The organism is Desulfomonilaceae bacterium, assembly GCA_041662605.1.
Taxonomy (GTDB): Bacteria; Desulfobacterota; Desulfomonilia; order Desulfomonilales; family Desulfomonilaceae; genus CAJBEZ01.
Map to the genome: position 1 here is coordinate 1 of JBAZSD010000029.1, position 55,480 is coordinate 55,480.

General features: G+C 46.3%; 55 protein-coding genes. 39 read left to right on the top strand and 16 right to left on the bottom strand.

Annotated features, from left to right (window positions below; all coding sequences use genetic code 11):
- Nucleotides 1-118: 118 nt before the first annotated feature.
- The 3 genes from WC647_17140 to WC647_17150 all read right to left on the bottom strand — a co-directional run bounded on the left by WC647_17140 (nt 119) and on the right by WC647_17150 (nt 1,201).
- Nucleotides 119-211: an HU family DNA-binding protein gene (locus WC647_17140; GenBank protein MFA6224028.1), complete on the bottom strand. Its 93-nt coding sequence runs from the start codon at nt 209-211 to the stop codon at nt 119-121.
- A 57-nt stretch (nt 212-268) separates the two neighbouring features.
- Nucleotides 269-844 carry a DUF2062 domain-containing protein gene (locus tag WC647_17145; protein ID MFA6224029.1) on the bottom strand — a complete coding sequence of 192 codons (576 nt, stop codon included), beginning with the start codon at nt 842-844 and terminating at the stop codon, nt 269-271.
- 81 nt (nt 845-925) lie between these two features.
- Nucleotides 926-1,201 carry a hypothetical protein gene (locus WC647_17150; GenBank protein ID MFA6224030.1) on the bottom strand — a complete coding sequence of 92 codons (276 nt, stop codon included), beginning with the start codon at nt 1,199-1,201 and terminating at the stop codon, nt 926-928.
- Between the two features lie 99 nt (nt 1,202-1,300).
- Here WC647_17150 and WC647_17155 point away from each other — a divergent pair, with 99 nt between their 5' ends.
- Both WC647_17155 and WC647_17160 read left to right on the top strand, forming a co-directional pair.
- Entirely contained in the window at nt 1,301-1,465 is a 165-nt protein-coding gene (locus tag WC647_17155) for a hypothetical protein (protein MFA6224031.1), read from the top strand.
- Entirely contained in the window at nt 1,462-2,679 is a 1,218-nt protein-coding gene (locus WC647_17160) for an MFS transporter (GenBank protein ID MFA6224032.1), read from the top strand. Before WC647_17155 ends, WC647_17160 begins: the two co-directional genes overlap by 4 nt.
- 144 nt (nt 2,680-2,823) lie before the next feature.
- Here WC647_17160 and WC647_17165 read toward each other — a convergent pair whose 3' ends face one another.
- From WC647_17165 to arsM, 3 genes are all read right to left on the bottom strand, one after another.
- Nucleotides 2,824-2,991: a hypothetical protein gene (locus WC647_17165; GenBank protein ID MFA6224033.1), complete on the bottom strand. Its 168-nt coding sequence runs from the start codon at nt 2,989-2,991 to the stop codon at nt 2,824-2,826.
- A gap of 101 nt (nt 2,992-3,092) precedes the next feature.
- Nucleotides 3,093-3,857, bottom strand: coding sequence for an SDR family oxidoreductase (locus WC647_17170; protein ID MFA6224034.1), 765 nt, complete (start codon nt 3,855-3,857; stop codon nt 3,093-3,095).
- 484 nt (nt 3,858-4,341) lie between these two features.
- Nucleotides 4,342-5,556, bottom strand: coding sequence for an arsenite methyltransferase (gene arsM / locus WC647_17175; protein ID MFA6224035.1), 1,215 nt, complete (start codon nt 5,554-5,556; stop codon nt 4,342-4,344).
- A 246-nt stretch (nt 5,557-5,802) separates the two neighbouring features.
- Between arsM and WC647_17180 the strand changes: the two genes are divergently transcribed.
- The 18 genes from WC647_17180 (at nt 5,803) to WC647_17265 (ending at nt 18,488) form a co-directional block, all read left to right on the top strand.
- Nucleotides 5,803-6,126 (top strand): metalloregulator ArsR/SmtB family transcription factor, encoded by a 324-nt coding sequence (locus WC647_17180; protein MFA6224036.1) that lies wholly within the window; start codon nt 5,803-5,805, stop codon nt 6,124-6,126.
- A 134-nt stretch (nt 6,127-6,260) separates the two neighbouring features.
- Nucleotides 6,261-6,545: a metalloregulator ArsR/SmtB family transcription factor gene (locus tag WC647_17185; GenBank protein ID MFA6224037.1), complete on the top strand. Its 285-nt coding sequence runs from the start codon at nt 6,261-6,263 to the stop codon at nt 6,543-6,545.
- Between the two features lie 89 nt (nt 6,546-6,634).
- Complete coding sequence (locus WC647_17190) at nt 6,635-7,780, top strand: permease (GenBank protein ID MFA6224038.1); 1,146 nt, start codon at nt 6,635-6,637, stop codon at nt 7,778-7,780.
- Between the two features lie 41 nt (nt 7,781-7,821).
- The gene (locus tag WC647_17195; GenBank protein MFA6224039.1) at nt 7,822-9,237 is read left to right on the top strand and encodes a permease; all 1,416 of its coding nucleotides are present in this window, start codon (nt 7,822-7,824) and stop codon (nt 9,235-9,237) included.
- A gap of 251 nt (nt 9,238-9,488) precedes the next feature.
- Nucleotides 9,489-9,722: a thioredoxin family protein gene (locus WC647_17200; protein MFA6224040.1), complete on the top strand. Its 234-nt coding sequence runs from the start codon at nt 9,489-9,491 to the stop codon at nt 9,720-9,722.
- A 143-nt stretch (nt 9,723-9,865) separates the two neighbouring features.
- Nucleotides 9,866-10,282 (top strand): thioredoxin family protein, encoded by a 417-nt coding sequence (locus tag WC647_17205; GenBank protein MFA6224041.1) that lies wholly within the window; start codon nt 9,866-9,868, stop codon nt 10,280-10,282.
- Between the two features lie 163 nt (nt 10,283-10,445).
- Entirely contained in the window at nt 10,446-11,156 is a 711-nt protein-coding gene (locus WC647_17210; protein ID MFA6224042.1) for a cytochrome c biogenesis protein CcdA, read from the top strand.
- 19 nt (nt 11,157-11,175) lie between these two features.
- Complete coding sequence (locus WC647_17215) at nt 11,176-11,685, top strand: thioredoxin family protein (protein MFA6224043.1); 510 nt, start codon at nt 11,176-11,178, stop codon at nt 11,683-11,685.
- A 191-nt stretch (nt 11,686-11,876) separates the two neighbouring features.
- Entirely contained in the window at nt 11,877-12,032 is a 156-nt protein-coding gene (locus tag WC647_17220; GenBank protein ID MFA6224044.1) for a hypothetical protein, read from the top strand.
- Nucleotides 12,033-12,130: 98 nt separating this feature from the next.
- Entirely contained in the window at nt 12,131-12,262 is a 132-nt protein-coding gene (locus WC647_17225; GenBank protein ID MFA6224045.1) for a hypothetical protein, read from the top strand.
- A 167-nt stretch (nt 12,263-12,429) separates the two neighbouring features.
- Complete coding sequence (locus WC647_17230) at nt 12,430-12,852, top strand: putative zinc-binding protein (protein ID MFA6224046.1); 423 nt, start codon at nt 12,430-12,432, stop codon at nt 12,850-12,852.
- Between the two features lie 43 nt (nt 12,853-12,895).
- On the top strand, nt 12,896-13,255 hold the full coding sequence (locus WC647_17235; protein ID MFA6224047.1) for a hypothetical protein: 360 nt from the start codon (nt 12,896-12,898) through the stop codon (nt 13,253-13,255).
- 12 nt (nt 13,256-13,267) lie between these two features.
- On the top strand, nt 13,268-13,567 hold the full coding sequence (locus WC647_17240; protein MFA6224048.1) for a hypothetical protein: 300 nt from the start codon (nt 13,268-13,270) through the stop codon (nt 13,565-13,567).
- A gap of 32 nt (nt 13,568-13,599) precedes the next feature.
- A complete protein-coding gene (locus tag WC647_17245) occupies nt 13,600-14,217 on the top strand; it encodes a (Fe-S)-binding protein (protein MFA6224049.1) in 618 nt (205 codons plus the stop codon).
- Nucleotides 14,218-14,364: 147 nt separating this feature from the next.
- Nucleotides 14,365-14,733 carry a metalloregulator ArsR/SmtB family transcription factor gene (locus WC647_17250; GenBank protein ID MFA6224050.1) on the top strand — a complete coding sequence of 123 codons (369 nt, stop codon included), beginning with the start codon at nt 14,365-14,367 and terminating at the stop codon, nt 14,731-14,733.
- Nucleotides 14,734-14,848: 115 nt separating this feature from the next.
- The gene (gene arsB, locus WC647_17255; protein MFA6224051.1) at nt 14,849-15,907 is read left to right on the top strand and encodes an ACR3 family arsenite efflux transporter; all 1,059 of its coding nucleotides are present in this window, start codon (nt 14,849-14,851) and stop codon (nt 15,905-15,907) included.
- A gap of 207 nt (nt 15,908-16,114) precedes the next feature.
- The gene (locus WC647_17260) at nt 16,115-17,881 is read left to right on the top strand and encodes a discoidin domain-containing protein (protein ID MFA6224052.1); all 1,767 of its coding nucleotides are present in this window, start codon (nt 16,115-16,117) and stop codon (nt 17,879-17,881) included.
- A gap of 112 nt (nt 17,882-17,993) precedes the next feature.
- Nucleotides 17,994-18,488 carry a universal stress protein gene (locus WC647_17265; protein ID MFA6224053.1) on the top strand — a complete coding sequence of 165 codons (495 nt, stop codon included), beginning with the start codon at nt 17,994-17,996 and terminating at the stop codon, nt 18,486-18,488.
- A gap of 8 nt (nt 18,489-18,496) precedes the next feature.
- Here WC647_17265 and extKL read toward each other — a convergent pair whose 3' ends face one another.
- Nucleotides 18,497-19,660 (bottom strand): multiheme c-type cytochrome ExtKL, encoded by a 1,164-nt coding sequence (extKL, locus tag WC647_17270; GenBank protein MFA6224054.1) that lies wholly within the window; start codon nt 19,658-19,660, stop codon nt 18,497-18,499.
- Between the two features lie 253 nt (nt 19,661-19,913).
- Here extKL and phnD point away from each other — a divergent pair, with 253 nt between their 5' ends.
- From phnD to WC647_17305, 7 genes are all read left to right on the top strand, one after another.
- On the top strand, nt 19,914-20,885 hold the full coding sequence (gene phnD / locus WC647_17275) for a phosphate/phosphite/phosphonate ABC transporter substrate-binding protein (GenBank protein ID MFA6224055.1): 972 nt from the start codon (nt 19,914-19,916) through the stop codon (nt 20,883-20,885).
- 4 nt (nt 20,886-20,889) lie between these two features.
- Nucleotides 20,890-23,091 (top strand): sigma 54-interacting transcriptional regulator, encoded by a 2,202-nt coding sequence (locus WC647_17280; protein ID MFA6224056.1) that lies wholly within the window; start codon nt 20,890-20,892, stop codon nt 23,089-23,091.
- 409 nt (nt 23,092-23,500) lie between these two features.
- Nucleotides 23,501-23,899: a response regulator gene (locus WC647_17285; protein MFA6224057.1), complete on the top strand. Its 399-nt coding sequence runs from the start codon at nt 23,501-23,503 to the stop codon at nt 23,897-23,899.
- 65 nt (nt 23,900-23,964) lie between these two features.
- Nucleotides 23,965-24,891, top strand: coding sequence for a 4Fe-4S dicluster domain-containing protein (locus WC647_17290; protein ID MFA6224058.1), 927 nt, complete (start codon nt 23,965-23,967; stop codon nt 24,889-24,891).
- A gap of 16 nt (nt 24,892-24,907) precedes the next feature.
- Entirely contained in the window at nt 24,908-26,092 is a 1,185-nt protein-coding gene (gene nrfD / locus WC647_17295; GenBank protein ID MFA6224059.1) for an NrfD/PsrC family molybdoenzyme membrane anchor subunit, read from the top strand.
- A gap of 22 nt (nt 26,093-26,114) precedes the next feature.
- The gene (locus WC647_17300) at nt 26,115-29,345 is read left to right on the top strand and encodes a molybdopterin-dependent oxidoreductase (protein ID MFA6224060.1); all 3,231 of its coding nucleotides are present in this window, start codon (nt 26,115-26,117) and stop codon (nt 29,343-29,345) included.
- 442 nt (nt 29,346-29,787) lie between these two features.
- Nucleotides 29,788-30,177, top strand: a complete 390-nt coding sequence (locus WC647_17305) for a carboxymuconolactone decarboxylase family protein (GenBank protein MFA6224061.1) — start codon at nt 29,788-29,790, stop codon at nt 30,175-30,177.
- A 652-nt stretch (nt 30,178-30,829) separates the two neighbouring features.
- Here the strand turns inward: WC647_17305 and WC647_17310 are convergent.
- From WC647_17310 to WC647_17325, 4 genes are all read right to left on the bottom strand, one after another.
- Nucleotides 30,830-31,351: an N-acetylmuramoyl-L-alanine amidase gene (locus WC647_17310; protein ID MFA6224062.1), complete on the bottom strand. Its 522-nt coding sequence runs from the start codon at nt 31,349-31,351 to the stop codon at nt 30,830-30,832.
- A 200-nt stretch (nt 31,352-31,551) separates the two neighbouring features.
- On the bottom strand, nt 31,552-32,445 hold the full coding sequence (locus tag WC647_17315) for a hypothetical protein (GenBank protein MFA6224063.1): 894 nt from the start codon (nt 32,443-32,445) through the stop codon (nt 31,552-31,554).
- A 223-nt stretch (nt 32,446-32,668) separates the two neighbouring features.
- Entirely contained in the window at nt 32,669-32,989 is a 321-nt protein-coding gene (locus tag WC647_17320; GenBank protein MFA6224064.1) for a nucleotidyltransferase domain-containing protein, read from the bottom strand.
- The gene (locus tag WC647_17325; protein MFA6224065.1) at nt 32,986-33,216 is read right to left on the bottom strand and encodes a hypothetical protein; all 231 of its coding nucleotides are present in this window, start codon (nt 33,214-33,216) and stop codon (nt 32,986-32,988) included. Before WC647_17325 ends, WC647_17320 begins: the two co-directional genes overlap by 4 nt.
- 1,068 nt (nt 33,217-34,284) lie before the next feature.
- On the opposite strand from WC647_17325, the gene WC647_17330 reads away from it, so the two are divergent.
- Nucleotides 34,285-34,746, top strand: coding sequence for a hypothetical protein (locus WC647_17330; protein MFA6224066.1), 462 nt, complete (start codon nt 34,285-34,287; stop codon nt 34,744-34,746).
- 253 nt (nt 34,747-34,999) lie between these two features.
- Nucleotides 35,000-36,205: a hypothetical protein gene (locus tag WC647_17335; protein MFA6224067.1), complete on the top strand. Its 1,206-nt coding sequence runs from the start codon at nt 35,000-35,002 to the stop codon at nt 36,203-36,205.
- Nucleotides 36,206-36,275: 70 nt separating this feature from the next.
- On the opposite strand, the gene WC647_17340 is transcribed toward WC647_17335, so the two are convergent.
- The 3 genes from WC647_17340 to WC647_17350 all read right to left on the bottom strand — a co-directional run bounded on the left by WC647_17340 (nt 36,276) and on the right by WC647_17350 (nt 37,913).
- The gene (locus tag WC647_17340) at nt 36,276-36,596 is read right to left on the bottom strand and encodes a hypothetical protein (protein ID MFA6224068.1); all 321 of its coding nucleotides are present in this window, start codon (nt 36,594-36,596) and stop codon (nt 36,276-36,278) included.
- A gap of 186 nt (nt 36,597-36,782) precedes the next feature.
- Nucleotides 36,783-37,322, bottom strand: coding sequence for a hypothetical protein (locus WC647_17345; GenBank protein ID MFA6224069.1), 540 nt, complete (start codon nt 37,320-37,322; stop codon nt 36,783-36,785).
- Nucleotides 37,323-37,655: 333 nt separating this feature from the next.
- Nucleotides 37,656-37,913: a hypothetical protein gene (locus WC647_17350; protein MFA6224070.1), complete on the bottom strand. Its 258-nt coding sequence runs from the start codon at nt 37,911-37,913 to the stop codon at nt 37,656-37,658.
- A gap of 718 nt (nt 37,914-38,631) precedes the next feature.
- Between WC647_17350 and WC647_17355 the strand changes: the two genes are divergently transcribed.
- Nucleotides 38,632-38,919: a zinc ribbon domain-containing protein gene (locus tag WC647_17355; GenBank protein MFA6224071.1), complete on the top strand. Its 288-nt coding sequence runs from the start codon at nt 38,632-38,634 to the stop codon at nt 38,917-38,919.
- A gap of 31 nt (nt 38,920-38,950) precedes the next feature.
- Nucleotides 38,951-39,694, top strand: coding sequence for a sugar phosphate isomerase/epimerase (locus WC647_17360; protein MFA6224072.1), 744 nt, complete (start codon nt 38,951-38,953; stop codon nt 39,692-39,694).
- Nucleotides 39,695-39,869: 175 nt separating this feature from the next.
- Here the strand turns inward: WC647_17360 and WC647_17365 are convergent, their stop codons facing one another.
- Nucleotides 39,870-40,583, bottom strand: a complete 714-nt coding sequence (locus WC647_17365; protein MFA6224073.1) for a lysoplasmalogenase — start codon at nt 40,581-40,583, stop codon at nt 39,870-39,872.
- A gap of 841 nt (nt 40,584-41,424) precedes the next feature.
- Between WC647_17365 and WC647_17370 the strand changes: the two genes are divergently transcribed.
- The 6 genes from WC647_17370 to WC647_17395 all read left to right on the top strand — a co-directional run bounded on the left by WC647_17370 (nt 41,425) and on the right by WC647_17395 (nt 53,496).
- Nucleotides 41,425-44,535, top strand: a complete 3,111-nt coding sequence (locus WC647_17370) for a PD-(D/E)XK nuclease family protein (GenBank protein MFA6224074.1) — start codon at nt 41,425-41,427, stop codon at nt 44,533-44,535.
- Nucleotides 44,536-44,562: 27 nt separating this feature from the next.
- On the top strand, nt 44,563-47,976 hold the full coding sequence (locus WC647_17375; GenBank protein ID MFA6224075.1) for a UvrD-helicase domain-containing protein: 3,414 nt from the start codon (nt 44,563-44,565) through the stop codon (nt 47,974-47,976).
- A gap of 488 nt (nt 47,977-48,464) precedes the next feature.
- On the top strand, nt 48,465-50,354 hold the full coding sequence (locus WC647_17380) for an AAA family ATPase (protein ID MFA6224076.1): 1,890 nt from the start codon (nt 48,465-48,467) through the stop codon (nt 50,352-50,354).
- 6 nt (nt 50,355-50,360) lie between these two features.
- Nucleotides 50,361-51,761 carry a hypothetical protein gene (locus WC647_17385; GenBank protein ID MFA6224077.1) on the top strand — a complete coding sequence of 467 codons (1,401 nt, stop codon included), beginning with the start codon at nt 50,361-50,363 and terminating at the stop codon, nt 51,759-51,761.
- A 17-nt stretch (nt 51,762-51,778) separates the two neighbouring features.
- On the top strand, nt 51,779-52,627 hold the full coding sequence (locus tag WC647_17390; GenBank protein MFA6224078.1) for a hypothetical protein: 849 nt from the start codon (nt 51,779-51,781) through the stop codon (nt 52,625-52,627).
- Between the two features lie 17 nt (nt 52,628-52,644).
- Nucleotides 52,645-53,496 carry a hypothetical protein gene (locus WC647_17395; protein ID MFA6224079.1) on the top strand — a complete coding sequence of 284 codons (852 nt, stop codon included), beginning with the start codon at nt 52,645-52,647 and terminating at the stop codon, nt 53,494-53,496.
- A gap of 172 nt (nt 53,497-53,668) precedes the next feature.
- Here the strand turns inward: WC647_17395 and WC647_17400 are convergent, their stop codons facing one another.
- The gene (locus WC647_17400; protein ID MFA6224080.1) at nt 53,669-54,061 is read right to left on the bottom strand and encodes a C-terminal helicase domain-containing protein; all 393 of its coding nucleotides are present in this window, start codon (nt 54,059-54,061) and stop codon (nt 53,669-53,671) included.
- 52 nt (nt 54,062-54,113) lie between these two features.
- Between WC647_17400 and WC647_17405 the strand changes: the two genes are divergently transcribed.
- Nucleotides 54,114-54,329: a hypothetical protein gene (locus WC647_17405; protein ID MFA6224081.1), complete on the top strand. Its 216-nt coding sequence runs from the start codon at nt 54,114-54,116 to the stop codon at nt 54,327-54,329.
- A gap of 72 nt (nt 54,330-54,401) precedes the next feature.
- The coding region (locus WC647_17410) for a transposase (GenBank protein ID MFA6224082.1) at nt 54,402-55,480 on the top strand (1,079 nt) is incomplete at its 3' end.

Here is a 55,480-nt window from a genome sequence, read left to right on the forward strand (position 1 = left end):
GGAAAGGATGTTGATATCTGGCTAATCAGCCACGAATCAGCGAAATTGATGCGGAGGCGCATTTGGTGATGAGGATGATGGGCAATAGCATACCATTATAATCCTCTCGGCGCTCGAATCACTTTATCAATCCTTCGAGCGCTTTTGCTGCGGTAAACTTTGGGACTTTGGTTTCCGGAATGTTGATTTTCTGTTTGGTCTGAGGATTCAAGCCTGTCCGAGCTTGTCAGGACAAGCCTGTTGGGCCAGTTGCCTGTACCTTTAGGCATCAAGTCGTTATAGCGTTTTTCTCTTTACGGTGGGTTTGAATCAGATAAGCGGCAATATACCCGAGAGCGGCGAATAGTGTGGAAACCAGCAGCGCGGCCACCATCCATCTTTCCAAAATTCCAAAATTCAAGTAGAAAAACAATTTCAGCGCCTGGAGAAAATTGCCCGCATCGAGTACAGGCGTCATCGTCTGTCTAAAATCTTCCATCCCCATGACGGTCGAGTGGCCCAGTAATAAGCCTCCAGCGTAATAATATCCATAATAAATCGGTATTACCGTTAAAGGATTAACGATCCACGTGAAAGCAAACGCCATGGGGAAATTGTAGCGTATCATTAGGAGCAACAACCCAAGAGTAGCGGTATGACCTCCAATAGGAATACCTAGAGCTACAAACAGGCCTATCGCCACTCCCCGAGCGTCAAACCACGGAGGGTTCTTCGAGAAAGACAAAGGATCTACGATGTTTCTTTGAATAAAATCCCGACATCGAAGTAAGCGTCCGCTGATTTGACCAGTTTTTCCAGAGGAACGGGGTTCCTGCGACGGATGTTCCGATTCATCGTTATTCACTATCTTTTTCCCGAGATCCACATCGTTGGACGCAACTTGTTTCGATTCTCACAAAAATCTCCGTTACTAAACTTTAGATTCTTAGTGTTCAACAGGTTCAATGAGCAAGTTATCAAGAATCTCAATACATCCTATAACACTCTGAGCGCCCGGGCATCCTGCTAGATAAACTTTAAAAGCCTGCCAGGCGTGTTCTTCTTTGTCTCGTGAAATCTTCAGATGGTAATCAACGCGAATCCTGGTGATTTTGAGCACGCCGTTGACATCCTCGATATCGCCTTCCACATCGGCCCAGTAGATGTCCTTGGGCGAGTCAATCTGTTTTGCGGCCAGGAACCTGGCCAGAGTGCCCATCATTCAAGCGGCGATTGCCGTTATCATGTGATCCAGGCCTATCAGATAGTTTGTGTAAGAAGTCGTTCGTGATATTCTGCAAGGACAGAGGAGATCACGGACATGATCTCAATCAAGGAGATATTAGATGAGTTGTTGGCGGGTTACAAGAACTCGGAGGATCTAACGGGACCGGATGGTATTTTTCAACAGATTAAGAAGGCATTGATTGGGGCACAAAAACTATGCATAAGGACCAAGCTGTTACCGAGGCGAATAGGTGCATGAGTGGCGCCTTCACCGGCCTATGCACGGTGGGATTTCTAGCTCGAGCTTCCTATGCTTTAGCAAGGACACCAGTACTCGCTTTGTTCGCAGCCTCCCTTGGGGTTGGTCCGGAGGCCATTGGCTTTGCTGTCGCAATCTCTACGGTCACCGGCATATTTTTCAAAATGCCCGCTGGTGTGCTTTCCGAAGTCATAGGCCGGACTCGAACTCTTTTCGTGGGTTTGGCTGTGTTTGCCGTCGTCCCGTTCGCCTACTTATTCGTTTCCTCTTACGAGGCGCTGGTTGTGGTCCGTTTCTTTCATGGCTTCGCAACGGCGATTTACGGTCCCGTAGTTATGGCTGTAGTAATAGGAGTAGCCGGGTCAAAACGGGCTGAAATGCTGTCATGGTTTTCTTCGGTCACTATTATTGGAAATCTTATAGGAGCGCCCTTGGGCGGGTTCTTGTTGACATGGTTGGCTGCCGGGCAGGAACCGAACCTGACTCACTTCCACATCGTCTACGGAGTTGTGGCTGCCTTGGGGATGTCCTCGCTCCTTATGGCCCTTTGGGTCATGAAAGGCAAATGGGACCAGCCTAATCATACGAATGGCAAGACACTCTCTGCTGTGTGGAGACAATTTCGGACAGGGATTACAGAGATCTTATTCGATCGACGAGTGTTGCTAACCAGCAACATGGAGGGAGTCCAGAACCTCTCCGTCGGCGCCTTGGAGGCGTTCCTTCCAATCTATGCAGTCATGATCTGCGGATTCTCAGCATTTCAGGCGGGTCTGCTTTGGGGCGCTCAAATTGTCGTTACCATTATTTCTAAGCCCTTGATGGGCAAGTTTTCTGATCAGCATGGCCGGCAGAATCTGCTGTTCTGGGGGATGTTCGTCTGCGTGGTTCCCTTCGTACTTATTCCGTGGTTTAAGAGCTATACTGTGCTTCTTTTGCTTTCCGCAATATTCGGATTGGGTGAGGCGATTGTGACATCCTCCGCCGCAGCCCTGGTTGCGGACTTGTGCAAAGATGACAACCTTGGTTCCGCAATGGGTACATTCGGCACGATATTCGACGTAGGCCACGCTTCCGGCCCGTTGTTGGCCGGGGTTCTCATCGGGTTCAGCGGTTCAGGATCGGATTACCGTTTATCATTCGCAGTTGTCGCGGCTTTAATGGTAATAGCCGCTATTGTCTTTAGATTCGGAGTAAAGCTTGAGTCCAGGTAATCGGGATCATAAAATTTATGGTCGTTACAAGTCAAAGCGGAAAAAGCGCATGGGGTCATAGCACAGAGGTAGCGAGGAAAATTTCAAGGCGCCTTCGAATTTTTTAGAAAGGCATGTCAGCAATCCTGTGTAAAGGTCGTTCGTCTAATTTGTCATGATCTTCAAGTGGTCCGGTTCAAGATCGGCTGTGGTTAAAACCCCTGCAAGCCGTATCGCCGAGCCAAACTCCCTTGTGACGAGAAGACCATTTTCTCCATAGGACCCGAGGCTGGCCCGCACCCATGCTCTTCGCCAGCATATTTCACCTTTCATTCCTCTGCCATTTTGGCGACTCACTGATCGGCTTGGATAAATCAGGGATGTCTGGTCTCCAGAATATTGGCTTACCGAAAGATTTCCACTATGCCACGGTGTCAAGTATTAGCCAGCGTGCCCCCATCAACGTAAATGCTCTGGCCAGTGATAAATTTCGCGGCATTCGAACATAAGAATAATACTGCGCCAACTATATCATCAGTTTCAGCTAGCCTACCCTGAGGTATTCGTGCGACAAGCTGTCTTTCGATTTCAGGGTTTGCCCAAATCGGTTCACTGAAATGCGTGCGGGTCATTCCAGGCCCAACGGCATTAACCAGAATATTAAGAGGGGCCCACTCACAGGCCATACACATGGTCAGCATTTTTAGCGCCGCCTTGCTGGCCTGATAAGCGCCCATCATTATGCCTCCTCGCTCAGCCCCGACCGTGGTAATATTTACGATACGGCCTCCCCCTTGTTTCATCATGACCTTGGCGCATGCCCTTCCTAATAGAAAAACAGCCTTGACGTTGGTATCAAAAATCTTGTCAAAGCCATCCTCCCTTAGATCTAAAAGAGGCCTGAAGAAACTTCGTGCAGCGTTGTTAATCAATATATCTATCCTGCCGAACTTGCTGACAGCAGTCTCCACTAATTCTTCGATGTCTTCATTTCGCGTTAGGTCGGTCACCTTGGAGACGGCTTGTCCCCCTCGAGAAGTAATGTCGTCAGCAACCTTTTGAATTTCAGACTCGGTCCTGGCGGCAATAATAACCTTGCACCCGGCGTCCGCCAAACCAAGGGCTATTTCACGTCCGATTCCCTTTCCACCTCCGGTAACAATAGCCACTTTATCAGTTAAGTCTGGGAGATAATCCATGGGTTCGTCCCTCCACGTAGATGTTTAATATTCTCATGAGATAACAATATATATAGGGCGCCTACAAAAATCGACCATTTTTCAGCGCATCGTGTATACGGTTTGGGCGTCATGTGTTTTACAGAGCGTATCCCAAAAACAGAGAAAGTGTTCAGCGACAATTGCAATTGGCAAAGTTCCGGGAAGTGTTTGTCTGTTAGAGATATCCATAATTTATCCATCGAGGGCATGGTAATGGTAGGCACGATTTAATGTGATTGAAAAGTCTTGTTCCTCCAAGGAATTTCGAGAAGTTCTTCTGCTCGATCGTGGAGACGCCCATTGGTTCCATCAAAGTTTTTTCCTTTCAATAGCGACTTTGACAGATCGATACAATTAAACGATGTCGTGTAATTTTGACTTGCGGGAAACGTTTGGAACGCAAAATTGCCCCCATTTCGCATCAGGATTGTCGAGAAAGCTCTCACAGCGTTACCATGACTTGTCAATGCGACTTCCCCGGCGCAGGTTTCACAGCTTCGATGATGGCAGAGGCGATGTAGGCTTCGACATTGCGGCCCGGCGCCCATTCACGAATGAATTCGCGACTCTCATCTTTGGGTTGAATTTTTATGCTCTGAAACCCGGATTCGCCAAGCATGGTCTCCAGTTCGGTAATGGTAGCGGCTCCCCCAATGCAACAGGAGTAAAGAGCCAAGTCGTTCCGAATGGCTTCGGGCAATGGCGCGGTAGCGATCACGTCCGAAATGGCTAATCGTCCTCCGGGCTTTAGGACCCGGAACGCTTCGCGAAAAACTCTTTGCTTGTCAGGCGAGAGGTTTATAACGCAGTTCGACATGACGACGTCCACGCTTGAGTCGGCTATAGGCAAATTTTCGATTTCACCTAAACGAAACTCGACATTCGAGTATTCGTTCGTTCCGGCATGTTCTCTTGCTTTGGCAACCATTTCCGGGGTCATGTCAACCCCGATTACGCGTCCGGTTTTCCCGACCTGTCCGGCTGCCAAAAAACTGTCGAATCCTGCGCCACTTCCAAGGTCGAGAACAGTTTCCCCTGGCCGTAAACCAGCTATGGCATGTGGATTGCCACACCCAAGCCCTAATTCCGAGCCTGTTGGAACAGACTGAACATCCTCCGCCGAATATCCCATCTTCAATGATGAATTAGCCTCGGATACGTTTGAAGGCCCGCAACAACTTCCCGATGGGGCGCAACCGCATCCTGCATTCCCTTCTTTGGCAATTTGGCCATATTTTTGCCTTACAGACTCCCTTATCTCTGAATCTTGCAGATCTTTCATTTTCGATATCCTTTCGTCGTTTTTAATTATGTTTCCCCCTACACTGAGACATTCGTCCTGCTTGAGAGAGGCGGGCATCGAGCACCCGGTAAGCAAGTTCGCCGTGGCGATCACCGTTTCCGGGTCTACCCAGCACAATATGTTTTTCCCACGTCTTTCCATTCGTATGAGCCCTGCCTGCCGGAGTTCTCTCATGTGATGAGAAACGGTTGAAGGATCTATCTCAAGGCCCTTGCCGAGTTCGCTAACACGTTGCCTTAACGCGATATCTGCGCTGCATTTTGTTCCGGGAGGACAGCATGAAACCAAACGCAGAAAGATCCTCAAGCGGTTAGGATTTGACAACGCTCTAAAGATCTCGGCATAGCCGGCAATGTCGTATCGATAGTTGGACATATGTCAACATGTAACAGGTACGGCAATCCTAGTCAAGTAACAGAATTTCGCTTATTAAAATCAAATTATTGGATAGTAAATGAAGAGAACTGTTGACATGAGCGCCGCGCCGTTTTAGTATTTTCCGAAATGGCGTAACAGCCATTGCGTTATTTTTGAAAATTTTATGTATGTTATCGAAACTGTCTTGACAAACACAATGGCTTGTTTTATTATTTGACTAAATGGGAAAATGGAGTAACATATATGAGTCCCCACGAAAACGAACGGCTTCGATTAAAAGCAGAGGTATTCAAGGCCATGGGCCATCCTCTTCGCCTGGGAATTATCGAGTTTCTTCAGCCAGGTGAAAAGTGTGTCTGTGAAATCGTGGAACAAGTCGGCACAGAAATATCTAATGTGTCAAAACATTTATCTGTACTAAAGAAATCAGGAATCGTCGCAGACCGCAGGGATGGCCTTAAAATTATGTACAGCTTGACCATGCCGTGCGCTCTGGATTTCGCCAGATGTGTTGAGAATGTGGTAATCAAAAGACTTGAAGACCAACGGGCTGTAATGGTCGCATAGTTTGGGCGATCATTTACCCCATTTAATTACAAAAAATATTTCATCAGGCAATTATGCAATATTTTTTTAACAATCATTATTTGATGATTTAAGAAAATACTAAAATGTTGTTAAGAGACAAAGAAAAACTCCAAATGAAAGCAGATGTTTTTAAGGCCATCGGCCAGCCTGTTCGTTTGGGGATTCTGGAACTTCTTCGCCTGGGAGAAATGCCCGTCGGCCTCATCGCATCCAGATTGGAAACAGATGTATGCGCCATTTCAAAGCATTTGTCACTTCTGCGTACGCATGGAATAGTTTCTGGCCGTAAAGAAGGACTAAAAATTTTCTATAAAATTGCCATACCCAATTCATTGGATTTCTTTGACTGCATTGACGGTCTGGTTGGGCCTAAGCTGCTGGATCGCTACAAGATCTAATTGTGAACCGAATATTGAATTTGAGTGAGCATAGCCAATTGTAATAATTATTGTCTGGATTCAAGACCCCAAGAGATACGGAGACAACTATGAATACGACTTCACATACCCCAGAGATCGAAAAACAGGATTTGCGAGAACTTGAATTTGAAATCGGGCCAAACCCTGATGACGTCGTTGCTATCGAGTACGATAGCTTTCGGTCCAAGCTCATTTATCTTTTTTCAGGCACAGTCCTTTTGGCCGCCTGGTGGCTTGTTTATGAAAACCTGTTGCCCGTTGCCAAATTTCTTACTTATCATGTCTTGCAATTGAGCGAAGGCACACACTTTGGTTCTACAGTCGAGTTCTTTATTTTTGAAGTGCCAAAAGTTTTGCTCCTTCTCACACTTATTGTATTCTTTGTAGGCATAATCCGCTCCTTCTTCACTCCGGAACGCACCAGAAGGATTTTGGCCGGCAACCGTGAGTCGGTAGGACACGTCCTTGCAGGGGCCTTGGGTGTAGTAACTCCCTTTTGCTCCTGTTCGGCAGTGCCGCTTTTCATGGGGTTCCTCACAGCCGGCGTTCCTCTCGGTGTAACATTCTCCTTCCTCGTCTCGGCGCCCATGGTCAATGAAGTTGCTCTTGTACTTCTTTTCGGCTTGTTCGGCTGGAAAGTGGCCGGGCTGTACATGGCTACCGGCCTCACTATTGCGCTTATCACCGGTGTCATTATCGGCAGACTCCACATGGAAAAATATCTCGAAGATTGGGTCATCGAACTGACAGCCGACAAATCCGCAGTAGGACAAATCTCAATAGAAGAAGAACGTTTGAGCTGGAAAGAAAGAATCGGGTTCGGTATCGACGCAGTAAGAGACATTGTATTGAAGGTCTGGCCGTATGTCGCAATTGGTATTGCTGTCGGCGCGGGCATTCATGGTTATGTGCCCGAGAACTTTCTCGCCGGCATCATGGGAAAAGAAGCATGGTGGGCAGTGCCGGTCGCGGTTCTTATAGGTGTGCCCATGTATAGTAACGCAGCGGGTGTAATCCCTATAGTGCAGGCCCTGCTGTCCAAGGGAGCGGCGTTCGGCACCGTGTTGGCTTTCATGATGGCGGTTATCGCCATATCCACACCGGAAGCGATCATTCTGCGCAAGGTCCTCAAACCGAGATTAATAGCTGTTTTCATTGGAGTAGTCACGGTTGGAATTATCCTCGTGGGCTATCTGTTCAACATGGTTCTGTAATTCTACGCCTCCTGGGACATTAGACTGGAGAAACCATAAAAATGAGTTCTGACACAAAAATTTCAGTGGGTCGGCACGACGGTGTTGAAGAAGCGGTTAACGCCACTTCGCAATCATTGGTCGCACGTATCGGAGAGAGCGGCTTTGTTTCATATTGGCAGGACGAGTGGAAACCGCTGGTTCTTATCACAGGGGTCTTCCTGATTTGTTATTACATTCCTGTTGGCAACTTACGATTTGACAATGCGGTAATTGAATCATTTTACCTTGTAAAATGGTACGCTCAAGAACATGTGCTCCTGTGTCTAGTTCCAGCTTTCTTCATAGCCGGCGCCATCGGGGTTTTTGTCAGTCAGGAAGGGGTCATGAAGTACCTTGGGCCGACCGCTTCCAAGTGGATCGCTTATCCGGTCGCGTCCATCTCCGGTACAGTGCTGGCCGTGTGTTCCTGCACTATATTACCTCTATTTGCCGGGATTTGGACTCGGGGCGCAGGCCTCGGACCAGCATCGGCTTTCCTCTACTCCGGGCCCGCTATAAACGTTTTGGCTATTATCCTGACCGCAAGAATACTGGGCATGGAATTGGGAATAGCCCGTGCGGTAGGAGCGGTTTTCTTCAGTGTGATTATCGGACTACTCATGCATGCCATATTCCGTAAAGATGAAGAGCAACGCACAGAAGAAACGTTGGCTGCAATGGGATCCATGGATTTGGACGGACGCCCACTTTGGAAGACCACCATATATTTTGCATTCATGATAGGGATTCTAGTGTTCGCCAACTGGGGCAAACCCGACATTGATACTGGACTTTGGTTCACTATCTATTCCTCGAAATGGATCATAACAGGGGCCCTGTCTCTCGGTTTTGCCGCAGTAATGGTAATGTGGTTCGCGGTCCCATTGTGGAAGATGGGTATCAGCGTCGCAGCGGTCGGAATTATCGGATCGATATTTCCCGATGATCCCCTTGTGCCGTTCACAGCAGGAGTTATTGCCTTGTCTGTAATGGCGACCACTACCGAAGGTGAGACTCAGGACTGGTTTAGTGAATCCTGGGGTTTTGCTAAACAAATTTTGCCCTTACTACTTTTTGGGGTACTGATAGCCGGTTTTCTCCTGGGACGCCCTGACAAGGAAGGGATGATACCAAATGAGTGGATATCGTGGGCATTGGGCGGCAATTCAATCGGGGCGAACGCCATAGCTTCCGTGGCCGGCGCATTCATGTATTTCGCTACCCTGACGGAGGTGCCTATTCTCCAGGGACTTATCGGCAGTGGCATGGGTAAAGGTCCCGCTCTGGCGCTTCTCCTGGCTGGACCTGCGCTTTCGTTGCCCAGCATGTTAGTGATCAACAGCGTGATGGGTTTCAAAAAGACCTTTGTTTTCGTTTCCTTAGTCTGTGTTTTATCGACTGTCGCGGGAGTAATGTTCGGTTCATTCGTGGACTAGGAAGGACAAATCAATATGGCTTTTAGAGGATTTGACCAAATAGATAAACTTTTCGAGAAGTATTCTATTTTTGCCCGCTGGTTTTCGCCCAGACGGCTGTATAGAAAATAGAGCCGTCTTCAGGGTTCAAGAACAGCGATTTCAAAAATGGCGTTTATATAGGAATTTAGATCAAAAAAGGTTTAACAATCAATTCATTTTAGGCTAATGGACCTCTAAGAAAGAGGCAACACAGAAGGGAGTATTTTTAGATGAAAGTAGAAGTACTAGGAGTTGGATGCGCTAAGTGTCACAAACTTGAAGAACTGGTTCGAGACATCGTTAAAAAAAACGCAATAGACGCCGAGATTGTAAAAGTGGAGGACATTAAGGTGTTCGGTCAATATGGGGTGTTTATGACACCCGCGCTTGTAGTTGACGGTCAGGTTAAAGTAGCCGGCAAAATACCCAAAGAAGCCGAAATTCTGAAATGGCTCTCTGCTTGACAGCATGAATTATAGATAAAGGAAACATCTCCGGCAGTTATAAACTGTCGTCTCGCTCCATACGGACGTCGATCAGAATTTTGAATGAAATTCATCATTACCCAAGGCGTCAACGGCTGATTCTGAAATAAGGGAGAATTTTTATGCGACGTATCAATTTAACAATCATCATTACGCTTTTAGTTGGTCTATTTGGACTCTTGTCTCATGCGAACGCTCAGGATCCTAAAATCAATCTCCAGGCGCTACTGTCGAAAAAGGTCCCGATTTTGTTAGAATTCGGACGTGGGTGGTGTATACCCTGCAAATATATGAAACCGATTCTGGAAGATATGGGAAAGGTCTACTCAGGGAAAGCTATTGTAACCACGGTAGATATGGACGCCAACAAGAACCTGGTAAGAGATTTCAGGATTCGGATGATGCCTACACAGGTCTTCTTGACCCCTGACGGTAAAGAGTTTTTCAGAAACGAAGGCACTCTTGAGCGAGAAAATATAGCCCAGGTATTTACAAAAATGGGCCTCGCCGCTCCGGCGCTTCAGGGCGCAGCGCGATAGGAGGCGTATTGGCGTTGGGATTATTATGAGGAGACTTTTCTATGACGTTTGACATAAAAAACGCTAAAGCCTCCTCATCACCAATAGCTTCTGCGTGTTACCCTCAACAAAGGCCTGTGACCTGTAGAGTCACAGGCGTCACTTTTCGCTTAGGAGAAAGTGAATGGAGTCATTATTTGCAATAGTTCAGCAGTGGGTTTCTTCCGGCAGCATATGGCTAGCGGCCGGTGGGGCATTTGTGGGGGGCGCTTTAACTGCCATGAATCCCTGTGTCATCGTCATGGTTCCACTCTTGATAGGGTTTATAGGTGGCATGGATGAGGATATGACCACTTGGAAATCTTTCCTTTTCACAGTGGTTTTCATTGTCGGGTTCAGCGTGGAATTGGCCGTGCTTTTCACCGTAGGTCTAGCCGCAGCGCCCTTTCTGCAATCCGAATATATGGTTTATGTAGTCGCTGTTATTTGCATCCTGTTGGGATTGCACTTTATGGATCTTTTTCACTTCCAGCTTCCTATTTCTCAGGATAAGCTCCCAAAATACACAGGCTTCCTTGGGGCCGCCTTGTTTGGTTTCATGTTCGGTCTTGTTTCGCTCCCATGCACAGGCCCGGCCCTGATCCTTATCGTCAGCGTCATCCCATTGAAAGGCCCTCTCTTTGGTGGAATTATGATGCTGTTCTATGGCATTGGCCATTGCCTGCTGATCCTGGCGGTTGGGACTTCTGCAGGGGCCGCTCGGCACCTTATAGGCTCCACAAAGATGCAGTCAGCTAATCTTAAGCTTAAGAAAGCGGCGGGAGCGCTTCTGGCAGGTGTCGGGGCATACATCGGAGTGGCCACCTTGTTTCCTGGCCTTGGAATAGGAATGTAATTATTGACGGAGCAATAGAATGAGCCCAGATCAAAATGACGCTCCTGTTCGTATTCGAGTTACTGATTGTGATGTCGGTATCATAGGACTGAAACAGGCGTTTCAAGAAATCGCCGAGTCGCACGCTGATATGAGCGAGGCTGAAATAGAATCTACGCTGCTAGAGCGCTTGAGTGTCAGGAATTACATCGCAAGCTCCGCTCGAAGCGACTATGGTAAGGCGTTCGTCAGAGAGTTCAGAAAGTTTCTTGGTCAACCTTACCAGGAAGAAGACGATGGAGCCATTAAGGTGGTCATATTGGGGCCTGGCTGCACTGAGTGCAATCGCCTCGAGCAGTTGGTGATGCGTGCGTTAAGCGAGTTAAGCATACTGGCTTCCCCTGAACATATTACAGACATAAAACAAATGGCTAAGTATGGGTTTGTGCCAACACCTGCTTTGATAATCAACGGAAAGATTGTAGCTAAGGGCACAGTCCCAAATATCAATAAGATCAAGGAATGGTTGAAACAGGCAAACCCGGCGTAAAACGTCTAGTTGTTGATTTGTCGCCTGTAGATTTATAATTCGTTGTTTGGATTGATTGGATAATTGAGTGGAACAACTAATTTTTAGGTTGGCAAATTTCACTATTGCGTCAAATCGTATATTAACTTGAGTAGTGTCATGAAGAAATTGACTCAATTATTTACAAGAGCCATCATAATGGCGCTGTTTGTTTGCCGCCTGATGATGTTGAACAGCGTTTTCCGACAGTTGAGCCCATGATTCCTATTGAAAGTCGAATCATTCTGTATTGCCACGGGCCTGAGTGCGACATGGCGGAAAAAGTGGCCGCTTTCCTGAGTCAGATGGGCTACGGGAAACTCACATGAATTATCGCAAGGAGGGCATAGCGGCCATCTGATTAGAATATTTTTCTACAGTTGTCGTCAATTACAGGCGGCATATATCAAGAGAGGAGGTATTTAGAATGCGAAAACTACTGATGTTCATTTCTGTGGCCCTGATTACAGTGGCGATGAATTCCGCCGTATTTGCCTGTGGCTGCGGAGGTGGCAAACTTAAACCCGACACAAAATCTGACATTTTGACAAAAGCCTAGTTTAAACAGGAGGAGCGAAACACTGATCTGTTTTTTGGTTTTTAAGGGTGTTTCCACTCCTCCGGCTTCTGCGTAAAAAGGGTCAGGTTTGCCAATATAGCTTTGCTAATGCGCTTTGAGAAAGCGCATTAGATTCGTAGACTCGCTTCAGAAAGGAGAAATTACCAATGAGTGAAGAATGTTGCTCTTCAAATAAGAAAGCGATGATTGTGGCATGTTCAGGGGCTTCCAATGTAGGACAAATTTCGAACCAGACTGCTGTTGAACTTACTCGCGAGGGGTTTGGCAAAATGTTTTGCCTGGCGGCAGTAGGAGCGCACATCAACAATTTTGTGTTTTCAGCTCAGAATGCTGAAAATCTTGTAGCCATTGATGGTTGCCCGGTAGGTTGCGCAATGCGATTGCTGGAGCATGCGGAGGTTCCTGTAAGCGCCTATGTAGTGGTTCAGAACCTCGGAATTGAAAAGAGGGCTGATAGCCTTTTTGGCGCAGAAGAGGTGGAAAAGGTAAAGGCAGCGATAAAGACGGCCGGCAAATCAAATACAGGTACGATTGCAGACACCGACGAGCCATGCTCGTGTTGTGGCTAATTGGGCGTAAAAGGTTAACTCGTGAGAGGAGCAAGTAGTCATCATGAATGATCTTAGGCTGGCCAACAGGGTACTGGTATCCATGATGACCGCCGCCGCATTCATTGTAATGACGGCGTCCGGAATATTGGCCTATGTTGTTCCACACGGTAGAATCGAACTGGAGGTTTTTATGAAAACACTTCGTGTCTTATTGGTAGGTTTGGCGATTGTTTCTATTGGACTTGTAACTTCGAGCTTTGGTGGAGAATTCTATGTTGTAAAAAGCCGGTCCGGTCTACTCCGAATCGTTGACCATCTCCCAAAAGGAGGCGCCACGGTAGTAAATGGACCATTCAGCAGTAAAGAGGAAGCCAGCAAAGCCATGAAAGCGCCGACAGAGGGAAAACCGGCGACGCAGTGAAACCACCGTCAGGTGGCGGGCCGAACCGGCTCAAATAGTCTGAATAAACCGGGTTTAATTCTCTTTATCAGTTGGCGCCTCATGTTGCTGGGCAAGGAAGAACAAGAAACGATCACGCGGAAATCTCCCGAAAGTGGGCTCTGGCGTCCTGAATTACCTCGGCTCACCGAACCAATTATGATTTGTCTCCAACCTGAGGACGTGATCTCGGTGGCACGCATTGCCTTGGATGAGGACAGTGAGGCTGCCCTGGAATTTGTCACTGGTCGGCTGGAAAAGGAGATTCGGAAAGTAACTGACAAAGCTCGTTGAAGACCAATTTTTGAGCTGCGGTTGCAAGCTCGTTGAAAGACCTTAACGCTATCGCATCGTCAAATTCCATCAATCTTTTCGGATCGGGTTTCAAGAAAACGCATAGTAAAGGATCAAAACTGATGTTGTTGAACCACCTTGAAATAGAGATGTTCCGCCCCAAGTGTAATCCAAACTTCCAATCAGTTCATTGCGTAGCCCATCTGGATGAAGACATATCCGAGGTCTTGCCCTATTTAAACACTGCGATGGGGGGAGGCGGTGATTATGTCGCGTCGCCGCCTACCCTTACATTGCGGATACACGGAAGGCTTATAACTCTTCATGCTAAAGAAATATTCGTTAACGCCCTTAAAGATGAAGAAGAAGCTGGAAAAATAATTGATTGGCTGAAAAAAGAAATCAACCAGACCTCGGAACATCGCGATCAGATCGAGCCAACATTCGATAAGCCCCCGGCTCCGCAAATGCTCGAGATACTAAAGTTGCTCCCCAAAACCAATTGTAAAAAATGCGGGGAACCGACTTGCATGGTTTTTGCGCTTAGAGTAATCGATGAAGTCAAAGAAGTGAATGATTGCCCTGAACTGGACCCCGAAAAGAAGATAAAATTGACGGAGTATCTTTGCCGCTTTAACAGAGAACCATAGTTATGGCTCCAATTGCTGGACTTTAGGAATTCTTTAGAGATGAGATAAGGGTCTTTCGGTGGGTTCTCATGTCTAGCTTGACAACTAAAACGCTGTGGACTAAGTATTCATATATTTCGTTATGTGGCGATATATAGATCAATCACCATGATTGAATTCCTCAATATTATTAGGGCAATTGGCGACGAAAACAGGTTGCGAGCCATTATGGCGCTGCGAAAAGGGGAACTGTGTGTATGCCAAATAGTGGAACTACTTCAACTGGCTCATTCCACAGTTTCCAAGCACATGTCCATACTCAAACAGGCTGGCCTCGTGATCTCGCGCAAAAAAGGACGGTGGGTCTATTACCGTTTACGGGAAGGTGATGAGGCTTCAGTTCTATGCCGTCAAGCTTTGTCTTGGGCTTGCAGCGCAGTTTCATCAGACCCACTAATTCTCAAAGATCAGCGTCAACTTAATGACGTTTCTAAATTTGACCCTGAAGAGTTATGCAAGTCAAAAAAGAAAAAGTGACAAGATTAATATCTTCGCGAGAATGACAAATTTTTAACTTATTATGAATAAGACCCCACTAGTGTTCAAGCATATTAACTAATTGGCTTTGATCCGATTCAAGGAGGAGTGAGGTATGCGGTCTAAGAAGAAGCTTTCTATACTAGATAGATACTTGACGCTGATCATATTCCTGGCGATGGCCTTGGGCATTGGAATCGGCTATCTCGCTCCTGCTATCACAAAGTTCATATCCGGACTCCAGGTTGGGACAACATCCATTCCAATCGCCGCTGGTCTGATACTGATGATGTATCCACCTTTGGCAAAAGTAAAATATGAAGAGATGGGACAAGTATTTCGCGATACAAAAATTCTGGTTCTTTCATTGGTCCAGAACTGGGTAGTAGGCCCTATCCTTATGTTTTTCCTTGCAATAATATTTTTACCGGATCGTCCTGAATACATGGTCGGCTTGATCTTGATCGGCTTAGCCAGATGTATCGCAATGGTAATAGTATGGAACGAACTGGCTGAAGGAGACACTGAATACGCTGCCGGTCTCGTGGCCTTCAATAGTATTTTTCAGGTTCTATTTTATAGTGTGTACGCTTGGATTTTTATTACTGTGCTACCTCCTCTTTTTGGCCTCAGCGGGAGCGTCGTCAAGGTAACTATTGGGCAGATTGCGGAGAGCGTGTTCATTTATTTGGGGGTCCCTTTTATCGCAGGAATACTCACAAGAGTCATCATGCTGAAAATTAAAGGTAAAGTATGGTATGAGACATCTTTTATTCCAACCATAAGTCCCATTACGCTGATTGCCTTGTTATTCACTATTGTTGTTATGTTCAGCCTTAAAGGTAATTTAATTCTTACTATTCCTTTCGATGTGGTCAGGATAGCCATTCCATTGTGTATCTATTTTGTCGTGATGTTTATGGTGAGTTTTTGGATGGGACACAAAATTGGCGCAGACTATCCCAAAACGGTCACTCTAGGATTCACCGCGGCGAGTAACAATTTCGAGCTTGCTATTGCCGTAGCTATCGCGGTGTTCGGCATTAATTCAGGAGAAGCTTTCGCCACCGTAATTGGCCCGTTACTCGAAGTGCCTGTCCTCATAAGCCTCGTGAACGTGGCCTTCAAATTCAGGGACAAGTATTTTCAGGCGCCGACGGTTTGGCACAGGTAACATTCTCAAACTAAATTGGCAAGACACATCGTGGAACGGACTGAGTTAATTAATTTTGGCTGTAATTTGATGCTTTGGTTAAATAGTGAAATAGGATTTGTCGGCGCCAAAAAGGTTGCTCTCCTAGAAAATCATCGCCTTGACCATTTCACTAACAAGAGGCTCAAATGACCAAAGGCTCCCTTAGACACCGGTTCGCAGATAGATTTGAAGTGTTTAGCTCTGGACAGAGGGGCCCAGTGTGAGCACGATCTTCAAAACAACTCGAAGCGCCTTTTGGCTCGGCCTCAGAAAAATTGGATATGCGTTGTTGGATTGCTTTTTCTGGCTTTGGATAAACTGTCTGAAATAGCCTTGAAAACAACTTATCTCGGGGATGTATATCCCACACATTTTGACAGGGCAAAAAGGGATTTCACAAAACCTGTTTCGCACTATGATTACGATCTTGTCCCTGGCGCGTGTATTATCCACAATCAAGCTAAAGGCAACCAGTTTGAGTATGCCAACAATGCCGGATTTCGAGAACCTAGACCAATTTCTCTGGAAAAACCCGCGGATGAATTTCGTGTTTTTCTGACTGGCGGCTCTACCGCTTTTGGTTTGGGCTCCACCGGCGGTACTGGAGAAGTCACAGGTTTCTATGAGATAGAATACAGAGAAACGATTTCACATGTCATGGAGAAGATCCTCAACGTCTCTGCGCCCATTCCGGGGAAGACCATCAAGGTTTACAACACCGCAGTGTGGGGCCATGCCTATCAACACGATCTGCTCCGATATATTACCAAGTTGAGCCGATACAAACCTGACCTCGTGGTTTCATTAGATGGGGTAAACGAAATTAATCCGGTCACTGCGCCAGTAAAAGAATGGGATTATTTCCGAGAAGGTCAATATAACAGCATTCTGAGACAGATTTTTTCCTATGATGGCTCTGGATTGGCTTCTTATTTGAGTTTGTGGCTAAAGAACAATACTTTTTTAATGGCCCTTCTCTGGAACGGAACTGACCTGTTTCAGTCGATGGAAACGGGCAATAGGTTACACCGAGCTGTAGGCGCCAACAATCCGGAGGCGTTCAAGACTTCTGAAATTACCCCGGAGATCAGATCGAAAATGATATCAGATAACGTAAATACCGTCGTTCGGGTTGTAGAGCATTATCACAGCGCCCTTGAGAACGATGGTGTGCCGCACATCTTTGCCGTGCAACCTTTGCTCTACATGAGCAAGAAACCTCTACACGAGGTTGAAGAAAAAATCAAAGCAATCGAGGAACACAATCAGTATTACGACATGACCACGGCAAGCGCCTACAAATTCATTGTAGACAAAATAAGGAGCGGCTCAGATGAAAAGGGCTACATTCTTGCAGATTTTTCAGAATATTTCGACCAAACTTCAGAGTGGGTTTTCACAGATTGGTGTCATCTTACCTCTGGAGCGAATTACTTGCTTGCCAAGCAACTCTCTAACATGATTAAGCAGGCCATTTTCAAGAAACCTCTAACAGAGGGCGATAATATTGATGACATTAGTAGCTTCTTCTGGAGCTTAACGGTGACATCAAATGTTTTATACGCCCCCCCACCGGACAATGACGAAAATGGCGTCGCGAATATTCTTACGGGATATCCCAGTCACACGCTGTATTCATCACAATCCTCTGGAGATGGGGCCAGGCAGGAAATCACGCTTGATTTACAGAATGATTTTAAGATGAGCCGGATGAGGATTGTTTGGGGGGATGACGATTCCGTCCCCGAACTGTGGGCGGTTGATATTTCTACTGACAACGAGAATTGGGTACCATGGATAAATGGTGACAACAAGAATCTGGACAATTTTTCTTTATGGCCCGCTTATGAGTATTATGGAGCGGAACCTGTTCAGGCTCGTTATTTGAGGTACAGACCTATTGGCAATGAAAAACGCCCCATCCGTCTCAGATCACTCAGCGCTTATAGGTAAAAGTATGGCGCCAACAAGATCAAAAACAAACGTTTTATGAAACCGACCCGGATCTGATACCTCATTCCCCGAAGCTTTATAGCGGATTATACATTCAGAGGAGGTTCATGCCATGATCCCAAAGAAGATCCTTTATTGCACTGATTTCTCGGAGAATTCCAAACCTGCTCAACAGTTAGCCTTGGAATATGCAAGAGCTTTTGGCGCAAGTTTGGTTGTTCTTCACGTGTTCACACATGGATTCTCCGGTGAGTCATCAATCTATAATGATTTTGCCGGACAAACCCAAACTGATGAGTGGGCGCTTTATGAAGGCGCTCTTAAGACGGTCGAAGACAATGCTTATAAGTCCTTGCAGAAGATAGCGGATGATTGTCGCCAGCTTGGATCAGAGGTTAAAGTCTGCTTGCGTAAGGGAATTGCAGTGAAAGAAATAATAAATTGCGCTAGAGAAGAATCCGCTAACCTCATCGTTCTGGGGACTCATGGCTGGACTGGATTGAACCATTTGCTTCTGGGGAGCATAGCTGAAAAAGTTTTAAAAATGGCTCCGATGCCAGTGCTCATAGTCAGATCTATTCCGGTCCAAAACGAAACTCCGCTGTAACCATTAGTTTATTTCTGTTCGAGACTTATACGCCTCTTAATGTTGTGGATCGGGTACACATCTCCCGGTCTCGGCTGATACCGAAGGCTGATTTCCAGGTCCACATCCGTAACCCCCTGCGGTAGCGGAATTTCGATTGTCTCTTCCTTGGGGGTGAAGGGCTGAATGCTGGTATCTCGAATGAAACCCAACTTCTTGTCAGGGCCTAAGACCATATGGTTTGAACGGGAATCTGTAGCCTGGGCCATATAAATTTTCGACGTCTGGAATATTTTCTTGCCGGTAGTATCGCTTGCGGTCACATCCAGGACCACTTCAGTCTTGGACGGTCAACCATCGGGGATACGATGCCCCGCTTTGCTTGTAATTTTGGTGTTTACCACCACCATAGGCCTGACATCCCCTTCCTTAGGCTGAAACGAATACGCCAGCGTCCGAACCTGCATAGGAAGAGCCTCTCTCAAACGTTCCGATAATTCGGCTCGATTGTTGAAATTCGGGGGCATGTAGTGATCACCATCTTTCATGTGGCATTGCTGGCAGGTCTCTGTACCACCGGACGGAATGTAAGCGTGCAGATAACTTCCGTAAAGTGTCGCGCACTGCACAGGATGGTCAAATTCCAGGTTGGGACCTAGTCCATGGCACTGGCCGCATAACAATGAATTCTTCAGAAGAGGACTCTTCTTGACAGGGGTATTGGGATGATCAACGATGTCTTTATTCCCGTAAATGACGTTTTTTCCCGGACGACCATGCACAACGGCTTTTTCATTGTGACAGACCAAACAGCCAATGTTCAATTTACGAACTATAGTCTTGTTACCCTTCAATACAGCGTCCGCAATTTCTGCGGCTACAGCGTCTGTCGCATACTTAATCTGGGGAAAGTGGCACTTGAAGCATGGAAAGTTCTTCTTTGTAGCTTTCTCACCCGGCTTAACTGCAAGAGGCCCCTTCTTGAGATATCCAGTGATGAACATCTGATCATTCAGCCCCATCAGTGGACGAGCATGGTGAGACTTCTCCCACTGTTCATAAATCTTCTCATGACATTCTTTACAACTCGAAGAATCAAACATCTTCACCAGTTCGGCAAGCGAGTTGATTTGGGTTTCGGACCTGTCTTTAGCCACAGCCAGGTGGTGGTCCAAAAACAAAGTGAGAACCATTACTGAAATAATCAATGAAAATATAGCGTTATAAAATGTTTTGGTAGTCGAGAGAATATATTTCATATTAATTTTCCTACAGACGCAGTAACTGAAAACATATTTTGGGGCTTGAAAATATTCGTTTTTTATCGATTAGATGCTACTATCATGGAGACATCAGGTCAAAGATTTTTTCCAGTTTGATCGACGAACATCAACTATCGGTTCCGCTAGTATGTACCGGCGCCTATTGAAATAACGCAGGATCAAAATGGTTAAAACAAGATTGGCCCTTCTATGCCCGTCAGGAATCAGGATAGGGGTTTTTCTTAGAGTATCCCTAACGATAATTACGGTTTTGTTTAACATTGGGTGCTCAGATCAAGAACAATCCAAAACAGTGGATTTTTCAAAAACAGTTGTTCTGGAGCGCCCGGACACAAGAGAACCTGGAGATAATCAATTACGAATCGCGATTGGAGCGATGGTTTCCCCGAAGGAGTCTCTTTCCACTTATCAGGAATTATTGGACTATCTTGGAGAAAAACTAGGCAAAAAAGTGGTTCTCAGGCAGCGGAAAACCTATGGTGAAATCAACGAATTATTGGGCAAGGGCGAGGTTGATTTGGCTTTTGTCTGTTCCGGGCCTTACGTGGCAGGTAAGGACAAGTACGGATTCGAATTGCTTGCAGCGCCTGAAGTCAATGGATCACATTTCTACAACGCCTACCTAATTGTCAACAAGAATAGTAGGTTCAGAACTCTTGAGGATCTTCGCGGCAAAGCCTTCGCATTCACTGATCCTGGTTCCAACACCGGCAAACTGGCCCCGACGGATTGGCTTAGAAAAATCGGAGAGAAACCGGAAACTTTTTTCGGTTCTTTTATTTATACATACAGTCATGACAATTCAATATTGGCTGTTTCAAAGGGGGTTGTGGACGGGGCGTCAGTAGACGGGTTAATCTGGGAATACTTCAACAAAACTAATCCTGAGATGACAGCCAAAACAAAGGTCATCCTAAAATCTGAAAATTACGGAATGCCACCTTTTGTCGCGGCAAGACAGGCGTCTGAAAAAACGAAAGGAGCAGTCAAGAAAGCTCTTCTGGAAATGCGGAATGACAAAAGAGGATCTGAAATTCTTGACCGGTTGATGATTGACAGGTTCACGGACGCTGACGACCATTGGTATGATTCGATACGTAGTGTCCTCGGAACCACAGTAACGAGGTCGGAGTGAAACCATGGGCTTTCGAAGCCTGAAGACTAGGCTGGCTCTAGCTGCCTGTCTCCTGGTTGTCACCAGCGGGCTGGCCCTTTCTTTGCTGGTTACGAATAAGTATAGCGAAAGTCTGGTAGTTTCCGCCAGAAATCAGGCTGAAAACCTCGCTCACGCTCTAGCCATGGAATCCGCCGAAAAGGTTCTCACAAATGATCTGGTGGCATTGCAGAAGTCTCTGGATCATCAGATGAAAAGCAATCAATCATTAGCCTACCTCTTTGTTGTTCGTGACGGACAGGTCATAGCTCACACTTTTGAAAAGGGCTTCCCCCAGGAACTGGTGGATGCGAACAGAGTAGTTTCGAGAAATCGAGGCAATGCACAGATACTTGTCTCAACAACCGGGGAAAAATTCATCGACATAGCATGGCCGATTTTCGAAGGAAAGGCCGGATTATTGAGGCTCGGGGTATCGGAGAAGCCCCTTGAGAAGCAGGTTGGCTCCTTGCGTCTTGATATGAGCTTAATAACGCTGGTCATACTCCTTTGCGCCCTTACCGGCAGTCTCTTTTTTGTCAGAAGAATAACCCGGCCACTGGAAGAACTAGCCCAATCTGTTGAGAGCATTAATCAAGGGTCCTGGGACATTAAGGTAAACACATCTCGACAAGACGAGGTAGCGATTCTAGCCCATTCCTTCCAGAGCATGGCGCAGCGACTGAAAGAATACACCCAGCGCCTGGAGAAACAAAAACAGGAACTTGAACGGGTCCACAATCAAACTCGGACTTTCTGTGAAATAGTCAGAGAACTGGGCTCGCTCCCAAACCTTCAAGAATTGGGACAAACTTTGATGTCCCGACTCAGTGAAGTAGTGCTGAATGACAGGATTACAATCTTGTTATTAAATGAAAACAGAGAGTTTTTTTTCATTATTAGAGACCCGGAAATTGTTACATTGCGTGATCCGGACCAAGTAAACAGGGTAATCCAGATTATTGACAATTTAACCGAGCCTAAGCTTGAAACTGGACCATGTTTTATAAATATACCCCTCCCTAATTCGTTCCAGCGCTCGGACCGCCAAGCGATTGTCCCAATCAAGACCGAGGGTGTAATTTACGGGATTCTAATCATAGACTGCTCTCCAACGTGTAAGTGTGACTCTGAAGAGATGCGGATGGTAAGTCTGATATTAGATCAGGCCGGCGGTGTTATTAAGCGCTCCATTGCGCATGAGGAGGCTATCCTAAATCTCCAGCAGAAACTCGACTCGTCTTCAGAGTTTAGCGGTATTATTGGTAAAGATCTCAAAATGCAGAGAGTCTATCGACTCATTGAAGATATTGCCCCAACCGACGCTACAGCCTTGATCCAGGGAGAAAGCGGCACAGGGAAAGAGTTGGTCGCAAAGGCCATTCATGAGCGAAGCGACAGAAGTAACAAACCATTCGTTGTCATCAATTGTTCAGCCTATCCTGAGACCCTTATAGAAAGTGAATTATTTGGCCATGAGAGGGGCGCTTTTACGGGCGCTTTGAGGCAGAAAGCAGGAAGATTTGAGCAGGCCGATGGGGGCACTGTTTTCCTGGACGAGATTGGGGAAGTTCCGACTCAGGCTCAGATCAAGCTACTTAGAGTCTTGCAAACGCAAAGATTTGAGCGCGTGGGGGCCACTCAAACAATTTCGGTCAACGTGAGAATCCTGGCAGCGACCAACAAGAACCTATTGGAGGAAGTTCAAAATGGAAGATTTAGGGAAGATCTATTTTACCGACTAAATGTCATTCCGATCAATCTGCCGCCACTAAGAGAACGACGAAATGATATTCCCCTGTTAGCCCGTCACTTCCTGAAACGGTTCTGTTTCGAACAAGGAAAAAACGTTCAAGAATTTAGCCCTGAATCCATCAGGATACTCATGGACTACTCATGGCCCGGCAATGTCAGGGAACTTGAAAACAGTGTCGAACATGCAGTGGTCAGATCCAAGGGGCATGTAATTGAAGCCGGAGATCTGCCGGGTTCTCTCCAAACTTTTGATTCAATAGCTCAACCCCGGGTTGCGCCGAACCTTTCCGAAAATGAGCGTTCTTTCCTGGAAAAGGCTCTGTCCAGAAATGCCTGGAACAAGAAGAAGACGGCGCAAGAGTTGGGGATAGGCCGTAGCACACTATATTCGAAGCTGCGCCGATACGGGTTGGACAAGCGTATCATTCAATAGGCGATTATGAATTATGGTTTGAGGACCTGAATCGTTATTGCCATCGCGGCGTTTTCCTCCAAAATTCCCCCCTGCTATTTGACTTTTTTGGAAGCTGGCAGCATCAGATCGACGGTGTCCACCATCTTTTTAGGCTGTTGCGCACAGGACACGTCTCATTTGTGGACACACCTAACTATCTGACTTATATTATGTTATTTGACCTGAACTTAATCATGTCCAAAAACATGACACAAGCGTATATTTCCGACACGATTTCCATCAATTTATCTAACTCCTCCCGTAAAGAGCTTGTAATCGGATATTAATGTCTCAGTCATCGCGGATTCGGACCTATCTATCCGTGTGTCCCGGATCTGGCACATCTTTTGTATGTATGTCGCCATTATTCTAATGAGGCCTGTCTCCCATGGGATCTAAGCTAATTATTGTCGGCACCAAAACTTACTTGGACAGTGCGATCCGATCAACTTTGGAAGAGGGTGGTTATGAGATCGAGACTTGTGAATCCGTTGAGGACGCGAAGGAAAAATTGGATCCGACTTGGGCAAACATCATACTTCTCGATCTTGACGAAAAAGATATTACAAATAGGCAAATTCGGGATTTTAAACGAAATCATAAGGGAGTGCAGATTGTCGCATTTTCGAGTCGAAATTATCATCCGGAGCTTATGGACTCATTAAGAGAAGATATTTGCGCCTGCCTGGGCAAGCCCTTGAGCGAAGAGGAGCTTCTCTTCTGGCTTAACAGCATGACTGAGATCAATCTGGACCCGGAACTCAAAAGCAAATACCCGAATGGGTAATCAGATATCGCTGATTCATTATGTGAGTTTGATCGGATCAATGTGAGAAGAATAAGGAGAATGTGATGAAGAAGGTGAGTGAGATCATGGACCGGCGAGAATTTATTCTTGCGGGTGGCCTAGTCGGCGCTGGAGCAGTGGCGGCCGGCGCTGTGATTGTTAAGGACAGGATGGCCCCGACATCCAAGGATCCTACCGGCGAGAAAACCGTGAGGCATCTAACCGCCTTGAAAGATCTTAAACCTCAACCAAATGAAGACGATCACATAAGAATGCAACGAGAGTTGGCTTTGGCCATGTCTAAACCTGTTGAAAAGCGACGATGGATTATGGTGATCGATCTCAGGAAATGCGTAGGTTGTCAAGCCTGCACAATCGGTTGCGTGGCCGAGAATAAACTACCTCCCGGGGTTGTATACCGACCGGTCATTCAGAGGGAAATTGGCGAATATCCCAATGTGCAGATTCATTTTCTTCCCAGGCCCTGCATGCATTGTGAAAACCCATCCTGTGTTCCGGTTTGTCCGGTGAAGGCCACGTGGAAGCGGCCTGATGGTGTTGTCGTAATTGATTATGACAAATGCATCGGATGTCGATATTGCCTCAACGCATGCCCTTACGGCGCAAGGACAAGCGACTTTGGTAGATACTACACTTCAAATGAGGCTCTGGGGGCCCCGGAGGGTAAAGAAAGGCCCATCTATGGATCACCTGCTCCCTGGGAAGGCTTGCCCAGCAACGAATACGGCAAGTCCTGGAATCGTAAGGACCATGGCTCACCGGTCGGAAACGCAAGAAAGTGTCATTTTTGTTTGCATCGCCTCGAAAACGGTTTGTTGCCGATGTGCGTAACAACCTGCATAGGCAGGGCCACATACTTCGGGGATTCTAACGATCAGGACAGCCTTGTCGTTGAATTAAAGACCAGGAACAGTGTTCAGACCCTTTTACCGCATTGGGACAACAAACCCCAGTGTTACTACATCGTTTAGGAAGGGAGGATATTCCATGACCAAGCAAGATTACTCCTCCGGCACGATTCAGACTGGGTCATCGCTCGCCACGCAATGGACCCCGATTTTGTGGCTCGTTTGGATCCTTTTTCTTGTCGCAGGCATAGTTGGCGTCGTCTTTCGAATGACCTATGGTCATAACGCAAGCGGTTACGGTTGCTACGTCCCGTGGGGCCTATGGATTGGCGTATACTTTCTTGCAGTCGGAATCTCAGGAGGCTCTTTTATTTTGGGTGGCCTTGGCTATTTATTCGGAGTTGATGGATTTGCCAGGCCGTCAGACCTGAGATGCGCAATAGTGTTGAGTCTAGCCGCTCTATTACCGGCGTTCCTGGGTGTGTGGATGGATTTGGGGCGGATGGACCGTTTAATGAACATTCTCATTCACCCTTCATTCACAAGCATGATGGCTTTTAACGCCTGGATGTACAACATATTTCTTGTGGTGGCGGCTTTGTGTTGGTTGTTGAGTTTCAAACAAAAAAGTTCATGGCTCAAGCCTTTGATTACTCTGGGAATGTTTTTCTCGATACTTTTCCCGAGCCAGAGCGGCGTGTTCTTTGAGGCTGTTCGCACAAATGAATTCTGGAACAGTCCGCTTCTGTCGATGCTATTTTTCGTGTCCGCAATTACGCTGGGCGCCGGCTCACTACTGTTCGTTCGAGCGGCCATTGCGCCAAAGACATCTCCCAGAACTGACAAGTCCCATTTGGACTCGGCTCTCAGAATGTTGAGGGCGGCGATCATAATTGGTCTGATTGTTTACGTGGTATTTGAATTCGCGGAATTTTCAATCACATTTTGGAATCCGGGAGTGTCCTCACCGAACACCGAGTATCTCCTCTTCGGAGGATACTGGGCCGTCTTCTGGATCTTGCACATTGGTGTCGGTGTCCTGGCCCCGTTTATTCTTCTCTCGATGAACAACAGAAACGGATGGGTTTTCGCCTCGTTACTAGCGATAATCGGGTTTGGCGCCGCACGTCTTTGCGTTTTAATTCCTGGGCAGGTAATTGGACAGATCCCAGGATTGGCCCAAGCCTTTCAAGACCCGAGGTTGTCTTACCAATACCACATCTCGTCTATGGAATACCTGGTGGCTTTGCTTATGATTGCAGTTGGAATGACCATTTTCTACGTTGGTGTCAAATTGAGCCAACTTGTCGAATCCCGCCTGTAAAAGGAATTGTGAGGTTTTTACAATGAACGACGACAATGATCGCAAACTTTCATCACGGAGAGGATTCTTGGCTGGTGGCGCTCTTTTGGGTGGTGGAATAGCTCTTACCGGAACTGAAGCCGTAGCTGCTTCGAATCAACGGGAATCGGCAATCATGAACAATGATCGGCCGGATGTTGATTATAATCTCTCCAAACCCTCAAACATAATTTACACGGCGTGCCTTCAATGCAACACCGGCTGTGGGATATCGGCCAAATTGCAGGATGGAATAATAGTGAAGATTGACGGAAATCCTTACAACCCCTGGACACTTCTCCCGCAAATACCGTTCAAAACCAATGTAGACACTGGAGCGGCCATTGACGGGGCGATTTGTCCAAAAGGACAGGCTGGTCTTCAAACCGCTTACGATCCTTACAGGATCAGAAAGGTCCTGAAAAGGGCCGGTAAAAGGGGAGAAAACAAGTGGACTACCATCCCCTTCGAACAGGCGATCAAGGAAATCACGGAAGGCGGCAAACTATTTGCCAATGTTCCAGGGGAACAGAACAGAGAAGTTGAAGGATTATCCAAAATAGCTGTTCTGAAGGACGGGAAAGTCGCCAAGGCCATGGCCACGGATGTCAAGGCTATCCTGGATGAGAAGGACAGGGAGAAAAAGAAGGCGCTTGTCGAAGAATTCAAGCAAAAGCACTCCGCTAATCTGGACAAACTGATTGACCCGAACCATCCCGATCTCGGTCCAAAAAACAATCAGATAGTAGTGGCGTGGGGACGGTTGAAGGGTGGAAGAAGTGATCTGTACAAAAGGTTCTCTGATGGCCTCGGAACCACGAACGCTCATGGCCACACTACCGTATGTCAAGGTTCACTTTATTTCACTTGCAAGGCAATAAGTGAACAGTACGTTGATGGGAAGTTCTCTGACGGCAAGAAATTCTATTGGCAGGCGGACACTGAAAACAGCAAATTCGTTTTCTTCGTCGGGGCGAATCTATTTGAAGGCAATTACGGCCCACCAAACAGGGCAGTAAGATTGACCCCGAATTTGGTAAGCGGTTTTACGAAAATCGCCGTAGCTGATCCCCGCTTTAGCAAACTCGCGTCCAAAGCGTGGAAGTGGTTACCTATAAAGCCCGGGACCGATGCGGCTCTCGCATCAGGGATGATGCGCTGGATCCTGGAGAACAAACGTTACGATGAGAAGTTTCTATCCAATGCCAACAAAGCCGCAGCGACGGCTAATGGCGAGACGAGTTGGACAAATTCCACATGGCTGGTGGAGATCAGAGACGGGAAGCCGGGGAAATTTGTAAGAGCCGCTGATATGGGTTTGACAGCGCCTGAGACCCGAAAGACTAAAGATGGCAAAGATTATCAGGAAAAATTCCTTGTCGTAATGGTCAAAGGCGTGCCCACCGCATTCGACCCAAATGATACGAAGAATCCTGTCATCGCCGACTTGTTCGTAGACACTAAATTGTCGGATGGCACAATTGTAAAATCTGGTCTGCAAGTGCTTCTAGAAAGCACTAAACAGAAATCCGGGAAAGATTGGGCTGAAATCGCCGGCGTAAAAGAATCAGACATGGTTGATGTGGCGAGAGAACTTACGAGTTATGGGAAAAGGGCCGCCGTTGATATCCATCGAGGGCCTGCTCAGCATACAAATGGTTTTTACAATGTCCTAAGCTGGATGACTTTAAACATGCTGCTCGGCAATTTTGACGCAAAAGGTGGAATGTGTATAGCGTCAACTTATGACACGATGGGCGGTAAAGGCAAACTTTATGACCTTGCCTCACAACCCGGGAAGCCGACTTCATTCGGGATAAGCTGCATCAGACACGGTGTGGATTATGAGAAGTCAACCATATTTGAAGGCTATCCGGCAAAACGTAATTGGTATCCTCTTAGCAGTGACATCTATGAGGAGATTATCCCTTCTATAGGGGACGCCTATCCCTACCCAGTAAAAGCATTGTTCTGGTACATGGGAGCGCCTACATATTCATTGCCGGCCGGCCACACTAACATCAAAATTCTTTGCGATATTGATAAAGTGCCTCTTTTTGTGACATCCGACATACTGATTGGCTCGACTTCAATGTATGCGGATTACATATTCCCTGATCTGTCCTATCTGGAACGCTGGGAGTTTCAGGGCAGTCACCCGAGTATGCCGTGCAAGGTACAGCCGGTCAGACAGCCTGCAATGGCCCCTATCCCTGAGGATTGCAAAGTCTTTGGCTCTGAAATGCCTATAAGCTTTGAGAGCATGCTCTTTGCCATGGCAGAAAACCTCAAACTCCCAGGGTTTGGCGAAAATGGGTTCGGCTCTGGTCTGGATCTAAGACATTTTGATGACTTTTATATTCGAGCTGTAGCGAACCTGGGCTTTGGTGAAAAACCTGACGGATCAGGTTCAGTTCCAGATGCGGATCAAAGAGAAATCGAGGTCTTCCTCGAAGCCCGAAAGAATCTACCCAAGACGGTTTTCGACGTCGAGAGATGGAAGACAATCGCAGGCGAGAAACTTTGGCCTAAGGTAGTCTATGTCTTGAACCGTGGAGGTAGGTTTGAAGATCATGACAAAGCCTACAAGGGTGATAGATTGGCTCATCCTTATGGAAAACTCCTGAACCTTTATCAGGAAAAGACTGCTTCGACTATTCACTCGGGGACTGGTAAAAGGAACCTGGGGTACGCGAACTATATTCCTATCATGGATTACCATGGGAACCAGCCGGACGCCTTCAGGAAAGGCTACGATCTGGCCTTGATAACTTATAGATCTATTGTCCACACCAAGAGCAGAACAATTACTAATCAGTGGCTACATCCCCTGATGCCGGAAAACGCTATCATGATTAACCCTGTTGACGCCAAGGGGCTAGGTTTAAAGGATGGCCAAAGAGTGAAAGTTGTAAGTGCGACCAATCCAACAGGTGACTGGGATTTGGGGGCTGGCACTACCAAGCCAATGATCGGTAAATTGCAACTCACACAAACCATGCGACCTGGAGTGATAAGCTTTGCGCTAGGATTTGGACATTGGGCCACCGGGGCGGTTGATTTTTCCATAGATGGAAAGACCATCAAGGGTGAACCGAAGCGGGCCACCGGCGTACACGCCAACGCAGCGATGTGGGTTGATCCGGCGTTAAAGAATACCTGTATGCTTGATCCAGTGGGCGGGAGCGTGAGTTTCTACGACACTCACGTGAAATTACTGTTGGTGGGCTCTTAACAAATAGTGGACAATTCAGTCCCAGTGCCTGCCCTACAACCTTTTCGGTCAACTGAAGGTAATATTTGTTAGAGAGTGCGCTGAAAAGATATTAAGAGAAGCCATGTCAATCAGTGTCTATTGCCATGCGCATCCCCTGACTTCGCTCCGGCGCACTTTGACAAAGCAACAAGTTGTTACGTCCGGAGATTTGCGACGTATGCTGGCTCCTGGGCGGCGATATATTTTCCTCTCCATGTGTTATCCTTTTCAACTTTTCTATCCGTGGAGCCAAATTAGGCGGTGGGTTCTCTTTCTATTGAGATAGAAACGGTCTATTCTGGCTGGAAGCAGGCAAAGTGATTCACGGGGTAGAAGCGTATTGACAAGAATTGACGGCGCCAGGTTGCGCCACATAAAAGGTGGGCGCTCAAACTGATCATGGAAGAAAAAGGGGACCACAATGTCCAGTGACAGATACGAAAGAGGGCTCGAAAAACTTAAAGAGGTGGATGGCGAAGCGGGAGAAAGAGTTATCGAGAGTTTGAAAGATATCGCTCCCGACCTCGCCAAATATGTGATTGAATTCCCATTTGGGGATGTCTATTGTCGCCCAGGACTGGATCTGAAATCACGAGAGATCGCTACTGTCGCAGCGCTTACTGCCTTGGGTACGGCAACGCCACAACTCAAAGTCCATATCCACGGCGCTCTCAATGTTGGCCTGTCACGTCAGGAAGTTGTTGAAATTGTCATCCAGATGGCTGTTTACGCTGGATTTCCGGCAGCCTTGAATGGGATGTTCGCGGCCAAGGAAGTCTTCCAGGAGCGCGATGAGAAAGGACAAAGTTAAACCTTATAACATTTCTATGCAACAGCCCCGAGATGATTTGGTGAGCCTTCATCGGCCAAAAATCGCTATAAGAAAACCAGTAAAGCCCATTATTAAGAGCGTTGGCAAACAGCCATATCAGCTCCCCCATTTTGCTGTTTGTCTTAAAAACTGTTCATGTGGCCAATCCAGTTCCAATCCGATCCCCACTACGTTTTTGACTCCTGTTCAGATTGTCGCACAGGCGGTAGGAATCCGGAGTTATAAACGGTGGCCTGGATAAGTTTTTACGTTCCCTGAATATCCATCTCTCTGTGGATAGGAAAAACGTGAATAATCTCTTATTGGCGAGAAGATAAGAGCCGCTCAAAGAAATAGTCGAATATGGTAGCAAAAACTCGGTTGCCATCAGCCTTGAGAATCTTTCCGAGACCGCTGAACACCTTGAGCCCGTACTAAGCGAAGTTCCAGAACTCAGATAAACGTCATATTTGAGCATTTCCCTCGTTTGGAACAAAGATACGTAGGTATCCACATCGCTTTGACAAGACGTTGAAAAATCCCCAAATTCTAGAGGCGCTTTAAAGGTCTAATGGACAGTGCTTGATCATAACCAGGGAGTGGGATCTCTTTATACAAGACTGTTCGGTGTGGCTTACCCCCGGAATCCTGTTCACAGTTCCCTTTTTTCATCCGACTTGGACAGAATGCGCCTTCTTTTTTCTCCATGAATAGCCATGCTATTGCTTTCCAAAAAGGAAAGGACACCTTGCCGGATGCCCTGAACCAACTTGCTGCGATATTCTACCGTTTTGAGAAGCTCCTCCTCTTCGGGGTTCGCAATGCACCCGCACTCGATAATCACTGCAGGCACAGTGGCGCTTCGCAGTATAAACAGGTTTGGCCGCTCGTAAACAGCCTTTGTGCCGGGCACAAGCTTCATGCGTTCCTCAGGAATGTCTTCAGTATGATATTCGCTCCAAATTAATCCCAGAGAAATCATTGCGGACTCTATCGCCTTGGCTAGTCGAATCGATCCTTCATTAGGATACACATGAAGAGAAAACCCCCTGTAGTACAGTCGCATAGGGTCGCCGGATTTCGACTTGAGCAAATGTGAGTAGATTTCACCCATTATCACGACACACATCCATAGCCGCAGTGCGAAATCATCAATATCGACGAACCGTTTCATAAATGACCGTGATTTCCATGAGTCATATCTGTTCTCCAAATGAAGTTCAGTCTCGGAGCGATTTTCTTTGTGCTATTGCGAAAAAATGTAGGCGCCGAATAAGGATCCGAGATGGGTCAAGAAGTAGCGGCGCCTGCAAGCATTCGGTATTTGAGTTATGGCCTACGACGACCAAGCTCGCAGGCGCTGCTAAATTAGCTTCACTTGCCAGTAGGTTCGGGGATCCAAGAATCTATTTTTTCAATTACTGTTTTTGTCTCCTCAATGGTTTTGTCGTAGAGTCTTTCCCCATATGGTTTGATTGGCAGCGGTGGCGCTGCCGGTATCGGTGGCGGCGGTGATTGCGGTATCGGTGGTGGTGAGGGATCTAGTATCTCTTCGGGGAATAGATTCCCGTTGGGGCTAATTTTAAACACGTAAATCTTGCCTTGAATCATCTGGTTGTAAACAACATTTCCATATATTGCTGCGACGCCTATGTCGATCAACTTGTCTTTATCATGTGATAACTTCCAAATCTCTGACCAGAACTTGTCTTTTTGTGGTGCAAAAAGTGGGTTTACCAGCCGCTGGAAAACAGTCAGAGACTTTGAACCCTCCTCTAACAATCCCGAGTAACGCTCAGGTTCAGTTCCCTCAGTCTCAATAGGAAAACCTTGATCAGGGCTTGTATGGTCGCCATAGACTCTACGCCACAGATATAGAGCTTTTTCCTTGCCATCCATTACTACTTTATTGCCAAATTTTACGATGAGGGCATCGAAGTGGATAACATCGCCCTCGATCTCGTATTCTTTTCTCAAGACCTCTTTACTTTTGTTATTCCTGTCTGTTTCAACGAACACGAGACGAGTGAATTTTACGCCTGGGTACCCGTCCCTCTCACCCTGCCATATCACCTTTGCATATCCAATCGTATCTTCTTGCGTCAGGTTCGTAATCGCCAGTCTTAACTGCTTATTTTCTGTTAGTAATTTTGTGATGTTCGGCAAGACAGCCCAAAGCACATACACCACCAGCGTGATCACTAGAAGTGCTATCATCGCCACAACTCTGCCAACAATCCCGCCGCGCTCGCCCTTGGAAAACCTCATGATTTGCCTCTTACAACGGAAATTGCCCCCTTTACCGAGACGCTCCACAAAAATGTTGTCATTCAACCGCCCTATTTCAGTCCATCTATTCTGACATTTCTCCCCCTGAGGTCAATATATTATGCGAAAATAACGCCGTTTCTGTCCATGGAATGTGAAAAATAACACCACCTTCATATTTTTGAATCAGCACATCCCTTAAACTGGTCAGTCCTTTCCATCGTCAAAGAAGTTTAGCCTCCTTCAGGATTCGCCTGCGTAACAGCCAGTAGAGTCCTTTCTCACTAACTACGTCCACTCTCCGGCCCATAAGCTCCCGTAAGTCGGTTAGTAGCGCTCCTAGGTCAAGCAGATTTCGATTGGGTTCCATTTCAACCAGGAAGTCAATGTGACTTGATTCATCGGCGTCGCCACGTCCACATTTGTTTACCAAGTGGAAGGGATTTTCAGCCCAAAGACCATATGCTTTTCGAGCGTTACGCCGTATTGCTCCGTCCATAGCCCGGTAAGCTACCCAAAAAGAAGACACCACATTCGACTTCATAATTGGTCATAATCCAATGGCTTGGTCTGTCCGCTGCTAATTTCTTGCCGCACACGTATGGCTGTAGCGACCAACTTATCCTGAGTTTTTTCGAATGCTTCGTTCCAGAGTTTTTCGTCACAAATGTCCTCGAGATATTCTCTCAAATGTTCAACAACTTGGTTTTGAGTTGCATCAGGCAAGCTCTGCATCATTTTGACAACGGTGGCAATAGCTGATGATGGCATTGACTGCCTCCTCCGAATGTAGCGGCTCTTATAGCTGATATAATATCACAGCCGTCCAATAAAAGTTTCGCGTCTGTCACGGGGTTCGTCAACTTTGGCCATATTATGGACGAATGATGAATGATGGGACTGGTAAATTCCCCCAATTATTGAATATCCATCTTCTTGTGGATAGGAGAATCGTCAGTGATCTCGGATTGGCCGAGAAGAAAAGAGCCCTCAAAGAAATGGTCGAGTATGGCAAAAAAACTCCTTCACCATCAACCTTGAGAATCTTTCCGAAACCGCAGAAGACCTTGAGCCGGTAATTAATGAAGTTTCGGATCTCAGAATGACGCTGGATGTTGGGCATACGAACCTTAATGGCCCTGTAAATAAGTCAATTTCGATTATGGAAAGATTTGGGAAGCTGATCCGTCACGTTCATGTGCGCGAAAACTCGTGAACTGTAGCAACGAACTCGTGGGAGGTTGTCGACTCAATGATGTTTGCTCACGGCGACACTACGATTCTGTTATCTACAGGGGGAAAGGAAATCCCTACCGAATCTCGTATCTCTTGTCGGGAAATTTGCGAACAAACTCGTAAATCACGACATATCAGAATGAGGAAACAGCAAACTTATCAACTGATATCACGAGCATTTGGTTGCAGTCCGAACCGGTTTCTAACCGGTGTCTCCGCCGTGAGAGGGCGGGAAAGATAGCTACTCACATTGATTTTAGCTAATCCTCTCAGCTAGTTATAGATTAGTATCATCATTTATACACTTATATATTCCGAAAAAAGGGACCAAATTTGCCAAGCGAATTAGCTTAGAATGTTAAGGTAAGCTCTTGCTAATGATTCGCTCAAAAATGGATTGCTTACTTTGTCGATTTACCATAGCCTAATCGGCGGAATACCTTTCACGTTCAAGAGTAGAGATCCAATTTTTTAGTTTTTGCGAAGGACAAAAACCGACGAATAGAAAAGCATAGATCCATATAAATTAATTCCATTTGTAAATTTAGCTATTCTATGTAGGGTAAATATGAAAATATAACTTCATTCTATAAGGAGCCAAGAATGTTAGGAAGTGACGAATTGGTTAGAATTTGGGAAGAATTTGACGTTCCACTGAAGAAGCGAGAGTTACTTAAACATGATTTTAAATTATGGGAAGCTCTTTTGAATGATAGAAATCCAGAGGAAACAGAAATATTCTTGGAGAAACAAGGTAGCATAGGTTATCTTTTCTCAGAAAATATCTTAATGAAAATTGACAGACAGGATTCAGAGCCTAGAAATATTATTACTTTCTTTCCTCTCAACGAGATTAAATCTTGTAACTTACAAATAAATGGCTTTGAATCGAATAATAATGGTGAGGTAGTCCTTAACAAAAAAGGTCAAATAATACCTGACACCAAGATTCAACTGTTCTTCTGTATTGGAAAAAATGAATTCACCTTTAATTCAGACCAACTTTACACTGATCGACTCATTAGTATTCTAACTAATAAAATTTTACCAAAGATTGGAAAATAGAGCGGGGTTCCCAATAAACACAAAAGCCCAACGATGAACAACGACGGCATCACTGGGCTTCCATGCTTCAGACAATTATCTCTATGAGCTTACATGAACCAGGGTGAGATGGTCAATTAAATTTTCTTCCCGAAAACGCCAAACCCGCCAGTTTCGGAGGGATGAAAAGATGAGGTCAATTTAACTTTATCTTGATATGGAACAGGGCTACAGTAAAACGACAAGGCCGGAATCATCGCGGAATCAAGGTTCTATGCCAGAAATCATCTCAAATATAGGTGTGCCTAGTTGGACTGAATATTGCAGAGTATTGTCTTTGTCTACAGCCACCCCGAAACAGAAAGCATTCTATGAGTATTGGTGTAGGGAGCTTGAGAATGGCTTCTATATTGATTTAGGGAGTAACCTAACTTACATATTTGCCTATTTGATTAAGGCTATGAATGATTTTGTAATCTCAAAAGACATTAAAGAGCTTCTAAACAAATTTGCTATTATAAATCTAGGCTACGACACAAAACAAATATCTACATATATTTCAGCGCAGACATGCCAAGCCCATCTGTCTTTGGGTGATTACGATGGGGCGTGGAAGTACAGAAAAGCTTGGATAATGCTCTTTGCAGACGGAGTACTCAATATTGCGCCAAAATGTACGGACTCATCTATAGATGGGGAAGATCTTCTTCTTTTTTGTGGGCGCTCCAAGTCACTTTCAGGTTTTGGTAAACAACATAAGGAAGAAATTATCTCTCACATAAACATCTTTCTAGAAGATTTTCACAAAATTTATGGCCGAAATTTCATAGATCATTTCTGCCGAGAATTCAGTTACTCAGATCTAACCCCTGAAGACCTGAAAAAACTTAAAGAGTTTTACCCAAAAGAGGACGAATACAATTATTACTTAGAAGACTACCTCCGGCCGGGGATGAGAGAGTGTTACAAGGAAAAAGTCACATATTATTTATTGTCGGACGCTGTTTTGTATGCAGATGATTGCCCGTCTATGAAATTTGAGCGGATCCCGCAGCTTATTGAAATGGCGTGTAAGAACGAAGGTGTGAGGATCATAAGAGAGTCTGAGAACACTGCTAGAGAGGAGATAGGTGTACCCAGAATCGGTGAAGGCTGGGTAAGTGAAGCGACACTTTTTAGAAACATTTTGGATGTTTTCCCTAATGAAAAAATAATTCATCATGGAAGACCATCATGGCTTAGCCCTCAGCACTTAGATATTTATTTTCCCAACAGGTCACTTGGAATTGAATACCAAGGGGAACAGCATCAGAAAGCACATGAATTCTTTGGAGGGGAAGAGGGTCTCAAAAAGAGGCAAAAACTGGATAAGAAAAAGGCGGAATTGTGTCACAAGAATAATTGTAGATTGGTCTATGTATATGAAGATTACGATTTAGATACGGTCATTAAGCAGATTTGGATTTTGTTGAGTGAATAATACCAAAGAGAGATATCTTCAAATCACTCTCCCTACTAAAAAGATGATGATGTCAACGGGATGATCATAACTAATTTCGTTCTGGATAAATAACTATTTTCTTTATATCATCACCGGTAACCTTAAAAAAGTATACTGACCCGGAAGTAAAAGCAAAAACCCTCTTTGAATCGAAGAAGTTTTCACTTCTTCCAATTAATTCCCCGGAATTGTTGTATATCAAGCCGACGACACAAATGCTTTCTCTAAGTTGCCCCCCGTTAAGAACTCTGAGTTCAAAAATGACCTCGAAACCTGCGTCATCCACTGTTCTTCCACTGACTTGGCTTATAGGAACTCCAAGTCTTTTTTCCAACGTTTCCATTTGCTCAATCTGGATCTTTGATTCCATTCTTGTAGTGGCCCTCCCTAATTAAGATCGATCGTCAAAGGTGGACACCACATTTTGTGTGCCATAATGGATTTGAGAATAGAGTAATTCTGTGACAACAGCAATTTATTTCGCCCTTTAGAAACATACCTTTACTTGGCGCTACGAACTTGATCCCTAGTTCCCCCATAACCAATCATACTCTGATCATGCTCCTGCAATCGTTGTTGGGCAGGATGTCTCGCAATGAACGATTTTAACTAGCTCTTTAGGTACGGTTTGGGTACCCCAAAACGTGGTTGAAGGTTTTAGATCGTGCAGAAGATTCCGTTCGACGATGTTGACTTTTTCTTGGGACAATTTGGCAAGGAAGATTTTGATAGCCGCAGCATAACGAAAGCCGTAAGAGATAACTTCCTTGAATTTCTGTTCATTAAAAAGTATCTCCAACACTTCGTTCTTTTCATAATCACAGATCCACTCTTTCCCATTATTGGTGAACTGCGGCGGAACAGTATAGTGGCCCCCAATAAGACTTATGTAGTGGTGAAATTGTCGTAGCCACAGACCAGGCCTTCCTGTCGCTTTACCTATATATTGGGGAGCTTCTGCGCTTGCCATTTCCCACAGGTAGACTCCTGAGCATTTGTAATCTTTCTTATATCGTTCATTTGTTAGCAAGTCTTTAAAAGAGAAGGGACCTTTCCAACACAATTTTATTTCGTCATTCAATAGGATTTCGCTCATAGAGCCTCCTCTACCTACTTAATGGGAATGATTGATGGTGATAATGTCCGCAATTGAAAAATTGGAATTGCCAAAACGACTCAACTCTTACCAAGAGTCGTAGTGGACCTTGATTCCATTGATATTGACTGCAACCTGTCTAATCCACTGCTCTGGTTTGAGGAGTCTCGCCCGATCCCCGAACGAAAGGATCCACGAAATTATTTCCGGTTCACTGGAGGCAGTGAGTTTGATTCTAATTCAAAGCCGGAGGCTCAGCTACAACATTTTAGGTCCATCGCAATCTATCAGTAAATCAATTATTTCGTCATCACGATCTCCGCAAATTAAATACTACTTTACGGAGCCTTCTTGTACGCCGTACCGATTCAGAATTCTTCCATCTTTGGTCATGGAGCCTTCCTGAACACCATACCGGTTTTGGAATTGGATATTTCCTTGATTGTCCCTTTTGTAAAATCCCTGCTGAACGCCGTATCGATTATAAATCGTGTGAGTTTTATTGTCAGGAGATTTACCTTTAAAACCTTCTGAAAGCGCGTTACTAGCCAGCATCACCAAAATTACCAGCGGTAGGATTAAATTTTTCACTTCGTCTCTCCCTTCAACTTGATTTTGCGCAACCTTAATGAAGCAAAAAACAAGCCAAACAACTAAATTTACATAATTCCAATTATTATTTGTCAATATACTTATCGTATAATGACCCCAGGGACAGACCCATTAGGGGGATTGCGACTTTGATTCCGAGTTACGATAGTTGCGACAAATACACTTGTGAATGTTGATTATTGGTTCCCTGTCCCTGGAGTACGGGCAGGTCTTCGGAATCATCCTTGGTTTCTCTTGCTCTAAAGGCAGGTTCCATATTGTTACATACTTGGCAGCCAGGTTGCGGCTCATCCCTGCTGTTAAAACCGAATCTCAGATCTTGCCTGTCTTGCCAATCTCCTTCATCAGTTTCCGCGCCTGAGCCTCAGTCGTTTGCAATACAATGCCCCCTCAAACAAATTTGAGACATCTCTAACAGGCATCTACTCTCTGAAAAATGCACAAATGTAATTGTCGCTGAACAAAAAGGATATTACTCATGAAATGGTATTGTCATCTCTGAAGGATGAAGCCAGGCTTAAAGATTGTCATTCCGGCGTCAGGCATATCGGATTCTTGAGCTGATGGGTTTTTAGAAGAATTCGATTATGAACTGTATCGGTCCGATCAATTATTTCGTTGACATCTTTCAGACAGATTACCAACACTGGCAGATAAGGACACGAACTGTTCCGGGTTGTAAATACAGGAGTTCAAAGTGAGACTGATTAAATGTCCGGACTGCGGCAAGGATGTATCCACTCGGGATGCGTCATGCCCCCATTGCGGCAGCCTCCTTACGGCTGAAGAAATTGAAGTGGGCACAGACCTGACAGGCAAGAGATACAGGCTGTACATTGTCTTAAGCATACTCGTTTGTTCTTTAGGCTGGATTTTGTTTTTCTCCGAGGACAAATCCAGCGTGCGCACTGGTGTTTACTTTATTGTAATAGGCTTGATCGGGTACATAGTGGCTAAGATCTTAATCTGGTGGAAACGTGATTAGGTCTGTCACCAAGCTGTGGAGGAATCCAACAATGTTTTGTGGGGCTCCTGTAAAATCTCTCGATGATATCAAAAGATTGCGTTCAGCGGGATTTGATTTCGGCGAGATAGCGATTGCAAACGCCGGCGCAAGGCGTATGTGGTGGGAGTCAGGAATAATCAATGGGGGCATGGGTAAATTCTTCCTGATGGCTCACGGGCCTCTCGAAGACGATCCCTATGATTCCGCGAATCTCTGGAATCGGTATCTGCCGAATCTTATGGCTACCGTCGATACGTTGAGCCGGATGTCCATCCATTCGCTCAACATCCATTTCCTGATGGACAGCAGATTTGTGAGCGGCATTGTGTTGGCGGAGAAGAGAGGAGTTCTTGCGGAACTTGTTCAATACGCCGGAAAGAATTCAGTGGTCATCAACCTCGAAAATCTTTCCGAAACCGCTGAAGATATTGAGCCCGTATTGGATGAAGTTCCCCATCTTGGAATGACACTGGATGTTGGGCATGCGAACCTTTATTGTTCACAGAATAAGTCATTGTCTTTCATCGAGAAGCTCGGCAAGTCTATTCGGCATGTGCATCTGCATGACAACTTTGGAGGCGATTCTCCAAAAGCTGACCTGCATCTTCCCATAGGTGAAGGGAATGTGGATTTCGGTTCGATACTCAATGCTCTTTTGAGCACAGGCTATGACCGCACGATTACCCTGGAAGTGAAGCCTGAATTTCAGGAAACCACAAAAGCAGACATTCAGAAAATACTATCCGAAATTTGAAGGCTTCGAGATAAACCACAATCCCAGTCCCTGCCGGAACCTGCGAAGCGCCCCTCGGTGAGGAAGATCATACCGAAACTGGTGGGTGACGATTGCCGGAGCAGTTGTCGTTGGAGGGACTCGCAAAAGTAAACAGGAAACCTTAGCGATACGCCTCTGGATTTTTAGGCTCGTGCTATTTCTCCTTCGACCCGGGATTTTCCATAATCCTTCGCCCCGCCAAACCAACTGAAAAGGCCAGGATAAACTGGCCAATGTAGTAAAGCGGCAGCCCGACAAGTCGATTGAGAAAGTCGGGATCTATAAATCGATTCCTTGCGACAAAGATGTCTGAAACGTAGAATAAAAGAGCGCCGGACAATATGGACCACGCAAAGATTCTGTTCGTGTAAGGATTGCGGAATACAGCCCAGGCCCCTGACACCATAACGCTGATTATTAAGATGTAACAGACCACAGGGATAAGCATGGAGCCAAGGTGGGGATACAGCCACCACAATACGTACCCACTGAAAGCAAGAATCAAGAAGTTGACCGAATGAAACCAGTCCGTGCGCTGGGTCTGTTGAGCAAAAGCAAGGATATAAAAAACATGGCCCCCAAGAAAAGCCACTAAACCGAATCGGAATGGCATATTCCCGGGGAGCGCAAGACAAATGTCACCCACGAGGCCGAGTATTAAACCCGTGATCACCAAGCGGCAATATCGCTTAAAATGATGAGGTAGAAGAGCCGCAGTTAAAACAAATAGGCTCGACAGCGGCGCTTTGAAAAGTAAGATGAGTTTATAGCTGTCTGTTTTCTCAGCCCACAACAGGCCGACTAAGAGAGAGCAGGAGACAATGGGCAAAACGACTCGGACCATGGCAGCGCCTGGGATGAAATTCATAGGTGGATCTGCCCAACAGGAATTGCAACTAAATCTCCGCAGAAAAACCGGCTAACCGAAATGGCATCAGGCATACATGAGGCGCCAACAAAAGGTTCATGTCCCATTTTGATCTCCATGGGGGTGTGATGCTGGGTTAAATGAAAAGCTATATTATGCTGTTTTATGGCGAAAAATAGCTTTTATATTACATGATCTTACCGATATATTCAACCTGATGTATCCAGCCAGTTTATTTTTCGTAACCATTGAGTTTCGCACTGCCGGGTCCAAGGGTATCTATTGAGTTCCGAACGGTCCTTGCCGGAGATGAACCAGTGACTGAAATGGGGCAGCAACGTGGAGAGCCTTTTCAATGACCGTTTCTCCACTACTGCTCATCAGGCGTGCCTCAAACAGATTTTGCCGTAACGTGCCTGCCTACATCTCTGTCAGTTGTGACGCCTCCTCCCCGTTGAAGCGTCTTTAGGAGGAACTGACAGCCAATGCCACACTCAATGCCGCAGCCCCGAAGGCCAAACAGCTACTTGCCAGACAATACCCGTGGTAGTACCAATTGGCCACCAGTGCGCCAGCTAACACCGGGCCGGAAAAATCCCGCTTGAACGGCGAAGAGCGTCAGGTTTGCGTTAACGGAGCGGAAATGGGGCGCGGAGATCTGTAGCATCAGAGCAACTCAATTAAATTATGGAATACGTCGACCGATAAGTTCGGGGCATAAAGGACCGAAATATGCTATCAAGATGTGAGCCCCGATAGTGAATAATCAGGGTGATCGAGGGGTTGTGAATTGATTTTAGAATCCCCTATTCTTCGGCGCACTCATCCGAGGATTACAAACATGCCTGCACGCAACATGAATTTATTTGACACTCAGTTGGCCGCTATTTGCAAGGATTATAGGATCAATCCGAAATGGTTGATTGCGCCTTCGATGAGGGTCGGATTCCAGTGGCTTGATAACGTTACCCGCTCAGGGCAGCCGGTATTGAACGTCAGGGTGAAGACCCTGCATCGTGCAGCGCTTGACCTGGCCATGCATGAGCTTGATCAAACAGGCAAAACTTATATTGGTCGACTACGCACAGAATTGCTCGTTTCATCAATTTTTTCGAAGCTCAAGGAAGTTGGTCAAGGATACTTCACAGCCCTTGAGCCAAGTCGAGGACTTATTCAGGCTTTCATGTCAACAATTAACGACATGCGCCTATCCGGACTCAAGGCGGCGGATCTTGATCCCGATGTGTTTGAGGTTGAGAACAAGGGTCAGGAGATACGGAAAATTCTCCTACAATACGAAAAGGATTTAGAAACGCATAGGCTTGTGGATTTCGCCGACATACTGGAAATAGCGTCCAGGACACTGGAGGATAATCCAGGCGCGATATTCCCGGATACCATGATCTTGGCTCCCATGACCCTCTGGGATGCCGCCACTGGTCTTGAAAGGAGATTTCTGAACGCTTTTCCCGAACATCATGTCAAAATTCTCGATGAGGACATCATAGGAACAATCCCGGAAGATGATCGAACCGACAGAGACCTGTTGAGAGCAATTTTGAGCCCAACGGATTGCCCTCCACCAAAGGGCGATGATACTGCGTTCATTTACAGGGCCATTGGTGAAGTAAACGAGGTTCGAGAGGTTTTTCGTAGATGCGCTGAGAGATCCATCCCCTTCGACGAGGTAGAAATCCTGCATACTGACGGAACTACCTACATCCCATTGATCTATGAACTGGCCTGGAACCTTAAGTCTGACGACGCTGAATCAATTGCGGTCACATTCTCCGAAGGCATCCCGGCGAGTTACAGCAGACCGGGCAAGGCCCTTCGAGCGTGGCTTTGCTGGATCCGAAATGATCACACACAGTGGACACTCGTCAGGATGATTCAGGACGGCTTACTCAGAATAGACAAGGCGGAAGAATATGGATTCAGCTTTTCATTACTTGCTGCGTCGCTCAGAAGTCTACCTATTGGATCTGGAGCGCAGAGATACCTGAAGGCTATTGATGACCAGATACATGCGCTTGAACAACCGCTTCCAGACAAGGAGTCCGACGAAGACGCTGTTCCTGATGGAGCCGGCAGGCATAGCAAGAGAATAGAATGTCTTAGTGAGGTTCGAGGTCTCGTTCAAAAGCTCTTGGAAGGAAGCCCGACGAAAGATTCCAGCCAGGCGACAATCCTTGAGACGGCTTCCTGGTTTCTTGAAAACTGTTGCAGATGCGTAAACGAGCCGGATGCATACAGCAAGGGACGCTTGCAAACTGAAATCAATGAGTTAGCATCGTTTATCGACCAGGATCATGATTATCGGGGGTTCGATATTTGGGAGTGGCTTTCTGAACTTCCTGGGGTGCTGAGTGTAGCCGGCAGGGGGCCTAGACCAGGATGTGTTTACGTTGCGACGGTTCGGGACGGGGGGCATTCCGGTCGAAAGAACACGTTTATCTTAGGGCTGGATGACTCCAGGTTCCCAGGGGCCGGATTACAGGATCCGCTCCTTTTAGATGGGGAGCGTCAGAAGATTTCGTCAAATCTCCCTACATCCTCCGGCCGCGTCAGCAAGAAAATGGAGGATTTCGCCAGACTACTTTCTCGTCTTAGAGGATCTGTCACACTATCGTACTGTTGCCGGAGTCTGGATGACGATAGGGAGATGTTTCCCGGTTCGGTCTTGATGTCTGCATTCAGGATCCTTTCCGGTAACCACGACGCTAACCAGGACGATTTCCTTGAATGGGTTCGCGATCCCATATCCTTTGCCGCCCGGATTTCTGAACAATGCGCGAATGTTTCCGAATGGTGGCTCTGGAGAGCCTGTGGCGACAAGGAAATCATCGAACCCAAAAAACTTGTCGCAAAAAGTTTTCCACATTTAGGACAGGGAATGGTGGCGGCTTCACAAAGGCAGAGCGAGTTTTTCACGGAATATGATGGCTGGGTCCCACAAGCAGGTATCGATCTTGACCCAACCTCGCTCAACGGGCCGATACTCTCGTCGAGTCGGTTAGAAAAATTGGGCTCGTGTCCCCTGGAATATTTTTTCCGGTACGTACTCGAAGTGAAAGTACCCGAAGAATACAAAGTCGATCCTTCAATATGGCTGGATCCTCTTCAGAAGGGGACTCTCCTGCACCAGGTATTTCGGGAATTCATGGCGACGCTGAAAAGAGACAGGCTTCTGCCTAATGTGGACCGTGACGCCCCCGTCATGTCCGCCATCCTCGATAGCCAAATAGATATATATAAGAAGATGATCCCTCCACCTAACGAGGACTTGTTCAAAGCAACCGTCCAGGAGTTTCGCAGAACCACGTCAATCTTCCTTCACGAAGAAGCGGTCCTCTGCCGGTCGAGTGATCCTTTCTGCTTTGAAGCTGCGGTTGGTTTGCCTCAAGATGGGGATCCAACCCCTCTTGACACCTCGGACCCGGTCACGATCAAACTGCCGAACGGAAAGTCGATCAGGACTCGAGGCCGAATTGACCGCATTGATCAGTTATCTCACTCCAAACATATTTTTTCGGTATGGGATTACAAGACCGGATCGGCATGGGGATACGATCGAAACGAACCCTTTCGCCAGGGCAGAAAGATTCAAAGCTCCCTGTACCTGGCTTTGTCTGAAAAACGTCTTAGAGAGATATGCTCACCCAATTGCTCCGTGGCAACCTTCGGTTATTTTTTCCCAGGCATACGCGAGCATGGTGAGCGCATTTGCTGGGACTCCCATCAGTTGAATGCCGGAAAAGAAGTCATTGCTGGGCTTGTGGAAATGCTCCGTTCCGGGTGCTTTCCGTTCACTACCGATCGACGAGATGTGACTTTCACGGATTACGGGATGGTTTTCGGATACATTGAGGATGCAGTCGAAGCTACGAAGCTCAAAATAGCCAACCTCGCAAACAGTGGCATAGAGCCATTCAGGAAATTACGCTCATGATCGCCATCCTTAAAGGAAAGGAACACAATGCCTGAGAGCAAGGCCGCAAACGTGACTGTCCTGAAGGATCAGGCAGCGCGTCAACTCATTGTAGAGGCATTGGACCGTAATCTGCTAGTGGAGGCCGCAGCAGGCACCGGCAAGACATCCAGCATGGTCCAGCGTATGGTTGAACTCCTGCGGTCACGCACGTGCAAAAACATCAGGACCATGGCTGCGGTCACGTTTACTCGCAAAGCTGCGGCAGAGCTTAAATCACGATTCCGGATAAAGCTGGAGGAATGTGTTCGTTCAGAGTCCGGTCCAGTCAAAGACAATCTTGAGAAGGCTTTACAAAACATGGAGCAGTGTTTTATCGGCACAATCCATTCGTTTTGTGGCCACCTTCTCCGCGAGCGCCCCGTCGAGGCTGGAGTGGATCCCACATTCCAGGAGCTTGACGAGGACGCGGACGCGATTCTGCGGAAGGAGGCATGGCTTGAATATTCATCCAGGCTCCTCGCTGAGGACAATGAGGGCTTCCTGCCTGAGTTGGAGAAATTCGCCTTGCGGGTTCAGGACCTGGAAGAAACTTTTGTTCGTTTCTCCAATTATCCCGACGTATCCGATTGGCCTTCACCGGAGGGTAAACCCGACTTTTCATTATTGGATCCTGTTAGAGAACAGATCTTCGAATATGTTGCGCACATGAGGTCGCTTGCATCGAGACTCCCTCAACAATGGGGCAACGACAATCTGATTCCCAAGTACCGGCGGGCGCCGCGAATCCTGTCTCACTACGGGTCATTAGAGTGGCCTGCGGATGTTATAGCGGTGCTTGAAAACTTCGATGCGGACGCCAAAATCACCCTAACCAGTTGGACTCAGGATGGATTATTTACCAAAGACGAGGCTAAGACAGAACAAGCCAGGTGGAAAGAGTTTCGATCGAATGTCGTTGAGCCGGCGTTAAAACGATGGAGAGAGTGGCGCTATGGACCCATCCTGAGAGTAATGATCCGGGCCCAGAGTGTTTATGATGAGATGAGACACTCCCGCGGCCAATTAAATTACACAGACCTCCTCATGCGGGCTGCCCAACTTCTCAGGGAGAATTCCCATGTGAGATCATATTTTCGAGACCGTTTTACTCACCTTCTTGTGGACGAGTTTCAGGACACCGATCCAATCCAGGCTGAAGTTATACTCTTGCTCACGACATCGAACATGGATGAAAAAGATTGGAGGAAGGTTGTCCCAAGGCCGGGGTCGCTCTTTGTGGTGGGTGATCCGAAACAGTCCATATATCGGTTCCGTAGAGCCGACATCGTTACGTATAACGAGGTAAAAGAGGCTATTCGTAAAGGAAACACGCAAAATGGCAGAGTGATTGAGCTTTCATCAAATTTCCGGACCGTGGATGGCGTCATCTCATGGGTGAACCATGTGTTTGAGCCGCAAGATGGAAGTCCTAGCGAACTTTCCGGTACGGTGGTCCGGTTTGATAAATCTGACTCGCCGGAGTCTCCTCGTTATGTTGGACTCGATCCGTCTCGAAGCGATTCGGCGGATGGAACGCTCAAGGGGGTTTATTCCCTCACTATTCCAAAGGAATGTGACAACAAACAGAAAGTCCTGGATTACGAAGCGGACTGGATAGCTCGCACGATTCGACGAGCCCTCGATGACTCCGACATTACAATTCCAAGGACCAAACAGGAGATTATGCAGGGCAAGACCGGTAGACTGGACCCTTCCGACTTCCTCATCATAAACAGGAACAAGGGCTTACTCAGCTTCTATGCCGGCAAGCTCGAAGAGTATGGCATCCCCACCCATGTCAGTGGGGGGAGCGCTCTCAATGAGGTCCGAGAATTGAAGATACTGCACTCATGTCTTGACGCTCTGGTGCGCCCGGATGATCCCGTGGCCTTGTTGGCGGTTCTTCGTGGGGAACTTTTTGGTATGAGTGACGTATCATTGTACGAGTTCAAGAAAGCCGGAGGGCGTTTTTCTTTTCATTCTGAAGTTCCAGAACGGCTGGATCCCGAGGTTGCAGGTCAGTTTAGCGACGCCTTCTCCCGTATGAAGTCTTACAGCTTATGGCTTTCCAGGATGCCTCCACTTGCGGCGTTCGATAGAATCGTTGCCGATCTGGGATTATTGGCGCTTTCCGCCATTAGACCTGGGGGAAGTGTCCAGGCTGGAAGTTTCTCCAAGGCAATAGAAATACTCAGGGGGTTTCAGCATGACACCTGGACCACTGCGCAGATAGTGGAACAACTTGGGCGCCTTTCCCAGGAAACTACGTCTCACGATGGGATATCGGCGAGTTCAAAAGAACGGCCCGCAGTACGAATTATGAATCTCCACAAAGTAAAGGGGCTCGAAGCCCCAGTGGTTTTTCTGGCGTGTCCCTACGGTGAATCAGATCATGACGTGGAACTTCACATCGACCGATCAGGGAATTTCGTTAGAGGTTATTTGGGGGTGTACGGGAAAAAATCGGGCCATAAGCGACCATTCCTAGCGCACCCGGCCAATTGGAGCGAGTTCACGGATAGAGAATCCAGATTTTTGAAGGCTGAGTCGTTGAGACTGCGGTACGTCGCGGCCACTCGTGCGGGAGCCGCTCTTATTATTACAAAAAGAGAATCCGGTAGGGGTGAGAGTCCATGGAAGCCGTTTCATCGCCATCTCTCTGCCGATCGTGAAATCCATGACTTTTCCCAAACTCAAAACCCTCCAAAAGAAATGATTGAAGTCACCATGGACGAGGTGGCCAAGGCACAAGAGGATATCGAATCCAGAATTACCCTGGCCTCTAAACCTACTTACGACGCCTGCCGAGCCAAGGAGTTCGCTCTTAGGCAAGGCCGTGTGACATCTGCTTCCTCTGAAAGTTTAAAAGAAGACAATGGGCTAGGGGCTGAGGCTGATGCAGATGATCTGATCGACGATGGTGAACACGGAGTAGAATGGGGAACACTTATTCACTCGTTGCTACAACTTGCCATGGAGAATCCGCAGGCTGATCTGAAACGAGCGTTTAAAGCAGCGCTCGATGATCACGATCCCCTGTCTAAGTATGCAGAGTTGGCGGAAACTACAGTGAAGAAAGTCATGGGCTCGGACCTTTGGATTAGGGCTCAACAGAGCGAAAGCAGATTGCTTGAAGTTCCATTTCAGGTGTTGAAAGAAAATGTAACAGAGACTGGGGACATGCTGCCGACGATCTTCAGAGGAACTATCGACCTCATATTTAAAGAAAGTACAGGGTGGATTCTTGTCGACTACAAAACAGACATGGTGATAGAGGAGACGGCTCAGAGGATTGTCGATAAGTATACCCCTCAGTTACAGATTTATTCTGAAGCATGGCAGGAGTGTACTGGTGAACCGGTCGTTGAAACCGGTCTTTACCTTGTCCGGCTCAACAAATATGTTCGAGTGCAGTGTTGAATTCTCTCAGCAACCGTCAATTCCTGACAACGGTCGCATAGCTTTTTCTGTGGAAATGGCTGAAACAATACGAAGAGCCAATTCATTTGCGAAGGGAAAACCAGCAAGCAAAAGGTTGGATAGACCTACTTTTGGAGACCAGCTCAGGATTCGTCATCATGGGCCTCCAAGAGTTTTCCTGGAAGTACGGACAAGTGGAAAAAGAAGGCCACACATAAGCCGGTTATTGCTACGTTGATCAATATGCCGATTTTGGGTGTCGCATTAGAGCTTAAAATAGATGCCTATTAATGGCCTATATAAAAAGATAGACTAGCTTATTCACCTATGGCTGTGTCCTTCTTTTCTGATACCATTAACTTCATCTCAAATTCTGTTCACAAAGCAATTGAAACATTATACTGTCGACTCAATTGCTGATACTGTAATTCTGATGCTATCAGTGCCTGCTCCGCACATCGAACGTCAAAACGTCAAAGGAATATTTTATGACCAATATATTGCGACATGACCTGATGAATCGTGTAATTCAGGCATTAAAAAGTCTTGGTGGTTCTGGCACGAATGAGGAGATAACTAATAAAGTTGTCGAGCTTGCCAATATTCCTTCTGAGCAACTCGAAGTCCTACGTAACCCAGAAAAGGGCGGGGTGACTGAAATTGATGGCTTGGGGTTTACAAAGAGTTATTTAAAGCAATATGGGATTATTGAAAATTCGGCTCGAGGTGTGTGGGCTCTAACCCAAAAAGGTCTTACAACTGAAAAGGTTGATCAAAAAGCTGTTGATCGGTTTGTCAGTGAACAAAGAAAAAAGAACAAATTGGTACCGCTTGAACTCCCGAATGATACTCTCAAAGAATCGGATACCATCGATAAGATATCGATTCCAAACAACATCTGGTGGGTAAATCAAAGAGACAACTTTCAAGAAGCACGAGATAGTGGAATCATATGGGCTCCTCTAAAGACTAAATCCGGTGGTACAAAACACTTTTGGGACTCCTTGGGAGAGGTTAGACCGGGAGATACGATTCTCCACTATGCAAAAGGAGAGGTAAAATCTGTCAGCCGCGCCAAAAGTGGCCCACAAGAGACTACCACACCCCGCTATCTCAAGAATTACGATAAATCCATCCTAGGCCGCTCAGTAGAATTAGAATATCAGGATCTTACGCCCCCAATACCATTGAGCAAAATCATAGATGCTCTACAAAATACAGACATTAATCAAGGACCATTCGACAAGTCTGGGGGTGTGAAACAAGGTTACCTCTTCAGATTAACACCACAAGCTTTAAGCCTAATTGTAAAAGCGTCTCCAGACACAAATTGGCCTAGTTTTATTGAATCAAGCCCGCAGCCTCCAAACCAGCCAAATTCTGAAGATGGTAACACTGAGGAAGAAAGACCGCATATTCCTCTTAACTTAATTCTGTATGGCCCTCCTGGAACCGGGAAAACCCGCAAACTATTGAAAGATTATGCCCCGCTGTTTGAAAAAGACAACATAGAACAGTGGGAAATGGTGACATTTCATCAATCCTATGGATATGAAGATTTCGTTGAGGGGTTGAAACCCGTTGCGGGAACAAAAGAAACTTCAGGACAGGTTAATTACAAGATAGTTCCAGGCATATTCAATTACATGGTCACTCGGGCGATGAAAGACCACAAGAAAAATTTCGCACTTTTTGTGGACGAGATCAATCGGGCCAATATCTCGAAGGTTTTTGGTGAACTCATCACATTACTTGAAAAAGACAAACGACTTATGTGGGACAAAGAAAGAGGTCGTTGGACAGGGAAATTTAGAGTCAGATTGCCGTACACACACACCCTTGAACCGGATACTGACCGTTTCGGAGTACCTAATAACTTGTACGTCATTGGGGCCATGAATACAGCGGACAGATCAATTGCGCTCTTAGATACTGCTCTTCGTCGCAGGTTTGAATTTGAAGAATTGATGCCAGACCCCGACCTTCTAAAGGACATAAGAATTACAGGTCATGACGAAATTCAAATGGATAGACTACTTGACGCTATGAACCGAAGAATAGCAGCACTTTACGACAGGGAGCATCAGATCGGCCACGGCTATTTCTGTGATGTCAAAAGCTGGGATCGTCTCAAGGAAGTATTCTTGAAACAAATTATACCGCTGTTACAGGAGTATTTCTTTGACGATTGGGAAAAGATAAAACTCGTATTGAAAGATCCGGAAGATGATGATGATAACCCAATTCTTATGCGTATAAAGACAGATAAAAACAAAGATTTCCCCCGATTTCAGGGGGATCTAAATACACTTGAGCGGGTCTACAGTATAAATAAAAAAATTACGGCGGATCAGATTATAAGAATTTACAAGGACTGAGGCATTTTGAATCTACGCAGAATTACAGTCCCTGAATACGACACGATTAGTATTGTTCCAAGCCTCGATGCAGTGGAAACAAAAAAGTCAAAAAGCATCTCGGAGCAAGAAGCGAAATTGGTCAACGCATTTCAGAAAAGATCGGGTCAGACTTTCTTTAATATCGGTCTCCAAATGCTCGCAACCACTAATTGGGTCGGTTCATTCTCTATAGGCTATCTCTGCATAGACGTCATTCCCAAGATCGATACCGAAAAACCCTTAGCTATGAAAAATCTGCTGCAAATGGTTTCAGCGGGTGGCGTGGAAAAATTCAAACATACTGACATCTCATGCCTCGCCAAAACTGACACGCCACTGATTACAGCTTTCCTCGAATTATATATCAACAACTTGAGGAAAGAATGGATCAGGGGCCCTATCCGGAGGTACGTTAGCGAAGAAGCAAATCGGTTTTTCCTGAAAGGTAAGATCATTTTCAGTAGGCACTTGAGGCAAAATGTATTTCATCACGAACGATTTTTTACCGCCAGCGACGAATTCACGGCCGACAACCCAGTTTCCCGGCTTCTAAAGGCTGCCTTAAATGTTTGCCGTGCGTACCCTCTGGCTCCTCATGTCTCAACTCAGGCCAAGAAACTTCTATGTCTTTTTGATGAGGTATCAGATGAGCGAGATGCAGCCAAATGTTTATCCGAAATAACCATCGACAGAACTACTTTCAGATTCCAGTACCTGATCAATCTGGCCAAGTGTGTCATCGAAAGAGTGTCGCCGTGGAAACAATCTCTTAAGGTACCAGTTTATTCGCTCATGTTCGATATGAATGAAGTCTTTGAAAAGTTTGTAGCCGCAGAACTGAAACGAGCCTTGACAGAAAACGGCTACAAGGTGATCACTCAATCTGCAACAAGATACCTAGCGACAAGAGATGATTCGCCCCAGCTTAAACCTAAAAGGGTTTTCTGGCTTAAACCTGACATCTCCGTGTTTAACCCGAAAGTTATTCAGGGAAGACCGGCATGTCTTGTTGACACAAAATGGAAGATGCTAAGGATTTTAGAAAATGAAGAGTTTAGACCGAATAAATCAGGAGACAGCAGAGAGCCCGTTCCACAAGCGGACATGTATCAGATGTATGCATATGCGCACAAATACAAATGCCCGGTAATCCTAATTTACCCACATCACTCAGGGCTTCCACTTCAAAAGCAGCCCCTAGCAAGTCCTTTCCTTAAATATGACTGCGGTGATGAAGAAGAGCCTTATACCATCGTGGTTTGTACGGTAGATATCACCATCGACCTGGTCAGAGCAAGAGAAAGAGAAAGTTTCCGGTGGTCATTGTTGAAACTGGTTCAAGATATTGGACAAGCCCCTTCAAGAGCTGACGAGAGCCACGTCTAGGTCAGGGAGGAACCTCTATGTCAACATTCAGAACACTTCGCTTCGTCGAGAGAGAGCTTTCGATAGAAAATTATGATGATTTACTCACGCGAAAAAGACACGATTTGCTCACATGCTGTAGAAGCTTACCGGATAAGGCCACTGTTATTCAGACATGCGGAGGTTGCTTGCGGCTGATCATGGACATGAGCGCCTTCAGCCACGGGAAAGCGACGACCAACGTGGATTTTAAGAATGTCGTCAGCGTAGCCGAAGAGGCTGCATTTGATTTATTCCTTCCTAAGACATTGCAGGAGGCTTTGGCTGAGGCTTGTAACTACCTGACCCTTGGGGTGGATGTCTATCACGAGGATGGTTCCTGCGATACGCACGCTGAGCTTGTGGGGGTCTACGATACCAGGGGAGGCTGTTTTGTGGCATGGACCGGCAAGAGCTACCCAGTTCAATTCCAAACATCTTCGCTGATGTATTGCAAGGACTTGGAGTCCCACTTCCTCACCTTGAGCGGTGTGAGCGTCATGCTATTGGGTTGTCATGACCTAAACATCTTTAGTCCACGCAGCAGAGCGTCGGCGTCGCAAGGCACTTACAAGGATCAAATCATGAACAAAATGGATCGTCTCGTAAAGATTCACGATCCTGTAGTCGTTTTGCACCATCCCCATTACACCGATTCACCCCGAATTTGGAGAGTGCCGTGGACGGGGGTTGATCGAAACGTTCCGTACTGCGACACGTATTCTTCAGGTATATTCTATGGTGCTGGCGACGGAGGAAAACCGCGCGGGAGACTTGAGGAAGTTCTCGCCAAAACAGCAAAAGGTGATGTTAAGAACTGGATTCAGGACCTGCCTAAGATATCCTAGAATAGGGGGGTCAACTAATGGACTTCGACGAACGAGTTATAAGGCGTAAACATGTTGAGAATGCAATCAAACGGTACTGCCTTGAGAGACCGAAACATAAACCAGCAAGAAGTGCTTTCTTACTATGGAATGGTGAAAAGCTACCCGCCAAATATATTCTCCGACTTGCTTTCCAGAATGCCACAGGTTTCATGCCTAAACCAGAGACCCTCACCGGAGGAGAAGCAAGTATTCGCGTTTTGAAGGATCTTGGATTCGAGACTTGTTATGAAGAACCCAAAAGGCGCTCTGCGAACAGAAACCCAATTAAAAGCGCTAGACGAGCAGCGCTAAAAGGAATCCTTGAAAAACATTATGGTCCCGTTGAAAGGGAATGGAAGAACCCACTGATCTCCGTACCGGACTTGGTTAACAGAAGAGGAATGGATAACAATATTAACCGAATTTTTGAGGCTCTCAGAAAGCATCGTCGGATGGAGATTAGAGGAAAAAAAGGGCACAAGCTTGCTTTCGATTTTTTCATCATGCAGTTAAATTTACCTATAGAGTTTGACGAGCGTCAGCACTTCACGCCATTACGTCAAGTGAGCCTAGAAAATTATCCTGTCTATGCACATCTCGGGTTCCCTCGCGATAGGTGGATACAGCTATCGAAAAAGATACGAGCTGGCGATAATTCCCCAATCTATCGTGATGAACAAAGAGCCTTGTACGATTCAATACGAGATCTAATGGCTCCCCAAGTCGGTCTTTTACCGGTTGTTAGAGTCTTCGAAGAAGATGTTGAGTGGGAGCGGACAGGCGAAAACTGCGAGGAGGGTAAACGATTTCTAGTCAAACTAGAGACGATTATTCGTGATCACCGATAAGGATTGTCACAACAGCCGAAGAACAGGCACAGAGCAAGCCTACTAACTAATCTTGCTTTTTCTTTCATCATCCAGTTGGCACTATCGCTCAAACCAGAATCGTAATTCCGAGTGTAAGTCTTTGCCAAAAGATACACGAGTACCACTTTTCCATTCGCAGTCCCTGGCCAAACTATTCTGCTTCTACACACCAGTCTGAATACGGCAATGTCGTTTCCATGGTTTTAAAAAGGCTGACAAAAATATCTTCCTGTTCAAGCGCCTCCCTATTACCGAGGACAATCAACTTGTGTCGAGCCCGCGACATGGCCACGTTCAAGCGTTTCTCATCTGCAAGATGCGAAGAAACTAGACTGTCGGACATGCCTAGGGATACAAGAACGACATCGCTTTGGCCCCCCTGAAATCTGTCAACAGTGCTTACCGAATCAAGTATCATCTTCTCGGTATCACTGTCGTACAAGCGACTTCCGCTAAACAGATCAAGAATCAATTGGGTATTTGATTTTAGCTGATTCTTATTGTCCGGATCCAGATTCACGGCTCCAGATTCACCTTCCTTCATTAAGGCGAATCAGTTATCATAAACTGATTCCATAACAATCTTGGAGTTCTTGATGACCTTCTATGAAGAACCTACTCACTACGAAAAGACTGTCATTTCAGATTTACAGGGAGCCTGGGAGAATTTACGACGAACAGTAGTCGAACATCACCCATTCCCGGAATCTGAGCGGTTATTATTTCATGTGGATGAGGGAATGAGTTGGGAAAGTGTTCGTGACCTTAGAGCCACTTGCAAAAGTGTTTTTTGGGTGTTTAAGCATGTGTAATAAATGAGCTTCACGGGCAGGCCCGTGGTATAGTGTTTTTGCAAAAAAGACGCTTTTTCACGGGAGACGCCAGTGAAGCTTAGGAAGAGAATATCATGGTTGATGGGGACACTGCAACGCAGTCTGTTTCCGAAATTGCAGGAGTCATGGAGCGCTCCTCTAACCGAAAAAGAGAAGCAACTTGTGTCGATCTTGGAGTTGGTCCAAGTTGAGAGTTTTGTTCCAAAAAGCTCTTTTACGCAGTCGTTGGGAAGAAAACTTCGCTATCGTGAATCGATAGCACGGTCCTTTGTCGCTAAGTCTGTTTATGGATATCCTTTCACAAGGTCGTTGATTGAGGCGCTTAAGACTACGCCGAGTCTGCGTAAGATCTGTGGTTTTGACAAGGCTTCAGACATTACCTCGGAGTCCACTTTCTCCCGGGCTTTTGCCGAGTTTGCTGATAGTGGTCTTGGTGATAAGGTCCATGAGGCTTTGGTTGAACGATCTTTGAAAACGGAACTGATAGGGCATATATCCAGAGACTATACGGCCATAGAAGGCCGTGAGAAACCAGTAAAGAAAACACCGAAGGAAAAACCTTCTCCGAAAAAAAGAGGTCGTAGAACCAAAAGGGAACACTCAGAACCCAAGGAAGTAAAACGATTGGAGCGTCAGATTCATCAATCAGCGGAACAGGCGTTAAAGGAATTGCCGGTTGCCTGCGATGTCGGAACCAAGAAGAACTCCAAGGGATACAAAGTAAGTTGGATTGGCTATAAGTTTCATGCGGATGTCAATGACTACGGTCTGCCAGTGAGTGTCGCGATGACCTCCGCATCATTACACGACAGTCAGGTAGCCATACCGCTCATGAAGACGAGCAGTTCCAGAGTAACATATCTCTATGATGTCATGGATTCGGCCTATGACGCTGGGCTCATTTATGAACTTAGCAGGAGTCTCGGCCATGTGCCCATAATAGACAGGAACTCTCGTGGTAAGGATATTATCCCCATGGCTCCTCATGAGGCTGCCAGATATAAAGAAAGAACAGCGGCGGAGCGGTTCTATAGTCGTTTAAAGGAAGAGTTCGGAGCAAACAACATTATGGTTCGAGGAGCCTTGAAGGTAAAGGCTCATTTAATGTTTGGTGTGATTGCGATCTTTGC

Bases quoted from the DNA above. Each gene is read 5' to 3' on its own strand.
- WC647_17315 (MFA6224063.1), bottom strand. From the start codon at position 32,445: ATGAGGTTTTCCAAGGGCGAGCGCGGCGGGATTGTTGGCAGAGTTGTG.
- WC647_17365 (MFA6224073.1), bottom strand. From the start codon at position 40,583: ATGAATTTCATCCCAGGCGCTGCCATGGTCCGAGTCGTTTTGCCCATT.
- nrfD (MFA6224059.1), top strand. From the start codon at position 24,908: ATGACCAAGCAAGATTACTCCTCCGGCACGATTCAGACTGGGTCATCG.
- WC647_17310 (MFA6224062.1), bottom strand. From the start codon at position 31,351: ATGAAACGGTTCGTCGATATTGATGATTTCGCACTGCGGCTATGGATG.
- WC647_17340 (MFA6224068.1), bottom strand. From the start codon at position 36,596: ATGGAATCAAAGATCCAGATTGAGCAAATGGAAACGTTGGAAAAAAGA.
- WC647_17190 (MFA6224038.1), top strand. From the start codon at position 6,635: ATGAATACGACTTCACATACCCCAGAGATCGAAAAACAGGATTTGCGA.
- WC647_17335 (MFA6224067.1), top strand. From the start codon at position 35,000: ATGCCAGAAATCATCTCAAATATAGGTGTGCCTAGTTGGACTGAATAT.
- WC647_17200 (MFA6224040.1), top strand. From the start codon at position 9,489: ATGAAAGTAGAAGTACTAGGAGTTGGATGCGCTAAGTGTCACAAACTT.
- WC647_17205 (MFA6224041.1), top strand. From the start codon at position 9,866: ATGCGACGTATCAATTTAACAATCATCATTACGCTTTTAGTTGGTCTA.
- WC647_17400 (MFA6224080.1), bottom strand. From the start codon at position 54,061: ATGAAGGAAGGTGAATCTGGAGCCGTGAATCTGGATCCGGACAATAAG.
- WC647_17320 (MFA6224064.1), bottom strand. From the start codon at position 32,989: ATGAAGTCGAATGTGGTGTCTTCTTTTTGGGTAGCTTACCGGGCTATG.
- WC647_17160 (MFA6224032.1), top strand. From the start codon at position 1,462: ATGAGTGGCGCCTTCACCGGCCTATGCACGGTGGGATTTCTAGCTCGA.
- WC647_17215 (MFA6224043.1), top strand. From the start codon at position 11,176: ATGAGCCCAGATCAAAATGACGCTCCTGTTCGTATTCGAGTTACTGAT.
- WC647_17165 (MFA6224033.1), bottom strand. From the start codon at position 2,991: ATGAAAGGTGAAATATGCTGGCGAAGAGCATGGGTGCGGGCCAGCCTC.
- WC647_17375 (MFA6224075.1), top strand. From the start codon at position 44,563: ATGCCTGAGAGCAAGGCCGCAAACGTGACTGTCCTGAAGGATCAGGCA.
- WC647_17155 (MFA6224031.1), top strand. From the start codon at position 1,301: ATGATCTCAATCAAGGAGATATTAGATGAGTTGTTGGCGGGTTACAAG.
- WC647_17380 (MFA6224076.1), top strand. From the start codon at position 48,465: ATGACCAATATATTGCGACATGACCTGATGAATCGTGTAATTCAGGCA.
- WC647_17405 (MFA6224081.1), top strand. From the start codon at position 54,114: ATGACCTTCTATGAAGAACCTACTCACTACGAAAAGACTGTCATTTCA.
- WC647_17265 (MFA6224053.1), top strand. From the start codon at position 17,994: ATGATCCCAAAGAAGATCCTTTATTGCACTGATTTCTCGGAGAATTCC.
- WC647_17230 (MFA6224046.1), top strand. From the start codon at position 12,430: ATGAGTGAAGAATGTTGCTCTTCAAATAAGAAAGCGATGATTGTGGCA.
- WC647_17150 (MFA6224030.1), bottom strand. From the start codon at position 1,201: ATGATGGGCACTCTGGCCAGGTTCCTGGCCGCAAAACAGATTGACTCG.
- WC647_17180 (MFA6224036.1), top strand. From the start codon at position 5,803: ATGAGTCCCCACGAAAACGAACGGCTTCGATTAAAAGCAGAGGTATTC.
- WC647_17390 (MFA6224078.1), top strand. From the start codon at position 51,779: ATGTCAACATTCAGAACACTTCGCTTCGTCGAGAGAGAGCTTTCGATA.
- phnD (MFA6224055.1), top strand. From the start codon at position 19,914: ATGGTTAAAACAAGATTGGCCCTTCTATGCCCGTCAGGAATCAGGATA.
- WC647_17330 (MFA6224066.1), top strand. From the start codon at position 34,285: ATGTTAGGAAGTGACGAATTGGTTAGAATTTGGGAAGAATTTGACGTT.
- WC647_17300 (MFA6224060.1), top strand. From the start codon at position 26,115: ATGAACGACGACAATGATCGCAAACTTTCATCACGGAGAGGATTCTTG.
- WC647_17285 (MFA6224057.1), top strand. From the start codon at position 23,501: ATGGGATCTAAGCTAATTATTGTCGGCACCAAAACTTACTTGGACAGT.
- arsB (MFA6224051.1), top strand. From the start codon at position 14,849: ATGCGGTCTAAGAAGAAGCTTTCTATACTAGATAGATACTTGACGCTG.
- WC647_17395 (MFA6224079.1), top strand. From the start codon at position 52,645: ATGGACTTCGACGAACGAGTTATAAGGCGTAAACATGTTGAGAATGCA.
- WC647_17280 (MFA6224056.1), top strand. From the start codon at position 20,890: ATGGGCTTTCGAAGCCTGAAGACTAGGCTGGCTCTAGCTGCCTGTCTC.
- WC647_17225 (MFA6224045.1), top strand. From the start codon at position 12,131: ATGCGAAAACTACTGATGTTCATTTCTGTGGCCCTGATTACAGTGGCG.
- WC647_17250 (MFA6224050.1), top strand. From the start codon at position 14,365: ATGATTGAATTCCTCAATATTATTAGGGCAATTGGCGACGAAAACAGG.
- WC647_17345 (MFA6224069.1), bottom strand. From the start codon at position 37,322: ATGAGCGAAATCCTATTGAATGACGAAATAAAATTGTGTTGGAAAGGT.
- WC647_17195 (MFA6224039.1), top strand. From the start codon at position 7,822: ATGAGTTCTGACACAAAAATTTCAGTGGGTCGGCACGACGGTGTTGAA.
- WC647_17370 (MFA6224074.1), top strand. From the start codon at position 41,425: ATGCCTGCACGCAACATGAATTTATTTGACACTCAGTTGGCCGCTATT.
- WC647_17170 (MFA6224034.1), bottom strand. From the start codon at position 3,857: ATGGATTATCTCCCAGACTTAACTGATAAAGTGGCTATTGTTACCGGA.
- WC647_17325 (MFA6224065.1), bottom strand. From the start codon at position 33,216: ATGCCATCATCAGCTATTGCCACCGTTGTCAAAATGATGCAGAGCTTG.
- WC647_17210 (MFA6224042.1), top strand. From the start codon at position 10,446: ATGGAGTCATTATTTGCAATAGTTCAGCAGTGGGTTTCTTCCGGCAGC.
- WC647_17290 (MFA6224058.1), top strand. From the start codon at position 23,965: ATGAAGAAGGTGAGTGAGATCATGGACCGGCGAGAATTTATTCTTGCG.
- WC647_17305 (MFA6224061.1), top strand. From the start codon at position 29,788: ATGTCCAGTGACAGATACGAAAGAGGGCTCGAAAAACTTAAAGAGGTG.
- WC647_17360 (MFA6224072.1), top strand. From the start codon at position 38,951: ATGTTTTGTGGGGCTCCTGTAAAATCTCTCGATGATATCAAAAGATTG.
- arsM (MFA6224035.1), bottom strand. From the start codon at position 5,556: ATGTCCAACTATCGATACGACATTGCCGGCTATGCCGAGATCTTTAGA.
- WC647_17235 (MFA6224047.1), top strand. From the start codon at position 12,896: ATGAATGATCTTAGGCTGGCCAACAGGGTACTGGTATCCATGATGACC.
- WC647_17185 (MFA6224037.1), top strand. From the start codon at position 6,261: ATGAAAGCAGATGTTTTTAAGGCCATCGGCCAGCCTGTTCGTTTGGGG.